Raw genomic sequence first — 57,199 nt, forward strand, 5'->3', positions numbered from 1 at the left:
AAAGTGGGGGGGCTTAGCACCGCGGTTGGTTGAATGACGCACCGCTTTCGCGAGAAAGCCCGCTCCCACAGTTTGAACGGTGTTGCCTTTAGATGTGGGACAATACCCGCCACTTTCAGCCATACCCGAATCGATCACACCCATGAACGCCCCCCGCACCCCCAAACCTGCGCGCAAGAAGCCTGATGCCGCGACCCCGACCAAAGCCGTTGAGTCGCGTGAAAAGGCCAGCCTGCACCCGCGCAATCGCCACCAGGGTCGCTATGACTTCCCGGCGCTGATCAAGACCACGCCGGAACTGGCGAAGTTCGTGATCACCAACCCGTACGGCAAGGAAAGCATCGACTTCGCCAGCCCCGATGCGGTGCGTGTGTTCAACCGGGCGCTGCTCAAGTCCTTCTACGGCATCGAGCATTGGGACATTCCCGCGGATTACCTGTGTCCACCGGTCCCGGGCCGTGCCGATTACGTGCACTTCCTCGCTGACTTGCTGGCGAGCATGAACGACGGCAAGGTCCCGCGCGGCGCGATCGTCAATGTGCTGGACATCGGCATGGGCGCCAACTGCGTTTATCCACTGATCGGCAACAGCGAATACCGCTGGCACTTCCTCGGTTCGGAAATCGACCCGACGGCCGTGGCCGCCGCCCGAGCCATCGTCCAGTCCAACGACCTGAACAAGGTCATCAAGCTGCGCCAGCAGGAAAACCGCAAGCACATCCTGATTGGCTTGCTGGAGCCGGGCGAGCGCTTTGACCTGACCATGTGCAACCCGCCGTTCCACGCTTCGATGGAGGAAGCGACCAAGGGCAGCGAGCGCAAATGGCGCGCACTGGGCAAGGCCGATCCGAAACGCAAGCTGCCAGTGCTGAACTTCGGTGGTCAGTCCGCCGAGCTGTGGTGTGAGGGCGGTGAAGCGCGTTTCGTGACGCAACTGATCGCCGAGAGCGCGAACTTCCAGCACAAGGTGCTGTGGTTCAGCACGCTGGTGTCGAAAGCCTCGAACCTGCCCGCCATCGAAACCGCGCTGAAGAAGGCCGGCGTGCTGGAAAGCCAGGTGGTGGAGATGTCGCAAGGGCAGAAGCAGAGCCGCTTTGTGGCGTGGACCTTCCAGACCAAGTCGGAGCAGCAGATCTGGCGTCGCGAGCGCTGGGTTCGCTGACACTGAGCTACTTGTGGGAGCGGGCTTGCTCGCGAAAGCGGTGGATCAGTCAATAAACATGTCGACTGACACTCCGCTTTCGCGAGCAAGCCCGCTCCCACATTTGATTTATGGTGTCAGTAAAAAACGGACACAAAAAAACCGTGCCCGGATCGCTCCGGTGCACGGTTTTTTTATCGCTGCGTCTTACTTGTTCACAGCGTCGGTCAGGCCTTTGGCCACAACCAGCTTGATCACTTTCTTGGCAGGGATTTCGATGGCAGCGCCAGTCGAAGGGTTACGGCCAGTGCGGGCAGGACGCTCGGTCACTTTCAGCTTGCCGATACCTGGCAAGGTGATTTCGCCGCCGTTTTCCAGCTGATCGGCAACGATTTGGCCCAGTTGGTCCAGAGCGTTACGCGCGGTGGTTTTCGGCGCGTCGATAGCTTCAGCGATGTCGGCGATCAGTTGGTCTTTAGTAAGAGCCATGTAGTGTTCCTTCCCTATCAAATTCATATGGATTGCAGAGTGCAGTGTCAGCCATCGAGCCCGATCTTCTGGATCTGGCACCCTCGGCGATAACCACGACGAGTCGGGTTATAGATGCCGAAATCAGGGTTTGGTTCGACCTGACAAATGCTGATTGCACGCTTAACGCAGTGACTTCGCGTAAGACCGGGCAAAACTAGCACAGAGACGGGGAAATATCCGCCTCTAGCTACCCATTTGGTCAGGTTTATTGCTCTAAATCGGTAAAAAACTGCATAAGGACCGCCACCCGCCCCGGATTTGCCCTTCACCCCGCGCCAAAACCAGTGGTTGCGGTACACTGGGCGCTTTTTCGGGGGAGCCTGCCCTCCTCCCTTCCACCAGCCGAGAAGCCCATGCCGATCCGTCATTGCATCGTCCACCTGATCGACAAAAAACCCGACGGCACGCCCGCAGTTCTGCACGCCCGTGACTCTGAACTGGCTGAGTCCGCGGCCATCGAGAACATGCTCGCCGACCTCAACGAGAGCTACAACGCCAAACAGGGCAAAGCCTGGGGCCTGTTCCATCCGGAATCCGGCGCGTTCCCGTTCAGCGGCTGGCTGAAGGAATACATGGACGGTGGCAAGGACTTCGCCGCGTTCAGCAAAGTCGCGGTCGAGCATCTGCAGAAGTTGATGGAAGAGTCGAACCTGTCGGTCGGCGGCCACGTGCTGTTCGCCCACTATCAGCAAGGCATGACCGACTACCTGGCGATCGCCCTGCTGCACCACAGTGAAGGCGTGGCCGTGACCGATGAGCTGGACGTGACCCCGTCGCGTCACCTCGACCTCGGCCAGTTGCACCTGGCGGCGCGGATCAACGTGTCCGAGTGGCAGAACAACAAGCAGTCCAAGCAGTACATCTCGTTCATCAAGGGCAAGAACGGCAAGAAGGTTTCGGAATACTTCCGCGACTTCATCGGCTGCCAGGAAGGCGTCGACGGCCCGGGTGAGACGCGCACCCTGCTCAAAGCCTTCAGCGACTTCGTCGAGAGCGAAGACTTGCCGGAAGACTCCGCCCGCGAAAAAACCAAGACCCTGGTCGATTACGCCAGCAGCCAGGCCAAGCTCGGCGAGCCGATGGGCCTCGAAGAGCTGTCGGAGCTGATCGATGAAGAACGCCCGAAAGCCTTTTACGACCACATCCGCAACAAGGACTACGGTCTGTCGCCGGAGATTCCGGCGGACAAACGCACCCTTAACCAGTTCCGCCGCTTCACCGGCCGCGCCGAAGGCCTGTCGATCAGCTTTGAAGCGCACCTGCTGGGTTCGAAGATCGAGTACGACGAAGAGGCCGGCACCCTGATCATCAAGGGCCTGCCGACCTCGCTCACTGATCAGCTCAAGCGCCGCAACTGATGCTCGGTAATGTGCTGAAGAAGGTCGCACTGGTCCTGCTGGTGGTCGTGGTCTATCAGAACTGGGGCAAGATCGAGCGGGTGTTCAACCCGTCGCAGATGGTCTCGGAGCAGGTTCGTGCCAACGCCAGCGTCGTGCTGTATTCCACCGACTGGTGCGGCTACTGCAAGCAGACCAAGCGTTTTCTCGACAGCAAAGGGATTGCGTTCCAGGAGTTCGACATCGAGAAGGACGCCGAGGCGCGCAAGGCGTATGAAGCGCTGGGTGGACGCGGGATTCCGCTGATTGATGTGAATGGCACGTTGATTCGCGGATTCGACCCGGACGAGATCCTCGCTGCCCTGAAATAACAACTGTGGGAGCGGGCTTGCTCGCGAAAGCGGTGTGCCAGTCAATAATGATCGCGACTGATTCACCGCATTCGCGAGCAAGCCCGCTCCCACAGGTTTTGTGTCTGACTTGCGAGATCAGCGGGCTTCGATGCGGAAACCAAAGCGCGGGAAGTGCACATGCACCACGCCGCCACGCGGGTCTTCGCGGCGCAGGATCAGCTCTTCGCGGCCAGCAAACAGCAACTCACCCACCACCGGATCAACCCCGTAGTCTGTGGCGGCAATCGCCACCTGCTGCCCGGCCTTGAAACCGTTCGGATCGACAAACTGCTCATCCGGCAACGCCGCTGGCGTCGACCTGCGCGCCACTTCCAGCGCTTCCTCAGCCGTCATCTCACTCGCCGCACCATGGCCAAAGCCCAACACGCGCCCCAGCCACGCAGCGACTGCCGGATACTCGTCCACCAACGGCGCAGTGACGTGCGTCGCCTTGAGGAACCACAGCGGATGCGCCAGAGCGAAGTCGGCAATCGACGGCTCACCGAACAGGAAGTCGCCCTGCTCACGCTGCAACTGCTGCTCCAGCCGCGCCATGAGCGTTGGCCACTGATGCTTGGCCTGCTCGGCCGACAGCCGCGTGGCGCTGCCGCCACTGAATAGCCCGGCACGGTCAGCGATAAAGGCCTTGATCGCTTCCGGCGGCAACTTGCCGAAACGCACGGCGACCGATTCCGGCTGGAACACCAGACTGACCGCGTGCTGGAACACCACCGAATCGGCCCACGCCGCGAAGCTGGCACTGGTCATTTCCTGACCTTCAGGGAAGAACGCCGGCAGGGCTTTTTCCTGCTCCAGACGACGGGCGATCAACGACGTGTCGCAATAGATATCGGCACCGATCTGCAACACCGGGGTCTTGCGGTAGCCGCCAGTCAGCGCGGTCAGATCCGGCTTGGGCATCACCGGCGAGATGTGCACCGAGCACCAGGACAAGCCTTTGAAGCCCAACAGCAGACGAGCCTTCTCGGCAAATGGGGAGGTCGGGTAATGATGCAGAATCAACTCGGACATGCTCGGCTCCGCCGCACAAAAAGTGAGTCAGCAGCTTAGCGTGCATTTGGATAGCAGCCTACAGATCTGGCTGATGGGAACCGATCAGTCAGATTGATAAGACGCGACCAGGCATTCCTTGGCGCTCTTGCGCAGCTTCTTGATCAAGCGTTCCTGACGCAACGCATCGCTCTTGTCGCGGCAACGTTCGGTGTAGACCAGCGCCATCGCCGGGCTGGACAGGAAGAAGCGCGCGCCCTTGCCGCTCTGATGCTTGGCGAAGCGGCGCACCGGGTCGTCGCTGATCCCGCAATACAGCGAACCGTTGGCCGCGCGCACGAGGTAGACGAACCAGGACTTGCTCACTGGCTCGACGACATCAAGTGTTTTTTCGCTGAGGCTGGTCACTTCGGGATCTGGACGTGTAGGAAACAGGCCGCGATCTTATCAGCGACCGGCCTGAAATGCCTTCAGCCCTTTCAGCGCCTGCGCACGGACGGCGTTGCGCACCAGCGGCGTCCAGCCCAGCAGCAAGCCTTTGAAACCCAAGGCCTGACGCGACCAGCGCCACAGGTCGAAGTGGTCGTGGTGCTCGCAGATCTTGCCGTCACGAAAGACGAAGCGCGCCTGTATATCGTTGATCACCACGTTGCCGGTCTGGCTGAACAGGTAAGTCGCCACCCAGTGCGCGCCGCCGCTGCGTTCATCGGCGCGGACATTGTCGAAAGTCAGGGAGAAGTCCTTGGCGCGGGTGGTGAGCATGCGCCACATGTCGCCGGCATCGCGCCCACGCAGTTCACCGAAGGCCGGATCGCTGAACACCACATCGTCGGTGTAGCAGGCGGCCATGGCCTCGGCGTCGAGGCGCTGGAAGGCCTGGTAGAAGCGGGTGATCAGGGCGGCGTGGGCTTCGCTCATGGGCAAACTCCAGGAAATGGACAGATTGCCAGCACGATAAGCTGCAAATCGCAGAAACACTATCGGCATTCGCGCAGCGAATACCACGCAAGATTTAAAGCACCGCAAAAACTGTGGGAGCGAGCTTGCTCGCGAAGAGGCAGGCACATTCAACATGATCTGTGCCTGAACCACCGTCTTCGCGAGCAGGCTCGCTCCCACATGGGATATCACTGGCCCCAAAAAAGGGCTACGCGTCAGATTTTTTCGCCTTGCACTTGCACGTACAGCGAGCGGCCGGCACCCAGCCCGGCAATGATCGCCCCGGTGCCGATGATGCCGAAAATCCAGCCCACCGCATTCCAGCCGCCGGTCCAGTCATGCACCACGCCGACCGCGAACGGTCCCATCGAAGCCAGCGTATAACCGAAGCCCTGGGACATGCTCGACAGGTTCGCCGCGACGTGCGAATCCCGTGAGCGCAGCACGATCAAAGTCAGCGCCAGGCTGAACGTACCGCCCTGCCCCAGGCCCAGCAGAATCGCCCAGCCCCACAGGCCTTCAATCGGCGCATACAGGCAACCGAACAGACCACCGAGGGTCAGCGCCATCACCACCACGATCGCCAGCCGCTGATCCTTGCCACGGGTCGCCAGCCACGGCGCCGCCAGCGAACTGGCGAGCTGGATGATCACCGAGCCGGACAGCACCAGCCCGGCCTGGGTCGGGGTCAGCCCGCGGCCGATCAGGATCGACGGCAACCAGCCGAACACGATGTACGCCAGCGACGATTGCAGGCCCATGTACAAGGTCACTTGCCAGGCCAGCGGATCGCGCAACAGCCCACGCACCCGATAGGCGACGTGGTGCGCGCCGTGTTTCTGCCCGACTTGCGGCAGCCAGAACAGCGCCGCCACCAGCGCCGGGATCACCCAGAAACCCAGGCCCAGCGCCCAGCTGTTGTCGAAGTACTCGCTCAACGGCACGGTCGAACCCGCGGCCATTGCCGCACCGAGGCACAGGGCCATGGTGTAGACGCCGGTCATGGTTCCGGCGTGTTTAGCGAAGTCGCGTTTGACGATACCCGGCAGCAGCACGCCGATAATGCCGATGCTCGCGCCACCGAGAACACTGCCGGCGAACAGGCCGATCTCACCGAAGTTACTGCGCACAATGATGCCGGCGGCCAGGGTCAGCAGAATCCCCAGCACCACCCGTTCAGCGCCGAAACGCCGCGCCAGTATCGGCGCCAGCGGTGCGAACAGGCCCAGGCAGAGCACCGGCAACGTGGTCAGCAAACCGGCCTGCGCAGCAGACAGGCCAAGGCTTTTCGACACTTCGCTGAGCAGCGGCGCCATGCTCGACAGCGCCGGGCGCAGATTCAGCGCCACCAGAATCAGCCCCAGCAGCAACAGCCACGGGCGGCGTACCAGCGGATGGCTTTGCTGCACTTGTTCGTCGTCGGCCTCGGCGTCGATCAGCAGTTCTTCGAGTTCTGCCGTGCGCTTGGGGGTTGAGAGGTTGTTCTCGGTTTCAAGGTTCATTGATCAACTGCCTCGATATGGCTTTGGCCCGTTCCGGGTCGCGTTGTTCGACGGCATCGAGCAACTCGATGTGCAGGTCGAACACTTCCTGACGGCGCGGGACGATGTTCAGCGTCTGGCGCAATTGCGCGCCGACGATGCTGGAGAAATAGCGATACAACTCGCTGAGGGTGGGGTTGTGCGCGGCGTCCACCAGACGGCGGTGGAACACCAGATCGCAGGAAATGTAAGTGTCGAGATCGCCGTGGTAGTGGCTGCCGCTGGTGCCGAGCGCTTCGCGCAGCGCCACCAGATCTTCATCGGTGCGGCGCAACGCGGCCAGGCCAATCGCCTCGACCTCGAGGATGTGCCGGGTTTCGCGCGCCTGCTCCAGCGAGCAACGGGACAACGCCTTGAGCGTGTCCATCGGATCGACCACTGCGCGCAGATAACTGCCGTCGCCCTGACGGATTTCGATCAACCCGGAAAACGCCAGCACGCGCATGGCTTCGCGTACGGTGTTGCGGCTGATGCCCAACTCGCTGCACAGCTCCGGCTCGGTCGGCAGCCGTGCGCCGACCTGCCACACGCCATCGGTGATGCGCTGGCGCAGCTGATCCAGGGCCTGATCGACCAGGGATCGCTTGATCAAAGGTGAGATGTCTGTCATGAAATTCGCCCTTTCATCCAATCATAGGATGAATTTCCTGACATGGTAGTCAGGCAACCGAATCGGCACAAGGGGCAAATCGCGGGCAAAAATAAACCCGGAACAGGTCCGGGTTTATTTCATTGCCTGAATTAGATCAATGCAGGATCTGGCTCAGGAACAGTTTGGTGCGGTCATTCTGCGGGTTGTCGAAGAAGTCGTTCGGTGCTGCCTGCTCGACGATTTCGCCCTTGTCCATGAAGATCACGCGGTTGGCCACGGTGCGGGCGAAGCCCATTTCGTGGGTCACGCAGAGCATGGTCATGCCGTCCTCGGCGAGGCCGATCATGGTGTCCAGCACCTCTTTGACCATCTCCGGGTCGAGGGCCGAGGTCGGTTCGTCGAACAGCATGATTTTCGGTTTCATGCACAGTGCGCGAGCAATCGCCACGCGCTGTTGCTGACCGCCGGACAGTTGCCCCGGGAATTTATGCGCCTGCTCCGGAATGCGTACGCGCTCCAGATAATGCATGGCGATTTCCTCGGCCTTGCGCTTGGGCATCTTGCGCACCCACATCGGCGCCAGCGTGCAGTTCTGCAGGATGGTCAGGTGCGGGAACAGGTTGAAGTGCTGGAACACCATGCCGACTTCGCGGCGGATCGCTTCGATCTGCTTGAGGTCGTTGGTCAGTTCCACGCCGTCGACGACGATGCGCCCCTGCTGGTGCTCTTCCAGACGATTGAGGCAGCGGATGGTGGTCGACTTGCCGGAACCCGACGGGCCGCACAGGACGATACGCTCGCCCTGTTTGACGTTGAGGTTGATGTCTTTCAGCACGTGGAACTGGCCGTACCACTTGTTCACGCCCTGCATCTGAATAATGCCTTCAGGGCCCACAGGCTTTTTGATTGCTTCGCTCATTTACCGAGAACTCCTAACGCTTGTGGCCAGTGTCGAGCTTGCGTTCCAGATGCATGGAATAGCGCGACATACCAAAACAGAAAATCCAGAACACCAGGGCGGCGAACACGTAGCCTTCGGTGGCCATGCCCAGCCATTTCGGGTCGGCAGCGGCTTGTTTGACGCTGTTGAGCAGGTCGAACAGGCCGATGATGATCACCAGGCTGGTGTCCTTGAACAGCGCAATAAACGTGTTGACGATGCCCGGAATCACCAGCTTCAGGGCTTGCGGCAGAATCACCAGGCCCATCGCGCGCCAGTAACCGAGGCCCATCGCCGCTGCCGCTTCGTACTGACCTTTGGGGATCGCTTGCAGACCGCCGCGCACCACTTCGGCAACGTAGGCCGACTGGAACAGGATCACCCCGATCAGCGCCCGCAGCAGCTTGTCGAAGTTCATGCCTTCGGGCAGGAACAGCGGCAGCATCACCGAGGACATGAACAGCACCGTGATCAACGGCACGCCGCGCCAGAACTCGATGAAGGTCACGCAGACCACGCGAATCGCCGGCATGTTCGAGCGACGGCCCAGCGCCAGAATGATCCCCAGCGGCAAAGCGCCGGCGATACCGACCGTGGCAATGACCAGCGTCAGCATCAGGCCGCCCCACTGGCTGGTCGCCACGGTGTCGAGGCCGAACACGCCGCCATGCAGCAGGCACCACGCGACGATCGGGTAGATCACCAGGAAGCTCAGGCCGTACACGGCTTTGTGCGCCACGCGTTTGATAAACAGTGGCGCCACGCCGATCACCGCCAGCCACACGGTCAGGTCGACGCGCCAGCGCAGTTCCGCCGGGTAGTAGCCGTACATGAACTGGCCGAAACGCTGCTGAATGAACACCCAGCAGGCGCCGTCCTTGGTGCAGTCGGCGCGGGTGGTGCCGACCCAGTTGGCATCGAGGATCGCCCAACTGAGGATCGGTGGGACTACCAGGTAGATCAGGTAGAACGCGAACAGGGTCAGCAGGGTGTTGAGCCAGCTGGAGAACATGTTGGCGCGTATCCATGCCATCGGGCCGAAGACTTTGGCCGGCGGTGGCATGTCGGGTTTGAAAGTATGGGTTGTCATGCGCGTTTCCTCACCGCTCGATCAGCGCAATGCGCTTGTTGTACCAGTTCATCAGCAGGGAAATGCTGATACTGATCGCCAGGTACACGCTCATGGTGATGGCAATGACTTCGATCGCCTGACCGGTCTGGTTGAGCACGGTGCCGGCGAACAGCGAAACCATTTCCGGATAACCGATACCGGCAGCCAGCGACGAGTTCTTCGCCAGGTTCAGGTATTGGCTGGTCAGCGGCGGAATGATCACTCGCAAGGCTTGCGGAATGATCACCTTGCGCAGGGTCGGGCCGTTGCGCAGGCCGAGCGAACGCGCCGCTTCGGTCTGGCCATGGCTGACCGACTTGATCCCCGAACGGACGATTTCCGCGATGAACGCGGCGGTGTACACGGTCAGCGCCAGGGTCAACGCGAGCAGTTCCGGGATCAGCACCCAGCCACCGACGAAGTTGAAGCCCTTGAGTTGCGGCATTTCCCAGTGCAGCGGCGCGCCGAAGATCAGTGCGCACAGGGTCGGGAGCACCAGCAGGATCGCCACGCCGGTCCAGAACTTGTGGAACGGTACGCCGGTGTCTTCGAAACGCTTGTTGGCCCAGCGGCACATCAGCACGATGGCGACGATGGCCAGCACCACACTGATGACGAACGCCCAGAAGCCGTCAGCCATTTGCGCGGCCGGCATGTTCAGGCCCCGGCTGCTGACGAAGAAGGTGTCGCCGAAGTTATGGCTGTTACGCGGTCCCGGCATGGTCAGGAACACCGCGAAGTACCAGAACAGAATCTGCAGCAGCGGCGGAATGTTGCGGAACACTTCCACATACACGGTCGCCAGTTTGCTGATGATCCAGTTCGGCGACAACCGCGCCACACCGATGATGAAGCCCAGCAGGGTCGCCAGGATCACGCCGATGACGGTCACCAGCAGGGTGTTGAGCAAACCGATCACGAACACCCGGGCGTAGCTGTCCGCTTCGGTGTAGGAAATCAGGTGTTGAGCGATGCCGAACCCGGCACTGCGCTCCAGAAAGCCGAAACCGGAAGTGATGCCCCGGTGCTGCAGGTTGGTCTGGGTGTTGTCGAACAGATACCAGCCCATGGCGACCACCGCCACGACGGTGATGATCTGAAACAGCCACGCACGCACTCGCGGATCGCTGAGGCTGAACCTCTGCTTTGGTGCGCCGATTGAATTTTGCATGAAGTGCCCCGGAAGAAATGGAACAGAACATCACCCGGCGGTTGGCCCGCCGGGTGATAGAACCATTAGCGCACTGGTGGTGCGTACTGAATGCCGCCGTTGGTCCACAGCGCGTTCAGGCCACGGTCGATTTCCAGCGGAGTGCTCTTGCCGAGGTTTTTCTCGAAGATTTCACCGTAGTTACCGACCTGCGAAACGATTTTCACAACCCAGTCCTTCGGCAGTTTCAGGTCCTTGCCGTATTCACCGTCAGCACCCAGCAGACGAGCGACGTCCGGGTTCTTGGTGGATTTGGCTTCTTCCAATACGTTTTTCGACGTCACGCCGGCTTCTTCAGCGTTCAGCAGCGCGTAGCCAACCCAGCGAACGATCGCCAGCCACTCGTCGTCGCCATTACGCACGACCGGGCCCAGCGGTTCTTTGGAGATGGTTTCCGGCAGTACCACGTAGTCTTTTGGCGAAGCCAGTTTGCTGCGCTGTGCGTACAACTGCGACTTGTCGGAGGTCAGCACGTCGCAACGACCGGATTCCAGCGACTTGGCGCTTTCATCGGAGGTGTCGAAAGTGATCGGGGTGTACTTCAGGCCGTTGGCACGGAAGTAGTCGGACACGTTCAGTTCGGTGGTGGTACCGGCCTGGATGCAGATGGTTGCACCGTCCAGTTCCTTGGCACTTTTCACGCCCAGCTTGTTGTTGGCCAGGAAGCCCACGCCGTCGTAGTAAGTGATGAAGCCCGGGAATTTCAGGCCCATGCCGGCGTCACGCGAGCTGGTCATGGTGGTGTTGCGCGAGAGCAGGTCGATTTCGCCGGACTGCAGCGCGGTGAAGCGCTCCTTGGCGTTCAACTGGCTGAACTTGACCTTGTTGGCGTCGCCGAATACCGCAGCGGCCACAGCGCGGCAAACGTCAGCGTCGATCCCGAGGATCTTGCCCGAAGCGTCCGGCACCGAGAAACCCGGCAGACCGTCGCTCACGCCACATTGCACGAAACCTTTCTTCTGCACGGCATCCAGGGTTGCACCCGCCTGAGCGAACCCGCTGACGCCGAGTACTGCTGCAGCAGTCACGACCGCCAGAGTGGATTTCAACATCTTCATTCAAACCTCCAGTTTTGCTCTTGTTGTGTCGGAGCTTGAGTCCAGTCGCACCCTTTTGAGGCGTTGTTGACCCGTGTTGGCTTTTTTTGGGGTCAACCGACGTAAGACCTTCGCTATGAGTCTAGTAGGAGAAAATCCACATCATGGACAACTCACTTCTCACCAGTCGGCCGAACGGGCTGTAGCCCTTTCACGTTCGCGTTGCCCGTAGCGGCCATTGGCGAACATCCATCACCGGATTCTTTGCAATCCCGTCGCAAGTCGTACACTGATAGTGTTACCGCCACACGCGAGATCGGTTGCACGCTGAGAGCCATAGCAAAGCCCGTACCACACCGCTTGCTGAAGCGATTGTGCGACAGGTCAAGAGCAAAACTTGTAGCCTTGCGACATCTTGTTAACTGATCGACCGGGCGCGCACGCAAATCACGCACTTATTGAGAGCGCCCGCACATTTTTGGAGCAGCCATGACCGAGCCCCTGATTCTTGAACCCGTAAAGCCCGCAGACGCCTGCGTTATCTGGCTGCACGGCCTCGGCGCTGACCGCTATGACTTCCTGCCGGTGGCCGAAGCGCTGCAGGAACGCCTGCTGACGACCCGCTTCGTATTGCCGCAAGCGCCGACCCTGCCCGTCACCATCAATGGCGGTTACGCGATGCCGAGCTGGTACGACATAAAGGCCATGAGCCCGGCGCGGGCGATTGACCGTGACCAGTTGGAAGCGTCAGCGGATCGCATCATTGAATTGATCGAAAAGGAGCGCGCCAGCGGAATAGACGCTTCGCGGATTTTTCTCGCCGGGTTTTCCCAGGGGGGCGCCGTCGTTCTGCACACCGCTTATATAAAGTGGCAAGGTCCTTTGGGTGGCGTACTTGCCCTCTCCACCTATGCCCCGACCTTTACCGACGAGATGGAGCTGTCAGCCAGTCAGCAGCGCATTCCCGCCCTTTGCTTGCACGGCCAACGCGATGGCGTGGTACTCAACGCCATGGGCCGCAGTGCTTACGAGCATTTAAACAAGCATGGTGTCACCGTGACATGGCAGGAATACCCAATGGAGCACGAAGTGTTACCCGAAGAAATTCGCGACATCGGCGTCTGGCTGAACGAGCGCCTGCGCTGATTCGGCCGCTTGCCGGACCGCTTTGATCATCCCACTACGCCGCGCCCGTTTCTTGCATTACACTGGCCGGCGTACATTCCTTAACCAATTGATGAGATGACCGTGCTCGAAGCACTCAAGAAAATGTTCGGTAAAAGCGAGGCTGAGCAGCTCGCGCCAGTTCCCAGTGCGCCGTCGCACGCCCCCGGCCCTCGCAGCGATGCGCCCAAGGTTGAACGTCCGGCACCGGTAGCGACACCCGAGCCCGAGCCGCAACCCGCTATCGCCGCCGAACCGGCCCGCGCCGAAGCAGCGAAACCGGCCAGACCGCGCCGCGAACCGAAGCCCAAGGCACCGGTCATTCCCTGGAAACTCGAAGACTTCGTCGTCGAACCCCAGGAAGGCAAGACCCGCTTCCACGATTTCAAACTCGCTCCGGAACTGATGCACGCCATCCAGGATCTGGGCTTTCCATACTGCACACCGATCCAGGCGCAGGTGCTGGGCTTCACCCTCGCCGGCAAAGACGCCATCGGCCGCGCGCAGACCGGCACCGGCAAGACCGCCGCGTTCCTGATCTCGATCATCACTCAGCTGTTGCAGACGCCACCGCCGAAAGAACGCTACATGGGCGAACCCCGTGCGCTGATCATCGCGCCGACCCGTGAGCTGGTGGTGCAGATCGCCAAGGACGCCGCTGACCTGACCAAGTACACCGGCCTAAACGTGATGACGTTCGTTGGCGGCATGGACTTCGACAAACAGCTCAAGCACCTCGAAGCGCGCCACTGCGACATTCTCGTCGCCACCCCGGGCCGGCTGCTCGACTTCAACCAGCGCGGCGACGTGCACCTGGACATGGTCGAAGTGATGGTGCTGGACGAAGCCGACCGCATGCTCGACATGGGTTTCATCCCGCAAGTGCGGCAGATCATTCGCCAGACCCCGCCGAAAAGCGAACGCCAGACCCTGCTGTTCTCCGCGACCTTCACCGAAGACGTGATGAATCTGGCCAAGCAATGGACCACCGATCCGGCGATCGTCGAAATCGAAATCACCAACGTGGCCAACGAAAACGTCGAGCAGCACATCTATGCGGTGGCCGCGGCTGACAAGTACAAACTGCTCTACAACCTGGTCAACGATAACGGCTGGGAGCGCGTGATCGTCTTCGCCAACCGCAAGGACGAAGTGCGCCGTATCGAAGAGCGTCTGGTGCGCGACGGCATCAACGCCGCGCAACTGTCCGGCGACGTGCCGCAGCACAAGCGCATCAAGACCCTGGAAGGCTTCCGCGAAGGCAAGATCCGCGTACTGGTGGCTACCGATGTCGCCGGTCGCGGCATCCACATCGACGGCATCAGCCACGTGATCAACTTCACCCTGCCGGAAGTCCCGGACGACTACGTGCACCGCATCGGCCGCACCGGTCGCGCAGGCGCTGACGGCGTGTCGATCAGCTTTGCCGGCGAAGACGACTCCTACCAGTTGCCGTCGATCGAAGAGAAGCTCGGTCGCAAGATCAGCTGCGAAACACCGCCGACGCACCTGTTGCGTGCGGTTGAGCGCAAGCGCCCGCAGCCGCAGTAAGCGACCTGTAACGCCAAAAGCGCAGCCGGCAACGGACTGCGCTTTTTTTTGTCCGGGGTTTTCAACAGGCGCTTGCGATAGACAACTAAAAGTCCATAATGGACAAATTAGTTTAGATCTAGACCGCGGAGCCTGACATGTCCAGTACACCCTACGTGATCGACCACACCCAGGCCCGCGAGCTGCTGGCGCGCATCGACGTGCCGAAGATCCTGCGCAAGCTGTTCCGCGACCTCGCCGCCGGCCACGCCGTGCAACCGGCGCAGCAACTGGTGGAGTTTCCACAGGGCGCCGGCGACTTCATCAATTATCTGGGGGTGCTGGCCGAGGACGGCGTGTACGGGGTCAAGACCTCACCCTACATCGTCCGCGAGCAAGGGCCACTGGTGACAGCGTGGACGCTGCTGATGTCGATGCACAGCGGCCAGCCGTTGCTGTTGTGCGATGCCGGCGAGCTGACCACCGCGCGTACCGCCGCGACCACGGCGGTGGCGGTCGATGCCCTCGCCCCGCTGAATGCCACACGACTGGCGATCATCGGCAGCGGCAAGGTCGCTCAGGCGCATCTGCATTACGTGAAAGGCCTGCGCGACTGGCAGAACATCAGCGTGTATTCGCCGAGCCTGTCTGAGGATGCGCACACCCAGGCACTGCTGAAAGAAATTTTCCCGGGACTGAAGATTGCCGACAGCCGGGAAACCGCCCTCGACGATGCGGACGTGATCATGCTCTGCACCTCGTCCGCCGGCCCGGTGATCGACCCCGCAGCGTTGGCCAAACCGGCGCTGATCACCTCGATCAGCACCAACGCGCCACGCGCCCATGAGGTGCCGCCGCAGAGCCTGGGCGACATGCAGGTGTTCTGCGACTATCGTCTGACCACGCCGGGGTCGGCCGGTGAAATGTTGATCGCCAGTGAACAACATGGCTGGAGCAAGGACTTGATCGTCGGCGACCTCGCCGACCTGCTCAGCGAGAAAGTGCCGCGCCCCGGTTACGAGCGTCACGTATTTTTCCGTTCAATCGGCCTGGGCCTGGAAGACATTGCGCTGGCCAATGCGGTTTATCACCTGACCAACTAACACCACAAATCCCCTGTAGGAGTGAGCCTGCTCGCGATAGCGGTATATCAGTCAACGATAATGTTGAATGTAAAAGCGCTATCGCGAGCAGGCTCACTCCTACAGGAGATCGCGAACTCCTTGATATTGCGTCCACACCGGAGACCTTTCATGAGCCAGGCAGATTTCATCATCATCGGCGGCGGGATTGCCGGCGCTTCCACCGGGTTCTGGCTGTCGCCCCACGCCAAAGTGATCGTGCTCGAACGTGAATCGCATCCGGCCTACCACTCCACCGGGCGCTCTGCCGCGTTGTACTCCGCGGCCTACGGCACGCCGCAGGTGCGAGCATTGACGCTGGCCAGTCGTGAGTTTTTCGACCATCCGCCGAGCGGCTTCTGCGAGCATCCATTGCTCACGCCGCGCGGTGAAATGACCGTGGATTTCAGCGGTGATGCCGCCGAGCTGCACAACCAGTACCTCAGCGCCAAGGCCACGGTGCCGGAGATGCAACTGCTCAGCGCCGATGAAGCCTGCGCCCGTCTGCCGATTTTGCGTCGGGAAAAAGTCCACGGCGCGATCTACGATCCGACCGCCACCGACATCGACACCGACGCGGTACATCAGGGTTACCTGCGCGGTATCCGCCGCAACAACGGCGAAGTGCACACCGATTGCGAGGTGCTGGGCCTGACACGTGACGCCGATGGCCTCTGGCAGGTGCAAACCAACGGCCAGACCTTCAGCGCTCCGGTCATCATCAACGCCGCCGGCGCCTGGGCCGACAAGATCGGCGCACTGGCTGGCGCGCAAGCGCTGGGCCTGCAACCTAAACGCCGCGCGGCGTTCATTTTCGCCGGCCCCGAGGGCGTGGACATTCATCACTGGCCGATGCTGGTCAGCCTCGACGAATCGTTCTACATGAAGCCCGACGCCGGGATGTTCCTCGGCTCGCCGGCCAACGCCGATCCGGTCGAACCCCACGACGTGCAGCCGGAAGAACTGGACATCGCCATGGGCATCTACCAGATCGAAGAGGCCACGACCCTGACCATCCGCCGTCCGACCCGCACCTGGGCCGGACTGCGCAGCTTCGTCGCCGACGGCGATCTGCTCAGCGGTTTCGATCCACAGGTACCGGGGTTGTTCTGGGTCGCGGCTCAGGGCGGTTACGGCATCCAGACTTCACCGGCCATGGGCCAGGCCAGTGCGGCATTGGTGCGTGGGCAGGCGTTGCCTGAACACCTGCGTCAGTTCGGCCTGAGCAGCGCCATGCTCTCCCCCTCACGGCTGCGCTGAAGGCCCCTGCGGATGACGCGCCCAACGGATTGCGGCACACTCGCAGCGCCCCCGTACACGGGGGCGCTGACGCCGCCTGGAGCTCCACAATCATGACCGCCCCCGAATTCGATCCGGCCCTGGATAACTTCCGTGCCATCGCCGACGCCATCGCCACGTTGTTCTTTCCCCACGCCGAAGTGGTGCTGCACGACCTGCGCACGCAGAAGGTCGACTACATCGCCAACAACCTGTCCAAGCGCGAGATCGGTGACGATTCGTCGCTTGAAGACATGCTCAGCGAGGAGGTCAGCGAGCGCAACATCGGCCCGTACGAAAAGCTCAATTGGGACGGCCAGAAGATTCGCAGCCTGAGCACCGTGCTGCGCGACCGCGACGAGCGGCCGCTGGCGGTGCTGTGCATCAACCTGAATATTTCGCTGTTCGAAAATGCCAAGGCGGCGCTGGACCTGTTCCTGTCGCCAAGCAAACTGATCCCGCAGCCGGATTCACTGTTCCGCGATGACTGGCAGGAACGCATCAACACCTTCCTCCACGCCTGGCTGCGCGAGCGGCAACTGAGCCTGAATCTGCTGACCCGCGATCACAAGCGCGAACTAGTACTGGCCCTGCACGCCGAGGGCGCGTTCAAGGGCAAGAGTGCCTCGAACTATGTGGCCAATGTGCTGAACATGGGGCGGGCGACGGTGTACAAGCATTTGAAGGAATTGAAGGGCTGAAGATCTGCATTGGCAGTTACGGCCTCTTCGCGAGCAAGCTCGCTCCCACAGGGATTTTTGAATGCCATAAATCTAATGTGGGAGCGAGCTTGCTCGCGAAAGCGGTAGATCAGTCGCCGTAGATGTCCGACTTGAAATACTTCTGGGAAATCTTCTGATACTCGCCACTCGCACGAATCCCGTCGATGGCCGTGTTCAACTCGCTGACCAACTCGGTATTGCCCTTGCGCACCGCGATCCCCGCGCCCTCGCCCACGTACTTCGGATCCTTCAGCTCCGGCCCGACAAACGCATAACCCTTGCCGCGCGGCATCGACAGGAAATCATTCAACGGAATGGTGTCAGCGAAAATCGCGTCGAGCCGCCCGGCCGCCAGGTCCATGTAGATTTCTTCGTTATTGCCGTAGCGTTTGACGTTGATGCCCTTGGGCTCAAACACCTCGGTGGCATAACGGTCGGTGGTGGTGGCGCGCTGCACACCGACGGTCTTGCCCTTGAGGCTGGCGTACTGGTCGTCGACCGTGGCGCCGTCCTTCATCACCAGTCGCGAGGAAGTGAAGTAGTACTTGTGGGTGAAATCCACCGACTTCTTGCGGTCTTCGTTGATGGTCATCGACGACAAGGCCATGTCGATTTTCTTCACTTTCAGCGAAGGAATCAGACCATCGAATTCACCCTCGACCCACACACACTTGACCTTCATCTGCGCGCACAGGGCGTTGCCGATGTCGTAGTCGAAACCGACGATCTCGCCTTTGTCGGTCTTCGAGGCGAACGGTGGATAAGCGGCCTCGATGCCGATGCGCAAGGTTTTCTCGGCAGCGAATGAGCTGGTGCACGCCAACAAGCTCAGGGCCAGACCGGTGATCAGGGGGAGTTTCTTCATGTTCGTTTTCTCGCGGGTTGTTGTTGGTTTGGCAAGACAGAAGAAAAGAGCTGGAACGGTTTTTGTACTTGTAAATCCATACTGGACTTTAACGTACACATCGTCAATCAGGCAGCAGAGATTGATCCGCCTCGCTATCCGATGCGGTGTCATTCAGTCTGGGGCGATGCTGATGGCCTCTTCGCGAGCAAGCCCGCTCCCACATTGGAAATGCGTTCTCCTGTGGGAGCGGGCTTGCTCGCGAAGACGGACTTGAAGGCGCTGTAAAAACTACTTCTTCCAGCGATCTGCAGCGGCATGATCACTGTCACGCCCTTCCACCCAGCGCGGGCCATCGCTGGTGGTTTCTTTCTTCCAGAACGGCGCGCGGGTTTTCAGGTAGTCCATGACAAAGGCACAGGCGTCGAACGCCGCCTGGCGATGGGCGCTGGCGGCGCCGACAAACACGATCGGCTCGCCCGGTTCCAGCGCGCCGATGCGGTGCAGCACTTCGAGCTTCAGCAGCGGCCAGCGCTGTTCGGCCTCGACGGCGATCTTGCCAAGGGCTTTTTCGGTCATGCCCGGATAATGTTCAAGGAACATCCCGGCCACATCCAGCCCGTCATTGAAGTCGCGCACGTAGCCGACAAAACTCACCACCGCGCCGACACCGACATTCGCCGCGTGCATCGCGTTGACTTCAGCGCCGGGATCGAACGCCGTGGACTGCACCCGAATCGCCATGCCTCAGCCTCCGGTCACAGTGGGGAAAAACGCCACTTCGTCACCGTCGCTCACCGGCTCGTCGAGCTGACACAGGTCTTCGTTGCGTGCGCACATCAGGTTCTGTTCGCTCAACACCTCGGCGCCATCGCGTTGCGCGAGCAGCGCACGCACATCGTCGACAGTGGCGAAATCGCCTTCGACCGCGACCGAGTCCACACCCAGCGCTTCACGGTAACGGGCAAAAAATTTCACGGTCAGGTTCATGGCTGCTCCGCCTGGAAATGCCCGCTCTTGCCGCCGACCTTCTCCAGCAGACGTACGCTTTCGATGACCATGCCGCGGTCCACCGCTTTGCACATGTCGTAAATGGTCAGCGCCGCGACGCTGGCAGCGGTCAGCGCTTCCATCTCGACGCCGGTCTGCCCGGACAGTTTGCAGCGGGCGACGATGCGCACGCTGTCGTCACCTTCAGCGCTGAGTTCGACCTTGACCCCGGTCAGCATCAGCGGATGGCACAACGGGATCAGATCGCTGGTTTTCTTCGCTGCCTGAATGCCGGCAATGCGCGCCACGGCAAACACGTCGCCCTTGGGATGGCCGCCGCTGACGATCATCTGCAGGGTTTCAGGGAGCATGCGCACCAGCGCCTGGGCGGTCGCCTCACGGAACGTCACGGCTTTTTCGGTGACGTCGACCATGTTGGCGCGACCTTGGGAATCGAGATGAGTCAGCACGGGATTACTCCTGATCAGGAGCGTGGATTGTAAACCTGCGGGTCAAATTTCCGCATCACTGATTATGAATTCACCACTGTCCCCTGTGGGAGCGGACTTGCTCGCGAAAACGGTGTATCAGGCACACATTTGGTGGCTGACACACCGCTTTCGCGAGCAAGCCCGCTCCCACATTGGGTGATGCGTTCATCCATAAAAAACGGGCGGCTGTCAGGCCGCCCGTTTTCTGGTGGAGGGTTACAGATGCGATTCGGCGTATTCGGCCAGAATCGAGCGTGGCACCCCTTGCAGGGTGATGTGCACACCGTTGGGGAAATCCTTGAAGCGTTCGGTCAGGTAAGTCAGCCCGGAGCTGGTCGCGGACAGGTAAGGTGTGTCGATCTGTGCCAGGTTGCCCAAGCACACCACTTTGGAACCGGCGCCGGCCCGGGTGATGATGGTTTTCATCTGGTGCGGCGTGAGGTTCTGACATTCGTCGATCAGGATCAGGCTCTGCTGGAAGCTGCGACCGCGAATGTAGTTGAGCGATTTGAACTGCAACGGCACTTTGCTGAGGATGTAGTCGACGCTGCCATGGGTGTTTTCGTCATCCATGTGCAAGGCTTCGAGGTTGTCGGTGATGGCGCCCAGCCAAGGCTCCATTTTTTCCGCTTCGGTGCCCGGCAGGAAGCCGATTTCCTGGTCCAGGCCCTGCACGCTGCGGGTTGCGATGATCCGGCGATAGCGCTTGCTGACCATGGTCTGCTCGATGGCCGCGGCCAGCGCCAGGATGGTTTTACCGGAACCGGCGGCGCCCGACAGGTTGACCAGGTGAATGTCCGGATCCAGCAACGCATACAGCGCCAGGCTCTGGTAGATGTCACGTGGCTTGAGGCCCCAGGCTTCCTGATGCAGCAGCGGTTCCTGGTGCAGGTCGAGGATCAGCAGCCTGTCTTCCTGGATTTCCTTGATCCAGCCGACAAAGCCTTGTTCGTCAATGATGAACTCGTTGATGTGCACCGCCGGCAGGTTGTCGATCAGCTGTACCTGATGCCAGGTGCGGCCGTGATCCTGACGGGTTTCAACCTTGCTCACGCGGTCCCAGAAGGAGCCGGTCATGTTGTGATAACCGTTGGGCAGCAGGGACACGTCATCGACCAGTTGGTCGGTGCTGTAATCCTCGGCCGCGATCCCGCAGGCGCGCGCCTTGAGGCGCATGTTGATGTCTTTGGTAACCAGCACCACGGCCTTCTTCGGATCACGGGTGTGCAGGTCGATCAGTTGGTTGATGATTTTGTTGTCGTTCAGATGCTCGGGCAGAATCAGGTTCGACTCGGCCTGTTTGCTCATCAGAATTGACAGCAAGCCCTTCGGCCCGCCCTTGCCGCGCTGAATCGGCACACCCAGCTCGACGTCCTCGGGGGAGGCATCGCCCAGGGTCTTGTCGATCAGCCGGATCGCCTGGCGGCATTCGGCAGCAACGCTGTGATGGCCGCTCTTGAGCTTGTCCAGCTCTTCGAGCACGGTCATCGGGATCGCGACGTGGTGTTCTTCGAAATTCAGCAGGGCATTTGGATCGTGAATCAATACGTTGGTATCGAGTACATAAAGGATTGGCTGGTTGGAAGAAGGGCTACGTCCGTGATCATCCATACTCGGTCACCTTTGTGGGAGCCATTCGACGCAATACCTGGGCGGTGCTGCGCCTCGAAGTGACTGCCGAACTCATCCACGAGGGCCTGGATGAACTGCACACAAAAGGAGTCTTGGAAGACGCCACCTGTGTTGCAGGTTTCGGCGGTCTGTCTTCGTAATACTCCAAAACCCATGACATAAAAAAGCACTTTGACGGTTTTTTTAAGTTTATTTTGCAGAGTGACGAAAAGCCCTTGGCGGACTGTCCAGACCCCGCTAAAGTCGGAAGTCCGCCTGCATCGAATTCTCTAGAAAAATCGCCCCAAGCCCAATGTTTCCGGGCTTTTTCCGTTTGTCAGCGAAACCCGTCCTGACAGTCCTCAAAGCCGATGCCGCTTTGCGCAGTTTGCGTGATCAGCCACGGCAACGCGGTCTTAACCGCATCCTGTTTCATGTTGAAATTGATCACCCCGTGACGCCACAGCAGCATCAGGGTCAGCACCCGCTGCGCGCTCGGCGCGCCCTTGAGCTTGCCTGCACCGTCCTGGGCATCGATGTCCCACAGCGCCACTTGCAGGCCCTGATTGCGGAAGAAGCTGCCAGCATCACTGCGGCGCTGACCTTCCGGTGGACGGAACAGCGGTACGTAATTCTCCGGCAACTTGTTCTTTACCAGATCGCTGCTGCGGCGCACCGAGTCCTGCCAGTCCTGCCAGTGGCTGTGGGAGCGGAACTCCCAGCCCTGAACACCGACGCATTGCTTCGAGAACTCCGACTGCAGGTTGCTCACCGAGCGATCGGCCAGCCGCGCCTGCACATCCTTACCCAACAGGAAGAACGTGCCGCTGAGGTTGGATTTGCGCAGGTAGTCGGCGATCCAGTCGGTGTTATCCGGCTGCAGATTGGCGGCGCTGTCGAAACTCAGCAGAAACAGCCGATCGTGCATCTCGTCGCCGTTGCGCTCGTAGTCGCCGAAGTGATCGACTTCGCTGCTGGTCTGCGGCGACAGCGCGGCCTTGCGCATCAGCTCGTCCAGGTACTGCAGATGAAACAAGCGGCTCGGCTCGGCCCACTTGGTGTAATAGCTGTCATCGCTGACCACAAACTTGGCGGCCTGCTCGCGCAGGGTCGGCAGGTCTTCGACGAGGAAGCAGAACGAGGCGTCCTGATCGCAGCTCTGCTGGGCGAAGTTGTAGTTGGCCAACAGACGTTCCCAGAGTCGCTGACGCAGGCGGCTGATCGCGTCGACGTTGACCGTACGCAACCCCAGACGCTGGGCCAGCGCGGCCTCGTCCAGCGCTTCGGTGCCGAGCAGGCCCCGGGCGAACATGAGGATTTCCGCGCGCGAAGCAACGTCGAACAGCGTCGGGCTGCTCAGTTGTTCGGGCCAGGTGCTGCGATCCAGCGTCGCCACATCACCCGGTGCCGCCATGGCCCCGAAGCTCAACAGCCACGCGGTGAATAAAAGAACAATGCGCAAAGGGGTGTCTCCATAACCAAACCCGCGCGGCACTATAGCTGATCCCGCGCGATTCCCCTCAGCCACTCCGATTCCCTGTGGGAGGGGGCTTGCTCCCGAATGCGGTGTGTCATTCAGCAAATATGGCGACTGACACGGCCTCTTCGGGAGCAAGCCCCCTCCCACAGGGAAATGTGGCGAGCCGTCGATCACCTATGGGCTTGATAGCTGGAGTCAACTCGGCCAACCCCCTAGAATCGCCCCCACGATTAAAGGAGACGACTTCATGCTGATGGTGATTTCCCCCGCCAAGACCCTCGATTACGAAACACCGCCGGCGACCCAGCGCTTCACCCAGCCGCAATACCTCGACCATTCCCAGGAGCTGATCCAGCAACTGCGCGAACTGAGTCCGGCACAGATCAGCGAACTGATGCACGTGTCCGACAAGATCGGCGGCCTGAATGCCGCGCGTTTCGGCAGCTGGACGCCCGCCTTCACCCCGGAAAACGCCAAGCAGGCCCTGCTCGCGTTCAAGGGTGACGTCTACACCGGCCTTGATGCGCAATCGTTCAGCGAAGCCCAGTTCGACTATGCGCAGAAGCATCTGCGCATGCTCTCCGGCCTCTATGGCCTGTTGCGTCCGCTGGATTTGATGCAACCGTATCGTCTGGAAATGGGCACCAAACTGGCCAATGCCCGTGGCAAGGATCTGTACGCGTTCTGGGGCACGCGCATCAGCGAATGGCTCAACGAAGCGCTGGCCGAACAAGGCGACGACGTGCTGCTGAACCTGGCGTCCAACGAGTACTTCTCGGCAGTCAAGCGCAGTGCCCTGAACGCGCGGATCATCAATACCGAGTTCAAGGATCTGAAGAACGGCCAGTACAAGATCATCAGCTTCTACGCGAAAAAGGCCCGAGGCCTGATGAGCCGCTTCGTGATTCAGGAGCAGATCAACGATCCGGCCGCCCTGAAACAGTTCGATGTGCAGGGTTATCGCTACAGCGCCGAGCAGTCGAAACCGGACAATCTGGTGTTTCTGCGCGACCACGCTCCGGAATAAAGCATGCCCATTGCACGACTCTTTCTATAAAGAGTCGTGCAGCTCGCACGACGTCAAAAATCCCTCGCCACATTTCGCCGTTTTATTGGCGCCATAAAATCGTTCCCTCCAATTCTAATTTTAGTTTCACTCGACAGCCGCACTTTTTTTCAGTAGTGGCACGTAAATTTTTTTACGGTAGTGGCACAAAACTATCTAGCTCGATTACGCACCGATTAACAAAGGCCCAAATCGAAAGTGCTATCAAATTGAGACCAGTGCCATCTTTGTCAATATTTCAAAAAATTTCAGATTTCGCGATGAGTGGGTAGGAACTATGTCCAAATGCATAGCTCATACCACCGGTAACGATTCTCACCGAGTTTGTACGAGATAACTTACGCAGAGCGGAGAACCATGTAACCAAGTTGTCACAGCAACTTGCCTAGATGGTTCACTCATCTGATCAACTAACGATGGATAGGTGAAACGCACCATAAACATCCTCTACACGGCCAAGGCTGCGCCCCTGTAAATGTGCTCGCCTGAGCACCCAACCGCTTGATCTACGGGCCTTACGCCCGACATCAGGTGGACTAGACACATGCACAAGCATCTTCCAAAAAGAAGATCAGCTGCATAACAGGGCAAGTCATAACAACTAAGGCCTAGTTGCGCACATCTTGAGTGCACTTATTTAGACACTCGGAACTTAGTATGCCTGCACACGGCATTGTGGCGCCTGTATGCCGCACTTTCGAGTGCACTATGACCGCTGAACACCATTAACTCCGGCCATCTAATGGCTTGATAAAACACAGAGGTAATTGCGATGCGCATCAGCATATTTGGTTTGGGTTACGTTGGCGCAGTGTGTGCCGGTTGCCTGTCTGCACGGGGCCACGACGTGGTTGGCGTCGATGTTGCCAAAGACAAGATCGACATGATCAACGCCGGCAAATCGCCGATTGTTGAACCGGGTCTGGGCGAACTGCTGGCGCAAGGTATCGAGACCGGTCGTCTGCGCGGTACGACCAACTTCGCCGAGGCGATTCGTGACACCGACCTGTCGATGATCTGCGTCGGTACGCCGAGCAAGAAGAACGGCGACCTGGAACTGAACTACATCGAAGCGGTATGCCGCGAGATCGGTTTCGTGCTGCGGGAAAAAACCACTCGCCACACCATCGTGGTGCGCAGCACCGTGCTGCCGGGCACCGTCGCCAACGTGGTGATCCCGATCCTCGAAGACTGCTCGGGCAAAAAGGCCGGCGTCGACTTCGGTGTGGCGGTCAACCCGGAGTTCCTGCGTGAATCCACCGCGATCAAGGACTACGACCTGCCACCGATGACCGTCATCGGCGAGTTCGACAAAGCCTCGGGCGACGTTCTGCAATCGCTGTACGAAGAACTCGACGCGCCGATCATCCGCAAGGACATCGCTGTCGCCGAAATGATCAAGTACACCTGCAACGTCTGGCACGCGACCAAGGTCACCTTCGCCAACGAGATCGGCAACATCGCCAAAGCGGTTGGCGTCGATGGTCGTGAAGTGATGGACGTGGTCTGCCAGGACAAGACCCTCAACCTGTCCCAGTACTACATGCGCCCGGGCTTCGCCTTCGGCGGCTCGTGCCTGCCCAAAGACGTGCGCGCCCTGACCTACCGTGCCGGTTCGCTGGACGTCGAAGCACCGCTGCTCAACTCGCTGATGCGCAGCAACGAATCGCAAGTGCAGAACGCCTTCGACATCGTTGAAAGCCACGACAAACGCAAAGTCGCCCTGCTCGGCCTGAGCTTCAAGGCCGGTACCGACGACCTGCGCGAAAGTCCGCTGGTGGAACTGGCCGAGATGCTGATCGGCAAGGGCTACGACCTGAGCATCTACGACAGCAACGTCGAGTACGCCCGTGTTCACGGCGCGAACAAGGACTACATCGAGTCGAAGATCCCGCACGTGTCGTCCCTGCTCAATTCGGATTTCGATTCGGTGATCGACAACTCCGACGTGATCATCCTCGGCAACCGCGACGAGAAATTCCGCGCACTGGCTCAGGAAGCGCCGCAAGGCAAACAGGTCATCGACCTGGTCGGCTTCATGGCCAAAGCCACCAACGCCGGTACTCGCACCGAAGGTATCTGCTGGTAAGTCAGCCTTCCGGCCGGGGGATTTGAACCCCCGGCCGGTTCTTCGCCTGCCTTAACCCCATCGGGCCACCCGACAGGCTCGCCCGAGATAGAGACGGATGCAGATTATGCACAGGCTAAAGCACGGCCTACTTCAGGCCGCCGGTTGGCTGTTTTACCTCAGTTTGTTATTGGGCCTGGCCTTGATGCTGCCCACGTCCACATTCGACTCCGAGTCGAAGGACTTCATTTTCCTGATTGGCGCCGTGGGTATCTGGCGCTACTCGATGGGTGCAACGCACTTTGTGCGCGGCATGATTTTTCTCTACATCGTTTACCCGCACCTGCGCCGCAAAGTGCGCAAGCTGGGTAAAGCGGCGGACCCGTCGCATGTGTTTCTGATGGTCACCAGTTTCCGTATCGACGCGCTGACCACCGCGCAGGTCTACAGCTCGGTGATCCGCGAAGCGATCGACTGCGAACTGCCGACCACCGTGGTCTGCTCGATCGTCGAAATGTCCGATGAGCTGCTGGTGAAAGCGCTGTGGGCGCGGATGAATCCGCCAGAGCGCGTGAAGCTCGACTTCGTGCGCATTCCCGGCACCGGCAAACGTGATGGCCTGGCCTACGGTTTCCGCGCGATCTCCCGTCACCTGCCAGACGACCGCGCCGTCGTGGCGGTGATCGACGGCGACACCGTGCTCGGCGAAGGCACCGTGCGCAAGACCGTGCCGTGGTTCCAGCTGTTCGGCAATGTCGGTGGCCTGACCACCAACGAATTCTGCGAAGTGCGCGGCGGCTACATCATGAGCGAATGGCACAAGCTGCGTTTCGCCCAGCGTCACATCAACATGTGCTCGATGGCCCTGTCCAAGCGCGTGCTGACCATGACCGGGCGCATGTCGGTATTCCGCGCCACCGTGGTCACCGATCCGGAGTTCATCGCCGACGTCGAAAGCGACTCGCTGCAACACTGGCGCCTGGGCCGTTTCAAGTTCCTCACCGGCGACGACAAGTCGAGCTGGTTCAGCCTGATGCGCCTGGGTTACGACACCTTTTACGTGCCGGACGCCGCGATCAACACCGTTGAGCACCCGCCGGAAAAGAGCTTCATCAAGGCCAGCCGCAAACTGATGTTCCGCTGGTACGGCAACAACCTGCGCCAGAACTCGCGGGCGCTTGGCCTGGGTGTGAAACGCCTCGGCGCCTTCACCTCGGTGGTGCTGTTCGACCAGCGCGTGTCGATGTGGACGTCCTTGCTCGGCCTGACCGTGGCGATCATCGCCAGCTTCAAGTACGGCGGCGCGTTCATCCTCGCCTACCTGCTGTGGATCGGCATCACCCGGCTGATTCTGACCCTGTTGCTGTCCTGCTCCGGTCACCGGATCGGCCCGGCTTACCCGGCGATTCTCTATTACAACCAGATCGTCGGTGCGCTGGTGAAGATCTACGTGTTCTTCCGCCTCGACCAGCAATCCTGGACGCGCCAACCCACTTCCCTGACCCGTGATCTCGCCAGCTTTCAACGTTGGTTCAACACCTGGTCGTCTCGGACCATGACCTTCTCCGCCGGCAGCATTTTCGTCGCCGTGCTGCTGATGATGGTCTGACCGCCCCCTTATTGAATTAACAAGGAAATCGCCCCTATGAATACCGCCGTCAACGCCAACGTAGTGCATGAATCCGAAGCCCAGCGTCAGCACGCCCGAGTGAAAATCCCGGCGAAACTGCGCTTTTTCGGCCACGACCGGACGCCGCTCGAAGCGCGGGTCCTCGACCTGTCCGCCGGTGGTCTGGCGTTCAACGCCGGGCAGATGCCGCTGACCGTGGGTGAGGTGCACAAGGCACGCCTGCAATTCGTCATCGACAACCTCGGCCTGGCCATGGACGTCGAGCTGCAGATCCGCTCCTACGACCGCCAGACAGGCCGCGCCGGTTGCCAGTTCCAGAACCTTGAGCCGCAGGACATTTCCACTCTGCGCCACCTGATCACTTCGCACCTGGCCGGCGACATCGTCAGCATGGGTGAAGTGCTGGCGACCCTGCAGCGCGACAACTTCACCAAGGCGCGCAAGGTCAAGGACGGCGGCAGCGGCATGACCCCGTTCGGGCGTCTGAAAGCCGTGACCTTCAGCGCCGGCATCTTCGCCATTGGCCTGGTGGCGTTCGGTTTCGTCTTCAAGTCGGTGTACGGCATGTACTTCGTCAGCCATGCGCAAGCAGGTCTGGTCAGCGTACCGGGGATGAACATCACCATGCCGCGTGACGGCACCGTGCAGAGCCTGGTCAAGTCCGACGGCGTCGCCGCCAAAGGCGCCCCGCTGGCGACCTTCAGCACCAGCATGCTCGACGTGCTCAAGGGCCATCTGGACGAAGACCAGTTGCAACCGGCCAAAGTTGAAGAACTGTTCGGCAAGCAAATGACCGGCACCCTGACCTCGCCGTGCGATTGCACTGTGGCCCAGCAACTGGTGGCGGACGGTCAGTACGCGAGCAAGGGCGACGTGATCTTCACCCTGGTGCCGCGCAACACCCAGGCCACCGTCGATGCACGCTTCTCCTATCGCCAGTTCGGCGACGTGCGTCCGGGTACGCCTGTGAGCTTCCAGATCGCCGGCGAAGACCAGACCCGCACCGGCAAGATCGTCAGCAGCACCAGCCTGAAAAGCGCCGACCTGTCCTCCGACATCCGCGTGCAGATCCAGCCGGACGAACCGCTGGACAGCAGCTTCGCCGGCCGCCCGGTGGAAGTGAACAGCGACCGTGGCCCGAACCTGAACTGGCTGATCGACAAAGCCATGGCTGCCGGTCTTTAAGTCGAGGACATGCCTGTGACTACTCCACCCATCTCGAGCACACCACAAACCCTGTGGGAGCGAGCTTGCTCGCGAATGCATTCTGACATTCAGCCTCAGTGCCGACTGACACACCGCCTTCGCGAGCAAGCCCGCTCCCACATGGGGCCACTATGCGCAGTTGCATTGGCCGTCAGTCTGGCCGGTTGCGCCGGCCTGCCCGACCAGCGTCTGGCCAACGAAGCGCTCAAGCGTGGCGACACCGCCACCGCCGCGCAGAACTACCGCGCACTGGCAGACCTGGGTTACAGCGAGGCGCAAGTCGGCCTCGCCGATATCCAGGTCGACAGCCGCGACCCCGAGCAGATCAAGCAGGCGGAGGCGACCTATCGTGCCGCCGCCGACGTGTCGCCACGGGCCCAGGCCCGTCTCGGTCGCCTGCTGGTGGCCAAACCGGGTTCGACCGAAGCCGAGCACCACGAAGCCGAAAGTCTTCTGAAAAAAGCAGGTGCCAATGGCGAAGGCAATACGTTGATCCCGCTGGCGATGCTGTACCTGCAATTTCCGCACAGCTTCCCCAACATCAACGCCCAGCAGCAGATCGATCAGTGGCGCAAATCCGGCTACCCGGAAGCGGGTCTGGCGCAGGTGCTGCTGTATCGCACTCAAGGCACCTACGATCAGCACCTGGATGACGTGGAAAAGATCTGCAAAGCCGCGCTCAACACCACCGACATCTGCTACGTCGAACTGGCCACGGTCTATCAGAAACGTGCCCAGCCGGAGCAACAGGCCGAGCTGATCAAGCAGATGCAGGCCGGTTACCACCGTGGCAGCGTCAGCGCGCAGCGCGTCGATTCGGTGGCCCGTGTGCTGGCCGATGCGACCCTCGGCAAGACCGACGAGAAGACCGCGCAAGCGCTGCTCGAACCGATCGCCCCGGGCTACCCGGCATCGTGGGTGACCCTCGCGCAGCTGCTCTACGACTTCCCGGAACTGGGCGACGTCGATCAGATGATGCAGTACCTCGACAACGGCCGCGCCGCCGATCAGCCGCGCGCCGAACTGTTGCTGGGCAAGCTCTACTACGAAGGCAAACTGGTGCCGGCCGACGCCAAAGTCGCCGAAGAACACTTCCAGAAAGCCGTCGGCCGCGAAGTCGCCGCCGACTACTACCTCGGCCAGATCTACCGCCGTGGTTACCTGGGCAAGGTCTACCCGCAGAAGGCTCTCGACCACCTGCTGACCGCGGCGCGCAACGGCCAGAACAGCGCCGATTTCGCCATCGCCCAACTGTTTTCCCAAGGCAAGGGCACCAAACCCGACCCGCTCAACGCCTATGTCTTCAGCCAATTGGCCAAGGCGCAGAACACTCCGCAAGCCGATGAACTGGCGACCACCCTCGCAGCGCAATTGCCGCCCGAGCGTCTGGCCGAAGCCCAGCGCCTGCTGCAACAGGAACAGGCCAGCCGTGGCGCCCTGAACCAGAACACGCTGCAACTGCACGCCCTGCAAGAAGAAGACGGCGAGGAAGCCCTATGAAGTTGAATCCCTTTGTGAAGGCCGGCATTGGCCTCACGTTCGCGCTGATCTGGTCTTGCCCGACACTGGCGGCGATCACTGAAACCAAGAACTTCGGCCTGGAAGTGAAAATCACCGGTCAGTCCGAAGACGACCGCGACCTCGGCACCGCACCCGGTGGCGACGTCAACGGTGTGGGCCTGGACCTGCGTCCATGGATCTACGGCGAAAGCGGCGCGTGGAGCGCCTACGCCATGGGTCAGGCCGTGACCTCGACCGACATCATCGAAACCGACACCCTGCAGCAAGCCGACGGTGCCGAAACCACCGACAACAGTGATCGCAAGACCAAGAAGAACTACCTGGCGATGCGCGAATTCTGGGTCGGCTACAGCGGACTGACGCCGTACCCCGGCGAGATGCTCAAGCTCGGTCGCCAGCGCCTGCGCAATGACGACGGCCAATGGCGTGACACCAACATCGAAGCGGTGAACTGGACCTTCGACACCACCCTGTTGCGCGCCAACGTCGGTGTCGCCGAACGCTTCAGCGAATACCGCACCGACCTCAAAGAGCTGGCGCCAAAAGACAAGGATCGCCTGCACGCCTACGCCGATGCCGCCTACCAGTGGACACCGGGCAACTGGGTCGGCATTCGCGGCCACCACACCCACGATGACGGCAAGCTCGATTACGCCGAACCGGGCGTACCCCGCGACACCCTCGACAAAACCCAGAACGGCGACATCAGCTGGCTCGGCCTGACCGCCGACAGCGACGCCTACAACTGGCGCAACACCAACACCGTCAACTACTGGGGCAGCATCACCGGCATGAGCGGCGACCTCGATTCGGTCAACCCGCTGAACGCCGATGGCAGCCGTCCGGCGCAAGCCAAGCGCAGTGATGACATCAACGGCTGGGCCACCGACCTTGGCGTGCGTCTGCGCCTCGATCCGCAGTGGCAGGTCGGTGCGGCCTACGCCCGCGCCAGCGCCGATTACCAACAGAACGGTCTGGAAAGCAACCGCTCCAACTACACCGGTACCCGCTCGCGCGTGCACCGTTTCGGCGAAGCGTTCCGTGGCGAAATGAACAACATGCAGACCGCGACCCTGTTCGGTTCGTGGATGCTCAACGACCAGTACGACGCCAGCCTGATCTACCACAAGTTCTGGCGCGTGGACGGCAACAAGCCGGTGGGCAGCAACGGCATCAACGCCGTGGAAAACAACACCGACGACGTCACCGGCGCGATCCTCTCCAGCACCTCGCTGCCGCTGCAGGATGGCAACAAGGACCTGGGTCAGGAAATGGACCTGGTGGTGACCAAGTACTTCAAGCAAGGCCTGTTGCCGGCGGCGTTGAGTCAGTCGATCGACGAACCGTCGGCGCTGGTGCGTTTCCGTGGCGGCGTGTTCAAGCCCGGTGATGCCTATGGCAGCCAGGTCGATTCGTACATGCACCGCGCGTTCATCGACGTGATCTGGCGCTTCTGATGCAAACCGCCAAGGGAGTGCCCGACATGCACCATGCAAGGAAAGGCTCGCTCAGCCTGTTGGCCGGCGCCATGCTGCTGGCCTCCGCTGGCGCCTTCGCCACGGTGGAACCGGCCAAGCCTGTCACCACCACCAAAGAGCTGCAACAAGCCAAGACCTACACCGTCAGCAGCGCGCCGACCGAGGCGCTGGAACTGGCCAAGCCGACACTGCCCGACCTGTCCGGCTTCACCGCCGAGGCGGCTGCCGCGAAGATCAATCGCAGCAAACCGGGCAAGATCAGCGTGCGCCGGATGATGCAGGAAGACGCGCTGAAGGACTTCATCGGCGGCGACAACAAGATGGCCGAGTGGGTGGTGCGTCAGCACGGTATCCCGCAGGCAATCTTCGTCGACGACGGTTACCTGAACCTCAAGGATCTGGCGCAGAAGCTGCCCAAGCAGTATTTCAGCGAGACCGCGCCGGGCGTGTACCTGGCGAAGCTGCCGATCGTGGTCGGCCGCAAAGGCATCCTTGAAATCGATGGCCAGACCCAGGAGCTGCGCCTGTCGCAAGAGGCCGGTTCGTTCCTGGTCAACGACGGTCAGCTGTTCGTGCGTGACACCAAAGTCACCGGCTGGCGCGAGAAGGACAACGGCCCGGCGACCTTCCGTTCGCCGAAGGAATTCCGTCCGTTCCTGCTGGCCTGGGGCGGCACCGAGACCTACATCGTCAACAGCAAGATGGCCAGTTTCGGCTACGCCAACAGTAAGTCGTACGGGGTGAGTATTTCCCAGTACACGCCGAACATGGCCAAGGTGCTCAAGCGTCCCGAGCCGACCGGCTGGATCGTCGGCTCCGAGTTCTCCGACATGTGGTACGGCTTCTACTGCTACGAGACCCGCGACTTCGTGGTCAAGGGCAACACCTACAAGGACAACATCGTCTACGGCATCGACCCGCACGACCGTTCCCACGGTCTGATCATTGCCGAGAACACCGTCCACGGCACGAAGAAGAAGCACGGCATCATCATTTCCCGTGAAGTGAACGACAGCTTCATCTTCAACAACAAGAGCTACGACAACCACCTCTCGGGCCTGGTGATCGACCGTAACAGCGTCAACAACATCATCGCCTACAACGAGATCTACAAGAACCACACGGACGGCATCACCCTCTACGAGTCCGCCGACAACCTGCTGTGGGGCAACAAGGTCATCAGCAACAAACGCCACGGCATCCGCATTCGTAACAGCGTGAACATCCGCCTCTACGAAAACGTCGCCATGGCCAACGGTCTGACCGGCGTCTACGGCCACATCAAGGACCTGACCGACACCGACCGTGACATCAAGCTCGACCCGTTCGACGCGCAAGTCTCGCTGATCGTGGTCGGCGGTGAACTGGCGGCCAACGGCAGCGGCCCGATGGCCATCGACTCGCCATTGAGCGTCGAGCTGTATCGCGTATCGATGCTGGCGCCGACCAAATCCAGCGGCATCAGCTTCAACGGCATCCTCGGCGAGCGCCAGGATGAAATTCTCGACCTGCTGGTGCGCCAGCAGAAAGCCGTGCTGATCGACCCTGTCGAACGCCAGACCGAAATGCGGGACTGAGGATAATTTTATGCACCCACACTTGATCAAATTACTCAGCCTGTCGGCCCTGACCGTGGGCATTCTGGCGGCCAGCAATGCGGCTCGTGCAGACGAGACCGCAGCACCGAAGTTCACCGCCGAACCGTGCTGCAACCTGTGCCCGGCCGCGCATGACGCGAAGAACTACACCACGCGTTATCAGCAGAACTTCACCACGCTGGTGCAGGCGCAGGGCGACTGGTTGTTCCGTACCCAGGAAGATTTGCGCACCGAGTTCAACACCACCCCGGCCGGCTACAAACGCCTGCAACAACTGCACGATGCGTTCAAGGCCAAAGGCGTCGAACTGGTGATCGTCTATCAGCCGACCCGTGGCCTGGTGAACCGCAACAAGCTCAACCCGCAGGAAAAAGCCGCGTTCGATTATGAGAAAGCGCTGGGCAACTACAAGACCATGCTCGGGCGTTTCGCGCAGATGGGTTACGTGGTGCCGGACCTCTCGCCGCTGACCAACGAATCGCTGCCGGACACCCTGCCCGCTCACGATTTCTACTTCCGCGGCGACCAGCACTGGACGCCATACGGCGCTCAGCGCACAGCGAAAATCGTCGCCGAGAAGGTCAAGCAGATCCCGGCCTTCGCCGACATTCCCAAGCGTGAATTCGAGACCAAGCGCACCGGGCGCATGGGCAAGACCGGCACCCTGCACAACATGGCCGGGCAACTGTGCGGCACCAGTTACGCGATCCAGTACATGGATCAGTTCACCACCGAGCCGAAAGGCGAGGCCGGTGACGGCGACCTGTTCGGTGATTCCGGCAACCCGCAAATTACCTTGGTCGGGACCTCGCACAGCGGCAAGAACTACAACTTCGCCGGCTTCCTCGAAGAGGCCATTGGCGCCGACATTCTCAACGTCGCCTTCCCCGGCGGCGGTCTCGAAGGTTCGATGCTGCAGTACCTCGGTAGCGACGAATTCCAGAAGACGCCGCCGAAGATTCTGATCTGGGAATTCTCGCCGCTGTACCGCCTCGACCAGGAGACCATCTACCGCCAGATGATGTCGCTGCTCGATAACGGCTGCGAAGGCAAAGACACGCAAATGTCCGCCAGCACCACGCTCAAGCCCGGCGGCAAACAGGAACTGCTGGTCAACAGCAAAAACCTGAACCTGCAGAACAGCAGTCATCAGGTCGACATCCGCTTCGCCGACACCTCGGTGAAAACCCTGCAAGCCACCCTCTGGTACATGAACGGTCGCCACGAGGACATCAAGATCGAGAAACCGGAAACCTCCGACACCGACGGTCGTTTCGCCTTTGAGCTGCGCACGGACGAAGATTGGGCCTCGCAAAATCTGCTGGCCGTCGAAGTTCAGGGCCCGGAAGCGGGTACCGCGCCGCAAAAAGTCGAAGCGAAAATCTGCAAACGCAACGTATTCCCGGGCGCTGGGCCACAAACCGCTCAGGTCGGGCAATGAGGTCTGCTATGCGAAATCGAACGATCAAACACTTGCTTGCACCATCCCTCCTGACCTTGGCGATGTTCGCCGGGGCCACTCAGGCCGCCGCGCCACTGCGTCCGCCGCAGGGCTACTTCGCCCCTGTGGATAAATTCAAGACCGGCGACAAGAGCGAAGGCTGCGACGCGATGCCCGCGCCGTACACCGGGCCGCTGCAATTTCGCAGCAAATACGAAGGCTCGGACAAGGCCCGCGCAACGCTGAACGTGCAGTCGGAAAAAGCCTTCCGCGACACCACCAAGGACATCACCACGCTGGAGCGCGGCACCGCCAAACGGGTGATGCAGTTCATGCGCGACGGGCGCCCGGAACAGCTCGACTGCACCCTCAACTGGTTGACTGCGTGGGCCAAGGCCGATGCGTTGATGTCGAAAGACTTCAATCACACCGGCAAGTCGATGCGCAAATGGGCGCTGGGCAGCATGGCCTCTTCGTACATTCGCCTGAAGTTCTCCGACTCGCATCCACTGGCCGAACATCAGCAAGAGGCGCAGTTGATCGAGGCGTGGTTCAGCAAGATGGCCGATCAGGTGGTCAGCGATTGGGACAACCTGCCGCTGGAAAAAACCAACAACCACTCGTACTGGGCCGCGTGGTCGGTGATGGCGACCTCGATCGCCACCAACCGTCGCGACCTGTTTGACTGGGCAGTGAAGGAATACAAGGTCGGGGTCAATCAAATTGACGCCGACGGCTTCCTGCCCAACGAACTCAAGCGCCAGCAACGCGCCCTCGCGTACCACAACTACGCCCTGCCGCCGCTGGCGATGATCGCCAGTTTCGCTCAGGTCAATGGTGTCGATCTGCGTCAGGAAAACAACAGCGCGCTGAAGCGTCTGGGTGACCGGGTGCTGGCCGGGGTGAAAGACCCTGACCAATTCGAGAAGAAGAACGGCAAAGAGCAGGACATGACCGACTTGAAAGAGGACATGAAATTCGCCTGGCTCGAACCGTTCTGCACCCTCTACACCTGCCCGCCGGATGTGATCGAGAAGAAGCACGGCATGCAACCGTTCAAGACCTTCCGCCTGGGTGGCGACCTGACCAAGGTCTACGACCCGTCGCATGAGAAGGGCAACAAGGGTTCGTAAGAGTGAATGCAATCCCCTGTGGGAGCGGGCTTGCTCGCGAATGCGGTCTGACATTCAAAAAAAATGTCGACTGACACACCGCCTTCGCGAGCAAGCCCGCTCCCACAGTGAAGTGATGTCGCCCCCTGAATTTTCATGGGGGGTTTGGGGGGGCTTTGGCCCTTGACTGTTGGTTCAAACATGGAGAGATCGGGATGGTATTTTCATCCAACGTGTTCCTGTTTCTGTTCTTGCCGATCTTTCTCGGCTTGTACTACTTGAGCGGGCAACGCTATCGCAACCTGTTGCTGCTGATCGCCAGCTACGTGTTCTACGCGTGGTGGCGGGTGGACTTCCTGGCGCTGTTCGCCGGCGTCACCCTGTGGAACTACTGGATCGGCCTGAAAGTCGGTGCTGCCGGCGTGCGCACCAAACCGGCACAGCGCTGGCTGCTGCTCGGCGTGGCAGTCGACCTGTGCATCCTCGGCTACTTCAAATACGCCAACTTCGGCGTGGACAGTATCAACGCGATCATGAGCTCGTTCGGTCTGGAGCCGTTCATCCTGACCCACGTGCTGCTGCCGATCGGTATCTCGTTCTACATCTTCGAGTCGATCAGCTACATCATCGACGTGTATCGCGGCGACACCCCGGCTACGCGCAACCTGATCGACTTCGCAGCGTTCGTGGCGATCTTCCCGCACCTGATTGCCGGCCCGGTCCTGCGTTTCCGCGACCTCGCCGACCAGTTCAACAACCGCACCCACACCCTCGACAAGTTCTCCGAGGGCTGCACGCGGTTCATGCAGGGTTTCATCAAGAAGGTGTTCATTGCCGACACCCTCGCGGTGGTCGCCGACCACTGCTTCGCCCTGCAAAACCCGACCACCGGTGATGCCTGGCTTGGCGCGCTGGCGTACACCGCGCAGCTGTATTTCGACTTCTCCGGTTACAGCGACATGGCCATCGGTCTGGGCCTGATGATGGGTTTCCGCTTCATGGAAAACTTCAAGCAGCCTTACATCAGCCAGTCGATCACCGAGTTCTGGCGCCGCTGGCACATCAGCCTGTCGACCTGGCTGCGTGACTACCTGTACATCACCCTCGGCGGTAACCGTAAAGGCACGCTGATGACCTATCGCAACCTGTTCCTGACCATGCTCCTGGGTGGTCTGTGGCACGGCGCGAACATCACTTACATCGTCTGGGGCGCCTGGCACGGCATGTGGCTGGCGATCGAAAAAATGCTCGGCATCAACACCGCGCCGCGCAGCCTCAACCCGATTCGCTGGGCGCTGACCTTCCTGCTGGTGGTGATGGGCTGGGTGATCTTCCGCGCCGAAAACCTGCACGTCGCCGGGCGCATGTACGGCGCGATGTTCAGCTTCAGCGACTGGTCGCTGTCGGAACTCAACCGCGCCAGCCTCACCGGTCTGCAAGTGGCAACCCTGGTGGTGGCGTACGCAACGCTGGCCTTCTTTGGCCTGCGTGATCTGTACACCAACCAGCCTCCGGTGAAGAGCAAACCTGAAGTCAACGTCGAGGCCAACGGCCCTGCCACCGCGACCCCGGGCGTGATCAAAGCCGCGCCTGGCGAAAACCCGGCGAGCATCCACGAGCCTGGCTACACCGTCGGCGTCGAAGCCCAGGTGCAACCGGCCTACTGGAGCGCGGACTGGTCACGCTACGTGATGCGCGGGCTGATCCTGCTGCTGTTCATCGCCTCGATTCTCAAACTCTCGGCGCAAAGCTTCTCGCCGTTCCTTTACTTCCAGTTCTGAGGGATCTGACATGACCCGCTCATTACGCATCGTCTACATCGCGCTGTTTCTGCTGACCCTGCTGGTGCTCGGTCTGTGGTCGGTGCGCAGCTTCTTCGGCTTCAGCACCAACGCTGATGCGACCGTGCTCAACGGTCGCTGGACCAAGGCCGTGGAAACCCACTACGACGACCAGTTTCCGATCAAGCGTCTGGGCACCAATCTCTGGGCGGCGCTGGATTTCAAACTGTTCAACGAAGGTCGTCCGGGCGTGGTGCTCGGTCGCGATCAGTGGCTGTACAGCGACGAGGAATTCAACCCGATCGTCAACGAAGAGCTGAACCTGCAAGGCAACTACGCGCTGGTCGAAGGCGTGCGCCAGACCCTCAAGGCCAAAGGCGTAAAACTGGTAATGGCCATCGTCCCTGCCAAAGTGCGCCTGTACCCAGAACACCTGGGTGAAGTGAAACCGGCGAGCATCCACGCCAACCTCTATCAGGACTTCCACGCCCGTGTCGCGGCGGACAAGATCCTCGCCCCGGACCTGCTTGGCCCGCTGCAACAGGCCAAGCACAACGGTCAGCAAGTGTTCCTGCGCACCGACACCCACTGGACTCCTGAAGGCGCGGAGATCGCCGCCAACACCCTGGCGAAAACCATCGCCGACAAGTTCCCGCTCAGCGGCGAGCCGCAGCGTTTTGTCACCACGCCAGCGGAGAAGGTCACGCACAAGGGCGACCTGCGTCTGTTCCTGCCGCTGGATCCGCTGTTTGAAAACCTGATGCCGGCGCAAGAGCCGCTGCAGAAGCGCAACACCGTGGCCGCCGAGCAACCTGCCGGCGACGACGCGCTGTTCGCCAGCAGCGAGGTACCGGTCGCACTGATCGGCACCAGCTACAGCGCCAACCCCAACTGGAACTTCGTCGGTGCGCTGAAACAAGCGCTGCACAGCGACGTCGGCAACTACGCCGAAGACGGCCACGGCCCGATCCTGCCGATGCTCAGCTACCTGAAAAGCGATGACTTCAAGAACAGCCCGCCACAGGTGCTGATCTGGGAGTTTCCTGAACGATATCTGCCTGTGAACAACGAAATCGGCGACGCCGACCCGCAGTGGGTCGCAGAGCTCAAACAAGCCGGTGCTCGCCAACAAAACGTAGCTGTAAACACTAAATCCGAGACGCCCGACCGGGCGCAAAACTGAAAGAGAGGTACACCATGACTTTCACGACTACTCCTCGTCGTCTCGCAAAACGCTTCGCACTGGTTGCTGGCCTCAGCGTGCTCTCCGTCCAGGCGTTCGCCGGTGGTGACGCCGCGCTGTACGGCCCGACCGCACCGAAAGGCTCGACCTTCGTGCGGGTCTACAACGCCAGCAACGCCGAAGTCAGCGCCACCGTCGGCAGCACTAACCTAAGCGACGTTGCGCCACTGGCCAGCAGCGACTTCAGCTTCATGCCGGGCGGCGATTACAGCGCCAAGGTCGGCAGCCAGACCTTGCCGGTGAAACTTGCCGGTGACCACTACTACACCCTGGTCAACAACGCGTCCGGCGCGCCACAGCTGATCGAAGAACCGCCGTTCAAGAACAAGCAGAAATCCCTGGTGCGCGTGCAGAACCTCAGCGACAAGCCGCTGACCCTGAAGACCGCCGACGGCAAGACCGACGTGGTGCCGAACGTGGCTGCCAAGGGCCGGGGCGAACGTGAAATCAACCCGGTGAAAGTCAGCCTGGCGCTGTACGAAGGCGACAAGAAAGTCGGCGACGTGAAACCGGTCGCTCTGGAGCGTGGTGAAGCAGCGGTGCTGTACGTCACCGGTTCCGGCAGCAGCCTGTCGCCAGTCTGGGTGAAACGCCCGGTGTCGACCCGCTAATTATTTTCCAGACTGACCCCGCGCCCACTGTGGGAGCGGGCTTGCTCGCGAAAGCGGTCTGACATTCAACAGATATGTCGACTGATACACCGCCTTCGGGAGCAAGCCCCCTCCCACCCTGCGACCGGGTTGTCAGTTCGGATACGAGACAAAAACAAGAGTGAAACGACACAGCGTTCGTGCCTCTAACCAATCGATTTTATGGAGTAAACAATATGATTCCGGTGATCTTGTCAGGTGGTAGCGGTTCACGTCTTTGGCCGCTTTCGCGCAAGCAATTCCCTAAACAATTCCTCGCCCTGACCGGTGAACACACGCTGTTCCAGCAAACCCTGGAGCGTCTGGTGTTCGAAGGCATGGACACGCCGATCGTGGTCTGCAACAAGGATCACCGCTTCATCGTCAACGAACAGTTGGCCAACCGTAATCTCGAATGCCAGCGCATCCTGATGGAGCCGTTCGGCCGCAACACCGCGCCGGCGGTGGCGCTGACCGCGATGATGCTGGTCAACGAAGGGCGTGACGAACTGATGCTGGTGCTGCCAGCCGACCACGTGCTGGAAGACCAGAAAGCCCTGCAACGCGCCTTGGCCCTGGCCACCGTCGCCGCCGAAAACGGCGAAATGGTGCTGTTCGGCGTGCCGGCGACCAAACCGGAAACCGGCTACGGCTACATCAAATCCACCGGCGATTCGCTGCTGCCGGAAGGCGTCAGCCGCGTTTCGCACTTCGTCGAAAAACCTGACGTCAAACGCGCCACCGAATATGTCGAATCCGGCGGCTACTACTGGAACAGCGGCATGTTCCTGTTCCGCGCCAGCCGCTTCCTCGAAGAGCTGAAAAAACACGATCCGGACATCTACGACACCTGCCTGCTGACCCTCGAGCGCAGCCAGCAGGACGCCGACACCGTCACGCTGGACGAAGCCACTTTCGCCTGCTGCCCGGACAACTCCATCGACTACTCGGTGATGGAAAAAACCCAGCGCGCCTGCGTGGTGCCGCTGACCGCCGGCTGGAGCGATGTCGGTTGCTGGTCGTCGCTGTGGGAAGTCAACGAAAAAGACGCCAACGGCAACGTCAGCAAAGGCGACGTGGTGATCCAGGACAGCAAAAACTGCATGATCCACGGCAACGGCAAACTGGTGTCGGTGATCGGTCTGGAAAACATCGTCGTGGTCGAGACCAAGGACGCGATGATGATCGCCCACAAGGACAAGGTTCAGGGCGTCAAGCAGATGGTCAACACCCTCAACGAGCAGGGCCGCAGCGAAACCCAGAACCATTGCGAGGTCTATCGTCCGTGGGGCTCCTACGACTCGGTGGACATGGGCGGGCGTTTCCAGGTCAAGCACATCTCGGTCAAACCGGGCGCATGCCTGTCGCTGCAGATGCACCACCACCGCGCCGAGCACTGGATCGTGGTCAGCGGCACCGCCGAAGTGACCTGCGATGACAACGTGTTCCTGCTCTGCGAAAACCAGTCGACCTACATCCCGATCGCCTCGGTGCACCGCCTGCGCAACCCGGGCAAGATCCCGCTGGAAATCATCGAAGTGCAATCGGGCAGCTACCTCGGCGAAGACGATATCGAGCGTTTCGAGGACATCTACGGTCGTTCCACCCCGATCGAACGCGGCGTGTCGGTGAAAACCATCGCGCAGTGATCACCCCGCAATAAGAAGCCCCCGTCCAGCCCGCTGCGTCCCCATCCGCAGTGGGTTGGGCGGGGGCTTTTTTGGCCCGTTCACATTCCTCCAACGCTTGTTCTGATAATCAACGGGGTAACATTTTTGCTTTTATCACGTATCTATGTGCCGTCCCGAATCGTGCGGTGTTATCCATGTAGGACCTTCCTTTTGGAATGTGTTGCACGGAAACTACTTTAACTTTGTTATACATTGGAAACGTTACTTCTCCCTCGGATGCATACAACCCCTCAGAAACACCTGCATGTCCAGGTTCCACCTCAAAGTGCCACATTATGGATTTACCGGACACGTAGCCCATGCCTGGGTCTTTGGATGTTGACATTATCAGCTGAGAGCGGATGTTTACATTCAGTATGCTTTCTGTAGCATCGTCTCCGACGCTCTCTACAAACTCGGCAAGCCATGGGTAGCTATTCAATATGGCTGTTGTGTCTCCTCGGAAAAGCTCCTTTACATCCGCACGATGATAACTTGGCCATTCTTCATCTATTTTCCCTAAAACACCCTGAACTTCCAAAGCTTTGTCATTATCGATATTCCTGGCGGGAGGAGTCATATTTCGTCCAACTTCCCGCCATACATCTACAAACTGCTTTATATCGTCAATTGAACTATAGTGCTCAATATTGAGCTTCTGAAGAGCAATTGTGAATGAAGAATAATAAGGATATTCACCCCCTTGTTGTTTATACAATGCCGGATCATCTTTAATGACCCATTTTTTAGTGGTCAATGGTCGGGAGGCTGCTCCCGGTAAAGGGGGAGGTATGCCTGAGACAGGTGGCGGCGGGGGGGGCAATGCTGGCGGTCCTGGAGGACCGGATTGCTCTGGAAGCTGCGGCCTGCGTCCATCTGCATCGATCAACGTACCGGGGTTATTTCTGACCATCCGGTACAGGTTCAAACCATCCACTTCCCCCGCCGGGTCCGGACTGCTCCATTTTTGCAACCAGGAGATGTAGTAGCGGTGACCGTAGTAATCAAGTCCGGTCGCATCACGCTCCTTGCCTGAATAACGGACGAATTTGTAGCTGAGTTCGCCGTTCTGCCAAGCGCTGGTACCGAACGGGTGATACTTCTCCCGACCAATCAACGTACCGTCACCGGCAGTTTCCAGACTAACCGAACCCAAGTGATCGATATGTTGGTATCGCCATCGATTGTTGACTCCCGAAGGCGGCGGGCTCTCCCAATGCTGTACTCGAGCGTTGTCGGTAACGATGATCTGCAACCGTTCGCCGGTACCGTTATCGGTGCGCAACTCCAGCCCGGGCAAATAGCGTACGTCGGCAATCAGGCTTCGGACGCCAGTTCGCAACGAGCGGACCTTGCGTACCCGCTGGCTGCCACCATCGTACAGATAGACCTCATGATCATTGATACCTGAGGCACGCTCCACCGGACAGACCGTTTGCAGTTGATTGCGCAGGTTCCAGTTCAGTACCCGCCCTGACTCCAGCGTCAGCAGGTTGCCTCTGCGGTCGTAGGCAGCTTCGATTTCTGCCTCACCGGGAATGACGTCCACGTAAGGCAAAGAGCGGTTGCTATAACGCGCCGGCTGCAGTTTGCGCCCGTGGCTTTGTGCACCGACATGAATCAGGTTGCACAGGTTGCCGCCGGGATCATATTCGTAAGTCTGTTGATAGTTGCTGACCGCCCCCGGATCGATGCGGCCCATCGATTGCGGGCCACGATTGACTGCGCCGGCCTCCCAACCGGACGCCTTGGTCAACTGGTAAAGACTGTCGTAGACAAAGCGACTGACCGGGTCGATGCGCTGGTTGGCGAAGTAACGGATCGGCAGTGACTTGTCTTCGATACTCAGGACATTGCCTACCCGGTCGTATCCATAACTCAAATGTTGCAGCACAAGACCATCAGCGTCTTCAGTCCGCTGAACCAACAGGCGATTGTCTTCGGGGCTATAGGTTTGTACACCGTTGCCGGCGGTTTCCTGCGTGACATTGCCTTGCGCGTTGTAGTGGATGTCCCTGACCAGGGTCTGCTCGGGTTCCCCCTTCAACTGCAAGCGGCGCTCGCGCAAGTGGCCATCGACGGTCAGCGCGAATGTATGCCGGTTTTCTCGGGCATCCGTCTGTTCCAGCACATCCCCCAGCGCACCATGGCGCCAGCGCGATGTCGCACCGGCGCCTGGCTCCAGCAGCCGCTGACGATCCGCCTCCGATTTAGGCCAGTCAGGTGCCAACGGATCCTGAGTGAAGTGGCGGGTGTCCTCGGTACATTCGCCGCTAATTGCAAATCGGTTGAACAGTACGCTGCCGGCCGGGTGATCATGACGAATCAGTTGACCGTAATGATTTTGCGCCAGATCGCCGCTGCCGGGATGACCATAGGTCAATCGCTCGCCGCAACGCCGCGCCTCGCTTGCCCCTTGTTCGAATATCGCAACGGGTCGAAGCAAGGCATCGTACTCAATGTCGCGTCGCGTCTGACGGCTGTCCCAACTGAATACCGTTTGCGTGGCGAGCCCCTTCAACTCGATTTGCGTGCCGGTATCGACACTGTCCGAACGAATCACCGAGGCGCCCAAGGTAAACACTCGTGTCAGATTGGCCGGCGTCAGCGGGTCGCCGACCTGCGACAGCCAAAGCCGCGGATCCCACTGTTTAACCGCATGCCCCGCCGGGTCATGAAGGATGCGGTTGATCCGGGGGTCGACAGGGCCGTCCTCGATAGCCCGACAATAGTCGACCGTGCGAACCAACAAACCGCGCGGGTCGAACACAGACACCCTCGGCGTATTGATGTGCAAGCTCATGAAAAGTCCCTCCCCGTGCGAGCGGCGTTGTTCGAACCTCCGGAATTTGAGCAGGCACAACGCATGTTCAACAACTGTCAGAAATTACAGTCCCGACCAATGGCGTCACGCTTTGCTCGGCGAATATCCATTCCCGCGCCCCTTCGGTAGGATGGTGCTCACGAGTTCAAGGAGCGTTCAAACATGTTCATCGGCGTTTTGCTGGTCATCACCTGGCTGATCCTGTTGTTGCGCTATCCGGCCAAGGCCGTGCCGGTGTCCGTCGCGGCTGCCGTTGGTCTGGGTTTGGTCGCGGTCTGGGTGGTGTGGCTGGACAACCGCGAACTCAAACAACTGGCGCGTCTGGAGATGCGCATTGTCTATGCGCCTGAACAGTGCCCGGCGGATCGACCGCTGCAACTGAAAATGAAAAACGGCAACGACGTGCCGCTGACCGAACTGCGCTGGCGCATTGCAGCCTACGCGCCCGGTGACACGGTCAATCTGGCCGACAACCAATACACCGCCCCGCGCTATCGCGGTCCCGGCGAACTGCAGGCCGGCGGCGACTGGGAAGACTGCCTGCCCATGCCACCGCTGCGTCCCGGTTATCGCCCGCAAACCCTTGAGTTTCGCGCCGAGCGCTTGCAAGGCAGTTTCTCCGACTGATACCCCCTCCCCCACTTTTTTGCACAAGGAATGCGCCATGCCCGTTGCGTTGATTACCGGTTGCTCCAGCGGCATTGGCCGCGCCCTCGCCGACGCCTTCAAGGGCGCCGGTTACGAAGTCTGGGCCACTGCGCGCAAGAGTGAAGACGTCGCGGCGCTGACCACCGCCGGGTTCACCGCGATCCCGCTGGACGTCAATGACAGCGTGGCGCTGGAACAACTCGCGGAACGTATCAACCAGCAACACGGTGGCCTCGACGTGCTGATCAACAACGCCGGTTATGGCGCCATGGGGCCGCTGCTCGATGGCGGCGTGCCGGCCATGCAACGCCAGTTCGAGACCAACGTGTTCTCGATTGTCGGCGTGACTCGCGCACTGTTCCCGGTGCTGCGCCGGGCCAAGGGGCTGGTAGTGAACATCGGCAGTGTTTCGGGCGTTCTGGTCACGCCATTCGCCGGCGCCTACTGTGCGTCGAAAGCGGCGGTGCATGCGCTGAGCGATGCCTTGCGCATGGAACTGGCGCCGTTCGGCATTCGCGTGATGGAGGTCCAGCCGGGGGCGATTCAGTCGAGCTTCGCCAAGAATGCCGGGCACGAAGCCGAGCAGTTGATCAACGAGCAGTCGCCGTGGTTTCCGTTGCGTGAGGGGATTCGCGCGCGGGCCAAGGCTTCGCAGGACAAGCCGACCCCGGCCAGTGAGTTTGCCGCTGAATTGCTCAAAGCGGTGCAGCAGAGCACGCCGCCGCGCTTGGTTCGCATTGGTAATGGCAGCCGGGCGTTGCCGTTGCTGGCGACGTTGTTGCCCAAGGGGTTGCTGGAGTCGACGTTGATGAAGCGGTTCGGGTTGCGCGGGAAGCTTTGATTCAGCCTCGACAGTCACGCTCCACGCTGATTTCCAGAAGACACAAAGCCTGAGCAACGTGCGCCTCGGGCACACACCTTACTCCCCCCCACGGCCCTTCACCACCTGTCAACTCTGACAGTAGACGCTGATTTCACAAGCAGAGCAGACTCGATGCAAGACGCTCACACTCGCGAGCATCCGTACATCAATCGGTGAAAATAATGAGTACTTTCGAGCGTAAACCTGGCGACATCGATCCGAGCTTTGGTGAAAAGGGCGTTGTGACCCTCGCGATTTTGCCGCACGCAAACGGGAATGATCGACAAATCAAAGGCCTTTACCGGTTGCCCACGGGAAAACTCCTCCTCGGCATCACTGTCTCCCATGACGACGAGGCCAAGGAGGCCGACGACTCCGTACTCTACACCTCGTCCTACTATGGGCTGGCACGTCTGAATGAAGATGGCAGGCTGGATCCGACCTTCGCGAGCAAAGGCTTCACCTTCAACAAGTTCTATAAGCAGTTTGACGCATTAGGCGGCAAAGTGGCGATGCATGGGTCACAGATCTATATGCAGGGCGGAACCACTGTGGATAAAGACACCGAGTCTCCGCCCGTGCACCTGGTGTTGGGACGTTTCAACGAAAACGGCGTGCAGGACCTGGACTTTGCGACCCAGGGCAAACTGATCCTGCGAAATCTACCGACGGAGAATTGCCTCTCAGACACAGGCAATGTGGCAGTGCAAGTGGATGGCATGATCGTCGTCGGTGCGACCTATCACGTCATGGGCGCCCCGGAAAGAACTCATGCCGTGCTGTATCGCGTGACTGAAAAGGGACAACCGGACAAGCATTTCGCCAGCGATGGACGCCTCGACATCAAACTTCACGCTACGGTCTCCGCGACATCGATTTCGGCAATGCACCTGCTCGACTCCGGGAAGATCCTGATCGCCGGCAGCGCCACTCGTGCAGAAAGAACGCAGGGTTACTTTGCCCGTCTCAACCCTGACGGCAGCATGGATAAAAGCTACGGCAACCCCAGCACGCCCGGAGTCCACTTGCTGAACCTCACACACAGCGACAGCACCGTGCAGGGTCTGGTGAAAACAGCGGAAGGAGGTGTTTTCGGGCTGGGTCACTCAAGGCGAGCCGGGCAAAGCATGCACGGGCTCCTGGTCAAAATGGATGAAAACGGCAAGCCAAACCCTCATTTCAACCGAGGCGAACCGTTACTGACCCTTCTTGAAAAGCACACAGGAGACAACTGGTGCGCAGGTTTCATCGACAGCGAGAACAGAATTACCGTAGCGGGCAGTGACCTGGAAACCCACATCGCTCGTTTTCTTGGCACTGGCGACCTTGACAAAGAATTTGGCACAAATGGCTTTCTGAGCAGGGATACGTCGGCCATGCCCGCGTCGATTTTTCTGCAACAGCGCAACGATGAGAGATTTGTATTTGCCGGTAACGTCACCGGAGTCGGCGGCCCATACGGCAATCTTTGGGGATTTGTCGGTTGATCATCGATGCCCATCCTCGACATTTCGGGGATGGGCGCGTGCTCGCGATTACCAAGCCGGGTTCACGTCGGTGCGGATAGTTTGCGCCTTCCCCCCCAGCCCTTCATGAAATCAATAAACGCCCGCACCTTCAGCGGCAAATGCCGGGTATCCGGATACAGCGCGTAAACACCCTGCTGAGCAAAACGATAATCGGCCAGCAACCGCACCAATCGCCCGGCGTCCAGATCCTCCTGAATCAGCCATTGCGGCAAAATCGCCACGCCTTGCCCGGTCAGCGCAAACGCCCTGAGCGTCGCCGAATTGTCGGCGACGATGGCGGTGGTACCCGGTTTTGGCTGGTAGAAATGCTCGGTCCCGGTCGGGTCGGTCACGGTCATTTCCGGAACTCGGCCGTGGCCCAGCGTCGGCATCGACTCCAGCGTCGCCAGTGTGGCAACCGGCGCGAAGCGCTCGACCAACTGTGGCGCCGCCACCGCAAACACCTCGAACGTTGACAACTGCACCGCGCGCAGATTGGAGTCGTGCATGCGCCCCAGACGAATCGCCATGTCAAAGCGTTCAGAGATCAGATCGGCATGGGTCGAGGACGTCGACAGATGAATGTTCAGTTGCGGCTGTTGCTGACGGAACACCTCCAGCGCCGGCACCACCTGGGCCAGGGCGAATTCCACGGTGGTGGTGATGCGCAACGTGCCTTTGAGTTGCGAATGCTCGGAGCGCGCTTCCTCGATCGCCAGTCGCGCTTCGTCAAGGGTGCGCAGACAGCGTCGATAAAAACGCTCGCCGGCATCGGTCAGGGCCAGTTGCCGCGTGTTGCGCGTGAGCAAGGTAACGCCCAGTTCTTCTTCCAGGCGCTTGAGATTGAAGCTCACCACCGCCCGGGTCTGGCCCAGAGTATCGGCGGCCGCGGTCAATGAGCCGGCCTCGACCACGGCTTTGAAAGTGTCAAAACGGTCCAGGCTGACCATGTCCCACGCACTCCTTGTCAAAAATATTTTGACAAACTAGCAGGCAAACCAGCATTTTCCTAACGCCTGAAGCCCCCTACCCTGCACGTCTCATCACAGGGAAGCTGCCATGGCCTATCGCTCGAAAGTCGCGCTGGTGTATCTGTTCGGGTTTGCCCTCGACCTGCTGAACATGTTCGCCGCGAGCATCGCCTACCCGGACATCGCCCGGGAATTACAGGCATCCGTGACGCAACTGGCGTGGATCACCAACGCCTACATGCTCGGGCTGACACTGATCATTCCGCTGAGCGTGTGGCTGGCGGCGCGGCTGGGCGAGCGGCGGCTGATCCTCGGCTCGTTGCTGGTGTTCGGCATCGCCTCCGGTCTGGTGGCCCAGGCCGGGTCGATTGAAAGCCTGATCGGCTGGCGCCTGCTGCAAGGACTGGGTGGCGGCTTGCTGTTGCCAATCGGTCAGGCCTTGGCGTATCGGCAGTATCCAGCGACACAACGCGCGCACCTCACCGGCGTGGTGCTGATGGTCGCGCTGCTGGTGCCGGCCCTGTCGCCGGCGGCGGGCGGCTTGATCGTCGAGGCGTTGTCATGGCGCTGGATTTTCTACCTGAACATGCCCATGGCGCTGCTGGCTTTCGGATTGGGTCTGCTCTGGTTAAAAGCGGATCGGGCCACCCTTGAACGCCCGACGCTGGATCTACTCGGTCTGCTGCTGGCCGTATCAGCCCTGAGTCTGTTGTTGATTGCGGTGAGCCTGGCGAGCGCCGCCGCTACCCGTCACCTCGCCGCCGGGGTGCTGCTGCTCGGCGTCCTGACCTTATGGCTGTACCTGCGTGATGGCTGGCACAAACCCGACGCGGTGCTCGACCTGCAACTGATCTACAGTCCGTCGCTGCGCCTGGCGATGCTGATCTACCTGTTCGTGCCCGGGGTGTTTACCGGTACCAACATGATTGCCGTGTTGTACCTGCACGACCTCGGTTTCGGCGCGGCGCAAACCGGTGCGCTGATGCTGTCCTGGGCGGCCGCCTCGGGTGTGGCGATCATGCTCGGCAAACGCAGTTTCAACCGCATCGGCCCCAAGCCGTTGCTGATCGCCGGGATGCTTTTGCAGTGCCTGGGGATTGTCATGCTGATGCGCATCGAACAACCCGCCGCCGCGCCGCTGATCATCGCCTACGCCTTGATGGGTCTGGGCGGCAGCCTGTGCAGCGTGACCGCGCAGAGCCTGGCGTTTGTCGGCATCGCGCCGGAAAAAATGGGCCACTCCAGTGCGTTGTGGAACATCAATCGCCAGCTCGGTTTCTGCCTCGGCGCGGCGTTGCTCAGTTCGTTGTTGGGCGCACTGGGCGGCAACGGATTCCAATACTGCTTTCTTGCCGCCGCGCTGCTCACGCTGTTGCCGATGGTCGCGGTGCTGCGTTTCGATGCAAGCAAAGTGCTCGCCCTGCTGAGCTCACCTCCCCTTCAGGAAAAATCCACATGATTGACTACAACGAATATTTTGATGAAGTGATCCAGGCCCACCTGGTCATCGAACGCTGGTTTGCCGTGGAGCAGGATTCGGCGGAACTTGCGCGTTTGCTGAGCCGGTTCTCGGCAGATTTTTCCATGGTCACGCCGCTGGGCCGGGCGCTGGATATCGAGGCCCTGCGCGCATTGTTTCAGTCGGCGGGTGGGAAGAAGGCCGACTTCAGAATCGAGCTCAGTGAGCTGCGCGGGATTGCGCTGCATGCGCATGGCGCGACGCTGAGTTATCGCGAGCAGCAGAGTGATGCGAGCGGGTTGCGCACCGATCGCCGATCGACGGTGGTGTTTGAAAAGACCGAGGCCGGGCGGGTGCTGTGGCGGCATTTGCAGGAGACGTTTTGCGCTGAATGATTGCTCAGCGCTTTTCTGAAGTAACGAGTCGACCTCTTCGCGAGCAAGCTCGCTCCCACAAGGGATATTTGCTGCACCCCGGCCCCCCTGTGGGAGCGAGCTTGCTCGCGAATGAAAGCGACTCGGTATTTCAGTTATCCACAGCGTCCTGCTTCACCACCACGGTGCAGGTAATCCCCGCCGCCAACAACACACCCTCCGGCACTTCATCGATGTGAATGCGCACCGGCACCCGCTGCGCCAGTCGTACCCAGTTGAACGTCGGGTTCACGTCGGCGATCAGCTCGCGGCTTTCCGGGTTGTCGCGGTCGTAGATGCCGCGGGAAATACTCTCCACATGCCCCTTCAAGACTTCACCGCTCATCAGTTGCATGTCGGCTTTGTCGCCTACGCGCACGTGCGGCAATTTGGTCTCTTCGAAGAAGCCGTAGACCCAGAACGAGTTCATGTCGACCACGGCCATTTTCGCTTCGCCGATGCGCGCGTAGTCACCGCGATGCACGTTGAGGTTGGTCACGTAGCCGTCCACCGCCGCACGTACTTCGGTGCGTTTCAGGTTGAGTTCGGCGGCTTCCAGTTGCGCTTGCGCGTGTTGATAGTCGGCCTGCGCGGCGTCGGCGATGTTGCTGGCGTCGTCGCGGTTTTCCTTGGAGATCACCAGATTGTCGAGGTCGGCGCGGCGATGCGCGTTGACCTTGCGCATCTCCCACGTCGCCTTGCGCGAAGCCACCAGCGACTGCGCCTGCTTCACCGCGAGACGGTAATGCTCGGGGTCGATCTGCATCAGCAGGTCACCCTTCTTCACCAACTGGTTGTCGCGCACCGGTACGTCGACCACTTCCCCGGTAACGTCGGCGGCGACGTTGATGATGTCCGCCCGCACCCGGCCGTCACGGGTCCACGGGGTATTCATGTAGTGCTCCCACAGGGTCCGGCCGATCCACAGTGCCATGGCCAGCACCAGCAGGGTCGCGAGCAGGCTGAAAAACTTTTTCATCAGAACGTTCTCAACGGTAGACAGTCAGCGCCATGGCGCCGAACAGACAGGTAAACAGGCTCAGACGCAGCAGCGCCGGGTGCCAGAAAAAACGGTACAGGTCGAACCCCGAGAGAAACCGGTCGAGTGCCCAGGCCAGCGCCGCAGCGACAAAAAACATCAGGGTCATGGTCGGCATGTACACGCCGTGGAAGGCGATTTCACGAGGCATGGGCAAGTCCTTCGGGCTTGGCGACGGCATAGGCAGCGAGTGGTGATTGCGGGTCGAGCAACGAGGTGCGGATGAAGTGCAGATAGCTCTTCACCCGGCGTAACGCGGACGTGTCGAAGTGCGGCGCGAACGGCTCGTCAGTCGCCGCAACCCGACTGATTGCGTGATCGACCGCCACCAGTGCGCGTTCCAGATTGCTCGGGTTCGGTTGCAGAAACAGTCGCACCAGCGCCCGGCCCATCACGCGAATTGCCTGACGCCACGGCTGCGATTCGGCATAGGCCGGATGCACCGGGAGGATCGCCTGTTCCTTGCGCAACTCGATGATCGCGTGGCCGACTTCGAGCACCACGAACATCCAGCGCAGCAGGTTCTTCTGCACGGTCGGCTGCCCGGCGGCGAGACCATAAGCTTGGTGCAGCAAATCGCGGGTACGACTCTCGAAACTCGACGCCAGGCCCTTGAGTTTGCCGCTGATCGCGTAGACAACCTGGCCGCGCAGGTCCTGCTCCAGGCGCTTCCACAACCAACGGCTGTTGGGCGGCAGAATGATTGCGCCGGCAGCGGCGCAGACCAGCATGCCCATGACCATGGCGATGTAGTCGTTGATGAAGGTGTAGGGGTTGTAAATGGTCAGGTTGTCCGGCACCGAACCGGTGCTGAAGAAGATCAACAAACCGAGACCGACACCTGCGTATTGCGGTCGCGAAGCGAGGAACGAGCCGAGCACGATCACTGGCGCGAGCATCACGCACAGCAGCGGAAAACCGTCGATCCACGGGAAGATGAAAAACATCTCGACGAAGCCGATCAGCGCCCCGAGAAACGTACCGCAGGCCATTTGAAAAGCCATGCGTTTCGGGTTCGGCGTGGCGGCAGACAGGCCCACGGTCGCGGCAGCAATCAGGGTCATGGTCGCACCGCTCGGCCACGCGGTGGCGACCCAATAGCTGCCCAGCACCATCAGGATGAACGAGGCGCGAATCCCCGAGGCCGCCGCGGCCCACCAGTTGGTTTGCGGGGTGAACGGCTCGTCCCAGCGCTCACGCTCGTGGCGGTGATCGGCCAGCGAGGCGTGGGTCTGTGCATAACTGTGCAAGTCATCGACGAAGCGATAGAGCAGTTCGTACGCGGTGTGAAAATCCAGTTGCTCGGCGTCGCTAGGGTCAGTCTCCTGAAAGGCTGCACGCAGGCTGCGCACCCGCGACGGCAGGCCCTCCTTGTACGTCGCAAGTGCCGTCGCCAGGCGTGCGGCGTCCGGGCTGGTGAGGGCGCGGCCACTGAAGCCGTCGAGCACTTCGGCCAGATCCTGCAGGCCCGGTCTGATCGCCGCCACCACGTGTTCTTCGTCGTTCACGCGCAAGCGTTCCAGCAACTGATGCAGGGCATTGAAGCGGGTGGTGATGCCCATGAACTCGCTGTTCAAACGACTGAGGCGCCCGTTGCGCCGACGCATGTGCGGGTCTTCGAAAACGGTCACGCTGCGCAGCCCTTCGAGGCCCACGGCTTCGGCAATGAAACGCACATTGCTCGCTTCGAACGACTCGGCTTTGCTGCGCCCGCGCAGGCCATCGGTGACGAACAACGCGAACACGCCGAAGCGCTGATACAGGGCGTTGCGCATCGCCGCGCTGGCGGTTTGCGGCAGGATCGCGGCGCTGACTACCGTCGAGCAGAGAATCCCCAGCGAGATCTCCAGCACCCGCCAGACGGCGGCCATGAACGCACCGTCCGGATGCGCCAGCGCGGGCAGCCCGACCATCGCCGCGGTGTAGCCGGCGAGGACAAAACCGTAAGCGCGAAAGTTACGGCAACGCGCCGCACCCGCCGAGCAGATACCGACCCAGATGGCTAGCGAACCGAGGAACAGTTCGGTGTTCTGCGCGAACAGCGAGATCAGCGTAACCATCATCGCCGACCCGGCCAGGGTGCCGAGGAAGCGATAGAAACTCTTGGCGAACACATGGCCGCTCTGTGGCTGCATGACGATGAACACGGTGATCATCGCCGTACGCGGCTGCGGCAACTCCAGGCGCATCGCCAGCCACAGTGTGAGGAACGCGGCGAGCAATACCTTGAAGATGTAGACCCAGGTCACGCCATCACTGCGCGCCCAGTCAAACAAACCCCGACGCCATTCCAGGGAGTAGAGCCAGCGTAGAGGTGCGGGCAAGGGAGTCATTTGGTCTTGCTCAATAAATGAAGAAAAAGTCTGTGGATCACGCAATTCTTGTGGCGAGGGAGCTTGCTCCCGCTTGAGTGCGCAGCGCTCACAAGATTTTTGGGGCAGCTGCGCAGCCCAGCGGGAGCAAGCTCCCTCGCCACAGGTTTGCGCATGCCGTCGGGATTGTGTTCACCGCAGGAGGGCCGGGGTTTTCGGGGCTGCTGTTTGCTCGACAGTGGGCACGTCACTGCCAGCCCCGAGGCCGCCACCCAACGCCGTCACCAACTCCGCATGCGCACTCAACCGCGCCGCCTGCACCTGCTGCTGCACTTGCTGTTGCTTGAACAGCAAGGTCTGCGCATTGAGCACGTTGAGGTAGTCGGTAAGGCCACGCTGATAAGCAATCATCGCGATGTCGTAAGTCTTCTGCGCCGTGGCCACCGACTCGGCGGCGAAGGCTTGCTGCTTGTCCATCGACTCGCGGCGGATCAACTGATCGGAGATGTTCTTCAGCGCATTGACCAGCGTCTGGTTGTAGTGCGCCACGGCGATGTCATACCCGGCGGACGCTTCGCCCAACTCGCTGCGCAAACGCCCACCGTCGAAGATCGGCAGCGAGATCGCCGGGCCGACGTTGTAGTTGAGCTTCTTGCCAGTCAAAAACTCCAGCGCCCCGCCACCGGTCGCCATGTAGCCGAGGCTGCCGACCAGATCGACGTTGGGATAGAAACCGGCGTGCGCGACATCGATCCCGCGTGCCTGCGCCGCCACTTGCCAGCGACTGGCAACCACGTCCGGGCGCTGACCGAGCAACTCGGCGGGCAATGCCGACGGCAGTTTCAATGCTGCCCCCAGCGCCAGCGTCGGCCGCTGCAACTGCGCACCCGCGCCTGGGCCTTTGCCCGCCAGTGCGGCGATCTGGTTGCGGCTGAGGGCGATTGCTTCGTCCAGCGCATCGAGTTGCCGATGGGTTTCCGGCAGCGGCGTTTCGGCCTGACTGACTTCGAAGTGCGTGCCGATTCCGCCGTTCAGGCGCTTCTGCGCCAGATCGAGAATCTGCTGTTGCTGCTTGAGCGTCGCGGCGACGATGTCGCGCTGGGCGTAATGCAGCGACAGTTCGATGTAGGCGCGCACGAGGTTGTTCTGCAATTCCAGCTGCGCCAGCCGCGCTTCGGCGGCGCTCATGTGCGCCAGATCCACCGCGCGTTCGCTGGCATTGCTTTCGCGGCCCCAGAGGTCGAGGGCATAGCTGAAACCGAGCGCGGCGTTGTTGTCCCAGGTGGTGGTGTTGGACAGCTCGCCCGGGCCGTAGAACGGGTCAGTCGGCCAGTTGTGGCGTTTGAGTGTCGACTCGCCATTGATCTGCAACGACTCGGCGGCCTCGGCGACACCGGCCAGCGCCTTGGCTTGCCGCACCCGCGCCGCGGCCATGGCCATGCTCGGACTGCCCTGTAGGGCGAGGTCGATCCAGTGATTGAGTTGCGGGTCACCGTAGGCTTGCCACCATTGTGCGGTGGGCCAGTTGGCGTCTTTCGCGGCGTGGGCGATGGCGTCGTCAGTGGCCAGTGCGTCGGCTTCCAATGCCTTGCTATGCGGGGCAATTCCTTGCGTTGAGATGCAGCCGCTGAGACCCAGGGTAAAAGCCAGAACACTGAGCGGCAAAAGCGCTCTGTTGATGCGACGCGGCACAGCTGCGAATTCCTGAAAAAGGGGAAGAACCGAGGCCCTGTGGGAGCGGGCTTGCTCGCGAAAGCGCTCTGTCAGAAGACGCCGCGTTGAAGATGAAATCGCTTTCGCGAGCAAGCCCGCTCCCACAACGGCGCAATTCTAGGTGGGCACCTTGGTGGCGATAAGCTGGGATTCCTGTGAATCTTTGTTACCGTTAACGAGATAATCCCTTGGTCGGGGGTCTCAGCCCCTGAAACTTCGTGTCACAATTTGCCATCTCCCTTGAGAGCACCCCATGGACACATTGCAAAACATGCGCGCCTTCAGTTGTGTGGCCGAAGCCGGCAGCTTCACCGCCGCCGCCGTGCAACTCGACACCACCACGGCCAACGTCTCGCGCGCGGTCTCCAACCTGGAAGCCCACCTGCAAACCCGCCTGCTCAATCGCACGACCCGGCGCATCGCCCTGACCGAGGCCGGCAAGCGCTACCTGCTGCGCTGCGAGCAGATCCTGGCCTATGTCGAAGAAGCCGAAGCCGAGGCCAGCGAAGCCCACGCCCGCCCCGCCGGCCAGTTGAAAGTGCACACCATGACCGGCATCGGCCAGCACTTCGTGATCGACGCCATCGCCCGCTACCGCAAGACCCACCCGGACGTGACCTTCGACCTGACCATGGCCAACCGTGTGCCGGACCTGCTCGACGAAGGCTACGACGTGTCCATCGTGCTGGCCCGCGAACTACCGGATTCGGGCTTCGTCTCGCAACGCCTGGGCATCACCTACAGCATCGTCTGCGCCTCCCCGGCCTACGTGAAAGCCAACGGCTGCGCGCAAAAACCCAGCGACCTGCTGAACCACGCCTGCCTGCGTCTGGTGAGCCCGGTGATCCCCCTGGAAAAATGGGCCTTCGACGGCCCCGAAGGCCAGGAAATGGTCACCATCAACAGCTCGCCATTCCTGGTAAACTCCGCCGACGCGATGAAAACCGCAATCATCAGCGGCATGGGCGTCGGCGTCCTGCCGGTCTACGCCGCCATCGAAGGCCTGCGCAACGGCACGCTGGTGCGCGTCATGCCCAACTACCGCTCGCAGGAACTCAACCTGTATGCGATCTACCCTTCGCGGCAATACCTGGATGCGAAGATCAAGACGTGGGTCGAGTATTTGCGCGGGTCGCTGCCGGAGATATTGGCGGCGCATCAGGCGGAACTGGCGGCTTATGAGTTGAGCGGGAGCCTCGCCGGAGCCCGCGTCGCCAACTGATTTTCAACACATCACTAAACCTGTAGGAGCTGCCGCAGGCTGCGATCTTTTGCCCTTGATGTTTAAAAATCAAAAGATCGCAGCCTACGGCAGCTCCTACAGAAGCGGTGATTTGGGGGGAGTTTTCCGACAGGTTTTGACGGTTGTGGCTCGGAAGTGGGGTGGATAGGCTCAGGGGGTCGTTGACAAATCAACGACCGGACTTGGTCGTCCGGGTTTAGAATGGCGCACTTTTTTAAGCTTGCTTAATGGCGAGCTGTGCGTGGGAGGGCCTTGGCCCTGCCGGGTTTCCATTCCCTGGTCGACCAACCTGCGTACGGTTCGCCACCCTATTGCTTGGTCGCAGTACGTGGCGAACTTCACATCCCGAATGGAGTTCCACCATGATCAAACCCACACCCAATCCGCCCCCAGCGGAAAGCACCTCCCCCTACGAATCCCTCGATTCAAAAAAACTCCACGACGCCGCTGAACGCGCCCTCGACCACTACCTGAAACCCTCCGCCGCCGCTGTGAGATGCCACAAACCCAGCAGCATGTTCCAGGTCGCCCCCGACATGGACAACGAAAGCCTGCTGGTTCACGCCTGCGAATCACTGGCTTCGGCGAGCATCATGACCAGCGACATTGCGGCCTATGTAGACAGCCCGCAGCGACAGACGATACTGGCGATCCAGCAAATCATCATGCTGGCTGAACTGGCGGTGAATCGGGTGCTGGATAATGTGGAAATCACCCAATCTGCGGCACACAGCTGAGCCATAGTGGGAGC

General features: G+C 60.5%; 51 protein-coding genes. 28 read left to right on the top strand and 23 right to left on the bottom strand.

The genetic code is table 11. The annotated features are described in order from the left end of the window. The first annotated feature begins 142 nt into the window (after positions 1–142). On the top strand, positions 143–1,162 hold the full coding sequence (rlmF, locus tag AC27VU_RS24330; RefSeq protein ID WP_103519983.1) for a 23S rRNA (adenine(1618)-N(6))-methyltransferase RlmF: 1,020 nt from the start codon (positions 143–145) through the stop codon (positions 1,160–1,162). A gap of 186 nt (positions 1,163–1,348) precedes the next feature. Here the strand turns inward: rlmF and AC27VU_RS24335 are convergent, their stop codons facing one another. Continuing rightward, the gene (locus AC27VU_RS24335; RefSeq protein WP_003221909.1) at positions 1,349–1,630 is read right to left on the bottom strand and encodes an HU family DNA-binding protein; all 282 of its coding nucleotides are present in this window, start codon (positions 1,628–1,630) and stop codon (positions 1,349–1,351) included. A gap of 395 nt (positions 1,631–2,025) precedes the next feature. Between AC27VU_RS24335 and yejK the strand changes: the two genes are divergently transcribed. Further along, complete coding sequence (gene yejK, locus AC27VU_RS24340) at positions 2,026–3,030, top strand: nucleoid-associated protein YejK (RefSeq protein WP_003221908.1); 1,005 nt, start codon at positions 2,026–2,028, stop codon at positions 3,028–3,030. After that, positions 3,030–3,380 carry a glutaredoxin family protein gene (locus AC27VU_RS24345; RefSeq protein WP_003221906.1) on the top strand — a complete coding sequence of 117 codons (351 nt, stop codon included), beginning with the start codon at positions 3,030–3,032 and terminating at the stop codon, positions 3,378–3,380. The genes yejK and AC27VU_RS24345 overlap by 1 nt, the downstream gene beginning before the upstream one ends. A 117-nt stretch (positions 3,381–3,497) precedes the next feature. Here the strand turns inward: AC27VU_RS24345 and AC27VU_RS24350 are convergent, their stop codons facing one another. The 9 genes from AC27VU_RS24350 to AC27VU_RS24390 form a co-directional block, all read right to left on the bottom strand. After that, positions 3,498–4,433 (bottom strand): glutathione S-transferase family protein, encoded by a 936-nt coding sequence (locus AC27VU_RS24350; RefSeq protein WP_488725070.1) that lies wholly within the window; start codon positions 4,431–4,433, stop codon positions 3,498–3,500. Between the two features lie 84 nt (positions 4,434–4,517). Further along, on the bottom strand, positions 4,518–4,820 hold the full coding sequence (locus AC27VU_RS24355; protein WP_488725071.1) for a GIY-YIG nuclease family protein: 303 nt from the start codon (positions 4,818–4,820) through the stop codon (positions 4,518–4,520). Positions 4,821–4,859: 39 nt separating this feature from the next. Beyond that, complete coding sequence (locus tag AC27VU_RS24360; protein ID WP_003221901.1) at positions 4,860–5,330, bottom strand: nuclear transport factor 2 family protein; 471 nt, start codon at positions 5,328–5,330, stop codon at positions 4,860–4,862. Positions 5,331–5,566: 236 nt separating this feature from the next. Then, on the bottom strand, positions 5,567–6,853 hold the full coding sequence (locus tag AC27VU_RS24365) for a CynX/NimT family MFS transporter (protein ID WP_488725072.1): 1,287 nt from the start codon (positions 6,851–6,853) through the stop codon (positions 5,567–5,569). Then, positions 6,843–7,502, bottom strand: coding sequence for a FadR/GntR family transcriptional regulator (locus tag AC27VU_RS24370; protein WP_338800873.1), 660 nt, complete (start codon positions 7,500–7,502; stop codon positions 6,843–6,845). Before AC27VU_RS24370 ends, AC27VU_RS24365 begins: the two co-directional genes overlap by 11 nt. Before the next feature lie 136 nt (positions 7,503–7,638). Then, a complete protein-coding gene (locus tag AC27VU_RS24375) occupies positions 7,639–8,403 on the bottom strand; it encodes an amino acid ABC transporter ATP-binding protein (RefSeq protein ID WP_003221897.1) in 765 nt (254 codons plus the stop codon). 13 nt (positions 8,404–8,416) lie between these two features. Next, positions 8,417–9,514, bottom strand: a complete 1,098-nt coding sequence (locus tag AC27VU_RS24380; protein WP_003221895.1) for an amino acid ABC transporter permease — start codon at positions 9,512–9,514, stop codon at positions 8,417–8,419. Between the two features lie 10 nt (positions 9,515–9,524). Beyond that, positions 9,525–10,706, bottom strand: a complete 1,182-nt coding sequence (locus AC27VU_RS24385; protein ID WP_103484922.1) for an amino acid ABC transporter permease — start codon at positions 10,704–10,706, stop codon at positions 9,525–9,527. Positions 10,707–10,771: 65 nt separating this feature from the next. Next, positions 10,772–11,803 (bottom strand): amino acid ABC transporter substrate-binding protein, encoded by a 1,032-nt coding sequence (locus AC27VU_RS24390; protein WP_047292688.1) that lies wholly within the window; start codon positions 11,801–11,803, stop codon positions 10,772–10,774. A 468-nt stretch (positions 11,804–12,271) separates the two neighbouring features. Here AC27VU_RS24390 and AC27VU_RS24395 point away from each other — a divergent pair, with 468 nt between their 5' ends. The 5 genes from AC27VU_RS24395 (at position 12,272) to AC27VU_RS24415 (ending at position 17,576) form a co-directional block, all read left to right on the top strand. After that, on the top strand, positions 12,272–12,928 hold the full coding sequence (locus AC27VU_RS24395; RefSeq protein ID WP_488725073.1) for an alpha/beta hydrolase: 657 nt from the start codon (positions 12,272–12,274) through the stop codon (positions 12,926–12,928). 96 nt (positions 12,929–13,024) lie between these two features. Then, on the top strand, positions 13,025–14,497 hold the full coding sequence (rhlB, locus tag AC27VU_RS24400) for an ATP-dependent RNA helicase RhlB (protein ID WP_338800871.1): 1,473 nt from the start codon (positions 13,025–13,027) through the stop codon (positions 14,495–14,497). 137 nt (positions 14,498–14,634) lie between these two features. Then, positions 14,635–15,579 carry an ornithine cyclodeaminase family protein gene (locus AC27VU_RS24405; RefSeq protein WP_488725074.1) on the top strand — a complete coding sequence of 315 codons (945 nt, stop codon included), beginning with the start codon at positions 14,635–14,637 and terminating at the stop codon, positions 15,577–15,579. 150 nt (positions 15,580–15,729) lie between these two features. Continuing rightward, positions 15,730–16,857: an NAD(P)/FAD-dependent oxidoreductase gene (locus AC27VU_RS24410; RefSeq protein ID WP_003221885.1), complete on the top strand. Its 1,128-nt coding sequence runs from the start codon at positions 15,730–15,732 to the stop codon at positions 16,855–16,857. Positions 16,858–16,949: 92 nt separating this feature from the next. After that, entirely contained in the window at positions 16,950–17,576 is a 627-nt protein-coding gene (locus tag AC27VU_RS24415) for a helix-turn-helix transcriptional regulator (RefSeq protein WP_003221883.1), read from the top strand. A gap of 109 nt (positions 17,577–17,685) precedes the next feature. Here AC27VU_RS24415 and AC27VU_RS24420 read toward each other — a convergent pair whose 3' ends face one another. From AC27VU_RS24420 to AC27VU_RS24445, 6 genes are all read right to left on the bottom strand, one after another. Then, on the bottom strand, positions 17,686–18,462 hold the full coding sequence (locus AC27VU_RS24420) for an ABC transporter substrate-binding protein (protein ID WP_201135742.1): 777 nt from the start codon (positions 18,460–18,462) through the stop codon (positions 17,686–17,688). Positions 18,463–18,732: 270 nt separating this feature from the next. Beyond that, complete coding sequence (moaE, locus tag AC27VU_RS24425; RefSeq protein ID WP_103484926.1) at positions 18,733–19,185, bottom strand: molybdopterin synthase catalytic subunit MoaE; 453 nt, start codon at positions 19,183–19,185, stop codon at positions 18,733–18,735. A gap of 3 nt (positions 19,186–19,188) precedes the next feature. Next, complete coding sequence (moaD, locus tag AC27VU_RS24430) at positions 19,189–19,431, bottom strand: molybdopterin converting factor subunit 1 (protein WP_103521386.1); 243 nt, start codon at positions 19,429–19,431, stop codon at positions 19,189–19,191. After that, positions 19,428–19,901 (bottom strand): cyclic pyranopterin monophosphate synthase MoaC, encoded by a 474-nt coding sequence (gene moaC / locus AC27VU_RS24435; RefSeq protein ID WP_095138249.1) that lies wholly within the window; start codon positions 19,899–19,901, stop codon positions 19,428–19,430. Before moaC ends, moaD begins: the two co-directional genes overlap by 4 nt. Positions 19,902–20,138: 237 nt before the next feature. Further along, positions 20,139–21,533, bottom strand: a complete 1,395-nt coding sequence (locus AC27VU_RS24440; RefSeq protein ID WP_003221872.1) for a PhoH family protein — start codon at positions 21,531–21,533, stop codon at positions 20,139–20,141. 337 nt (positions 21,534–21,870) lie between these two features. Beyond that, entirely contained in the window at positions 21,871–22,947 is a 1,077-nt protein-coding gene (locus AC27VU_RS24445) for a polysaccharide deacetylase family protein (RefSeq protein WP_410017534.1), read from the bottom strand. Between the two features lie 313 nt (positions 22,948–23,260). Between AC27VU_RS24445 and yaaA the strand changes: the two genes are divergently transcribed. From yaaA to AC27VU_RS24510, 13 genes are all read left to right on the top strand, one after another. Continuing rightward, complete coding sequence (yaaA, locus tag AC27VU_RS24450) at positions 23,261–24,040, top strand: peroxide stress protein YaaA (RefSeq protein ID WP_003221868.1); 780 nt, start codon at positions 23,261–23,263, stop codon at positions 24,038–24,040. 811 nt (positions 24,041–24,851) lie between these two features. Beyond that, positions 24,852–26,168, top strand: a complete 1,317-nt coding sequence (locus AC27VU_RS24455) for a nucleotide sugar dehydrogenase (protein WP_003221866.1) — start codon at positions 24,852–24,854, stop codon at positions 26,166–26,168. A 106-nt stretch (positions 26,169–26,274) separates the two neighbouring features. After that, positions 26,275–27,756, top strand: coding sequence for a mannuronan synthase (alg8, locus tag AC27VU_RS24460; RefSeq protein WP_207198942.1), 1,482 nt, complete (start codon positions 26,275–26,277; stop codon positions 27,754–27,756). 36 nt (positions 27,757–27,792) lie between these two features. Further along, positions 27,793–28,962, top strand: a complete 1,170-nt coding sequence (locus AC27VU_RS24465; RefSeq protein ID WP_003221862.1) for an alginate biosynthesis protein Alg44 — start codon at positions 27,793–27,795, stop codon at positions 28,960–28,962. 9 nt (positions 28,963–28,971) lie between these two features. Continuing rightward, on the top strand, positions 28,972–30,483 hold the full coding sequence (gene algK / locus AC27VU_RS24470) for an alginate biosynthesis TPR repeat lipoprotein AlgK (protein ID WP_488725075.1): 1,512 nt from the start codon (positions 28,972–28,974) through the stop codon (positions 30,481–30,483). Further along, on the top strand, positions 30,480–31,961 hold the full coding sequence (locus AC27VU_RS24475) for an alginate export family protein (RefSeq protein ID WP_338800865.1): 1,482 nt from the start codon (positions 30,480–30,482) through the stop codon (positions 31,959–31,961). Before algK ends, AC27VU_RS24475 begins: the two co-directional genes overlap by 4 nt. 26 nt (positions 31,962–31,987) lie before the next feature. Further along, positions 31,988–33,559, top strand: a complete 1,572-nt coding sequence (algG, locus tag AC27VU_RS24480) for a mannuronan 5-epimerase AlgG (protein WP_103484933.1) — start codon at positions 31,988–31,990, stop codon at positions 33,557–33,559. Between the two features lie 10 nt (positions 33,560–33,569). Beyond that, positions 33,570–35,021: an alginate O-acetyltransferase gene (locus tag AC27VU_RS24485; RefSeq protein WP_003221844.1), complete on the top strand. Its 1,452-nt coding sequence runs from the start codon at positions 33,570–33,572 to the stop codon at positions 35,019–35,021. A gap of 8 nt (positions 35,022–35,029) precedes the next feature. After that, positions 35,030–36,154 (top strand): mannuronate-specific alginate lyase, encoded by a 1,125-nt coding sequence (locus AC27VU_RS24490; RefSeq protein WP_488725076.1) that lies wholly within the window; start codon positions 35,030–35,032, stop codon positions 36,152–36,154. A 194-nt stretch (positions 36,155–36,348) separates the two neighbouring features. Beyond that, positions 36,349–37,914, top strand: a complete 1,566-nt coding sequence (locus tag AC27VU_RS24495; RefSeq protein ID WP_488725077.1) for an MBOAT family O-acyltransferase — start codon at positions 36,349–36,351, stop codon at positions 37,912–37,914. Positions 37,915–37,924: 10 nt separating this feature from the next. Then, a complete protein-coding gene (locus tag AC27VU_RS24500; RefSeq protein ID WP_488725078.1) occupies positions 37,925–39,097 on the top strand; it encodes an alginate O-acetyltransferase in 1,173 nt (390 codons plus the stop codon). A gap of 14 nt (positions 39,098–39,111) precedes the next feature. After that, positions 39,112–39,768 (top strand): alginate O-acetyltransferase AlgF, encoded by a 657-nt coding sequence (locus AC27VU_RS24505; protein ID WP_007969549.1) that lies wholly within the window; start codon positions 39,112–39,114, stop codon positions 39,766–39,768. Between the two features lie 215 nt (positions 39,769–39,983). Continuing rightward, positions 39,984–41,435: a mannose-1-phosphate guanylyltransferase/mannose-6-phosphate isomerase gene (locus AC27VU_RS24510; RefSeq protein ID WP_223008439.1), complete on the top strand. Its 1,452-nt coding sequence runs from the start codon at positions 39,984–39,986 to the stop codon at positions 41,433–41,435. Between the two features lie 109 nt (positions 41,436–41,544). Here the strand turns inward: AC27VU_RS24510 and AC27VU_RS24515 are convergent, their stop codons facing one another. After that, positions 41,545–44,259, bottom strand: coding sequence for an RHS repeat domain-containing protein (locus AC27VU_RS24515; protein WP_488725079.1), 2,715 nt, complete (start codon positions 44,257–44,259; stop codon positions 41,545–41,547). A 183-nt stretch (positions 44,260–44,442) separates the two neighbouring features. Here AC27VU_RS24515 and AC27VU_RS24520 point away from each other — a divergent pair, with 183 nt between their 5' ends. Further along, the gene (locus AC27VU_RS24520) at positions 44,443–44,907 is read left to right on the top strand and encodes a hypothetical protein (RefSeq protein WP_003221822.1); all 465 of its coding nucleotides are present in this window, start codon (positions 44,443–44,445) and stop codon (positions 44,905–44,907) included. Positions 44,908–44,944: 37 nt separating this feature from the next. After that, the gene (locus AC27VU_RS24525) at positions 44,945–45,769 is read left to right on the top strand and encodes an SDR family oxidoreductase (protein ID WP_488725080.1); all 825 of its coding nucleotides are present in this window, start codon (positions 44,945–44,947) and stop codon (positions 45,767–45,769) included. Position 45,770: 1 nt separating this feature from the next. Here AC27VU_RS24525 and AC27VU_RS24530 read toward each other — a convergent pair whose 3' ends face one another. Continuing rightward, on the bottom strand, positions 45,771–45,890 hold the full coding sequence (locus AC27VU_RS24530) for a hypothetical protein (protein WP_488725088.1): 120 nt from the start codon (positions 45,888–45,890) through the stop codon (positions 45,771–45,773). An 82-nt stretch (positions 45,891–45,972) separates the two neighbouring features. Here AC27VU_RS24530 and AC27VU_RS24535 point away from each other — a divergent pair, with 82 nt between their 5' ends. Then, positions 45,973–47,277 carry an NHL repeat-containing protein gene (locus tag AC27VU_RS24535; protein ID WP_488725081.1) on the top strand — a complete coding sequence of 435 codons (1,305 nt, stop codon included), beginning with the start codon at positions 45,973–45,975 and terminating at the stop codon, positions 47,275–47,277. Positions 47,278–47,339: 62 nt separating this feature from the next. On the opposite strand, the gene AC27VU_RS24540 is transcribed toward AC27VU_RS24535, so the two are convergent. Further along, positions 47,340–48,248, bottom strand: coding sequence for a LysR family transcriptional regulator (locus AC27VU_RS24540; protein ID WP_488725082.1), 909 nt, complete (start codon positions 48,246–48,248; stop codon positions 47,340–47,342). A gap of 109 nt (positions 48,249–48,357) precedes the next feature. Here AC27VU_RS24540 and AC27VU_RS24545 point away from each other — a divergent pair, with 109 nt between their 5' ends. Beyond that, positions 48,358–49,728, top strand: coding sequence for an MFS transporter (locus AC27VU_RS24545; protein ID WP_488725083.1), 1,371 nt, complete (start codon positions 48,358–48,360; stop codon positions 49,726–49,728). After that, a complete protein-coding gene (locus AC27VU_RS24550) occupies positions 49,725–50,123 on the top strand; it encodes a DUF4440 domain-containing protein (protein ID WP_488725084.1) in 399 nt (132 codons plus the stop codon). Before AC27VU_RS24545 ends, AC27VU_RS24550 begins: the two co-directional genes overlap by 4 nt. A 130-nt stretch (positions 50,124–50,253) precedes the next feature. Here the strand turns inward: AC27VU_RS24550 and AC27VU_RS24555 are convergent, their stop codons facing one another. The 4 genes from AC27VU_RS24555 to AC27VU_RS24570 form a co-directional block, all read right to left on the bottom strand. After that, entirely contained in the window at positions 50,254–51,120 is an 867-nt protein-coding gene (locus tag AC27VU_RS24555; protein ID WP_488725085.1) for an efflux RND transporter periplasmic adaptor subunit, read from the bottom strand. Between the two features lie 10 nt (positions 51,121–51,130). Then, positions 51,131–51,331, bottom strand: coding sequence for a DUF1656 domain-containing protein (locus tag AC27VU_RS24560; RefSeq protein ID WP_003221811.1), 201 nt, complete (start codon positions 51,329–51,331; stop codon positions 51,131–51,133). Further along, complete coding sequence (locus AC27VU_RS24565; RefSeq protein WP_488725086.1) at positions 51,321–53,513, bottom strand: FUSC family protein; 2,193 nt, start codon at positions 53,511–53,513, stop codon at positions 51,321–51,323. The genes AC27VU_RS24560 and AC27VU_RS24565 overlap by 11 nt, the downstream gene beginning before the upstream one ends. A 171-nt stretch (positions 53,514–53,684) precedes the next feature. Next, on the bottom strand, positions 53,685–55,184 hold the full coding sequence (locus tag AC27VU_RS24570; protein WP_488725087.1) for an efflux transporter outer membrane subunit: 1,500 nt from the start codon (positions 55,182–55,184) through the stop codon (positions 53,685–53,687). A gap of 274 nt (positions 55,185–55,458) precedes the next feature. On the opposite strand from AC27VU_RS24570, the gene AC27VU_RS24575 reads away from it, so the two are divergent. Then, positions 55,459–56,427, top strand: a complete 969-nt coding sequence (locus AC27VU_RS24575; RefSeq protein ID WP_123534232.1) for a LysR family transcriptional regulator — start codon at positions 55,459–55,461, stop codon at positions 56,425–56,427. A gap of 383 nt (positions 56,428–56,810) precedes the next feature. Next, positions 56,811–57,185 carry a DUF6124 family protein gene (locus AC27VU_RS24580; RefSeq protein WP_262142016.1) on the top strand — a complete coding sequence of 125 codons (375 nt, stop codon included), beginning with the start codon at positions 56,811–56,813 and terminating at the stop codon, positions 57,183–57,185. Positions 57,186–57,199: the final 14 nt, after the last annotated feature.

Source organism: Pseudomonas sp. 14P5.3.2, assembly GCF_057799175.1.

Coding starts and splice junctions, on each gene's coding strand:
- rlmF (WP_103519983.1), top strand. CDS start 143: ATGAACGCCCCCCGCACCCCCAAACCTGCGCGCAAGAAGCCTGATGCC.
- AC27VU_RS24335 (WP_003221909.1), bottom strand. CDS start 1,630: ATGGCTCTTACTAAAGACCAACTGATCGCCGACATCGCTGAAGCTATC.
- yejK (WP_003221908.1), top strand. CDS start 2,026: ATGCCGATCCGTCATTGCATCGTCCACCTGATCGACAAAAAACCCGAC.
- AC27VU_RS24345 (WP_003221906.1), top strand. CDS start 3,030: ATGCTCGGTAATGTGCTGAAGAAGGTCGCACTGGTCCTGCTGGTGGTC.
- AC27VU_RS24350 (WP_488725070.1), bottom strand. CDS start 4,433: ATGTCCGAGTTGATTCTGCATCATTACCCGACCTCCCCATTTGCCGAG.
- AC27VU_RS24360 (WP_003221901.1), bottom strand. CDS start 5,330: ATGAGCGAAGCCCACGCCGCCCTGATCACCCGCTTCTACCAGGCCTTC.
- AC27VU_RS24365 (WP_488725072.1), bottom strand. CDS start 6,853: ATGAACCTTGAAACCGAGAACAACCTCTCAACCCCCAAGCGCACGGCA.
- AC27VU_RS24370 (WP_338800873.1), bottom strand. CDS start 7,502: ATGACAGACATCTCACCTTTGATCAAGCGATCCCTGGTCGATCAGGCC.
- AC27VU_RS24375 (WP_003221897.1), bottom strand. CDS start 8,403: ATGAGCGAAGCAATCAAAAAGCCTGTGGGCCCTGAAGGCATTATTCAG.
- AC27VU_RS24380 (WP_003221895.1), bottom strand. CDS start 9,514: ATGACAACCCATACTTTCAAACCCGACATGCCACCGCCGGCCAAAGTC.
- AC27VU_RS24385 (WP_103484922.1), bottom strand. CDS start 10,706: ATGCAAAATTCAATCGGCGCACCAAAGCAGAGGTTCAGCCTCAGCGAT.
- AC27VU_RS24390 (WP_047292688.1), bottom strand. CDS start 11,803: ATGAAGATGTTGAAATCCACTCTGGCGGTCGTGACTGCTGCAGCAGTA.
- AC27VU_RS24395 (WP_488725073.1), top strand. CDS start 12,272: ATGACCGAGCCCCTGATTCTTGAACCCGTAAAGCCCGCAGACGCCTGC.
- rhlB (WP_338800871.1), top strand. CDS start 13,025: ATGACCGTGCTCGAAGCACTCAAGAAAATGTTCGGTAAAAGCGAGGCT.
- AC27VU_RS24405 (WP_488725074.1), top strand. CDS start 14,635: ATGTCCAGTACACCCTACGTGATCGACCACACCCAGGCCCGCGAGCTG.
- AC27VU_RS24410 (WP_003221885.1), top strand. CDS start 15,730: ATGAGCCAGGCAGATTTCATCATCATCGGCGGCGGGATTGCCGGCGCT.
- AC27VU_RS24415 (WP_003221883.1), top strand. CDS start 16,950: ATGACCGCCCCCGAATTCGATCCGGCCCTGGATAACTTCCGTGCCATC.
- AC27VU_RS24420 (WP_201135742.1), bottom strand. CDS start 18,462: ATGAAGAAACTCCCCCTGATCACCGGTCTGGCCCTGAGCTTGTTGGCG.
- moaE (WP_103484926.1), bottom strand. CDS start 19,185: ATGGCGATTCGGGTGCAGTCCACGGCGTTCGATCCCGGCGCTGAAGTC.
- moaD (WP_103521386.1), bottom strand. CDS start 19,431: ATGAACCTGACCGTGAAATTTTTTGCCCGTTACCGTGAAGCGCTGGGT.
- AC27VU_RS24440 (WP_003221872.1), bottom strand. CDS start 21,533: ATGGATGATCACGGACGTAGCCCTTCTTCCAACCAGCCAATCCTTTAT.
- AC27VU_RS24445 (WP_410017534.1), bottom strand. CDS start 22,947: ATGGCGGCACCGGGTGATGTGGCGACGCTGGATCGCAGCACCTGGCCC.
- yaaA (WP_003221868.1), top strand. CDS start 23,261: ATGCTGATGGTGATTTCCCCCGCCAAGACCCTCGATTACGAAACACCG.
- AC27VU_RS24455 (WP_003221866.1), top strand. CDS start 24,852: ATGCGCATCAGCATATTTGGTTTGGGTTACGTTGGCGCAGTGTGTGCC.
- alg8 (WP_207198942.1), top strand. CDS start 26,275: ATGCACAGGCTAAAGCACGGCCTACTTCAGGCCGCCGGTTGGCTGTTT.
- AC27VU_RS24465 (WP_003221862.1), top strand. CDS start 27,793: ATGAATACCGCCGTCAACGCCAACGTAGTGCATGAATCCGAAGCCCAG.
- algK (WP_488725075.1), top strand. CDS start 28,972: ATGCCTGTGACTACTCCACCCATCTCGAGCACACCACAAACCCTGTGG.
- AC27VU_RS24475 (WP_338800865.1), top strand. CDS start 30,480: ATGAAGTTGAATCCCTTTGTGAAGGCCGGCATTGGCCTCACGTTCGCG.
- algG (WP_103484933.1), top strand. CDS start 31,988: ATGCACCATGCAAGGAAAGGCTCGCTCAGCCTGTTGGCCGGCGCCATG.
- AC27VU_RS24485 (WP_003221844.1), top strand. CDS start 33,570: ATGCACCCACACTTGATCAAATTACTCAGCCTGTCGGCCCTGACCGTG.
- AC27VU_RS24490 (WP_488725076.1), top strand. CDS start 35,030: ATGCGAAATCGAACGATCAAACACTTGCTTGCACCATCCCTCCTGACC.
- AC27VU_RS24495 (WP_488725077.1), top strand. CDS start 36,349: ATGGTATTTTCATCCAACGTGTTCCTGTTTCTGTTCTTGCCGATCTTT.
- AC27VU_RS24500 (WP_488725078.1), top strand. CDS start 37,925: ATGACCCGCTCATTACGCATCGTCTACATCGCGCTGTTTCTGCTGACC.
- AC27VU_RS24505 (WP_007969549.1), top strand. CDS start 39,112: ATGACTTTCACGACTACTCCTCGTCGTCTCGCAAAACGCTTCGCACTG.
- AC27VU_RS24510 (WP_223008439.1), top strand. CDS start 39,984: ATGATTCCGGTGATCTTGTCAGGTGGTAGCGGTTCACGTCTTTGGCCG.
- AC27VU_RS24515 (WP_488725079.1), bottom strand. CDS start 44,259: ATGAGCTTGCACATCAATACGCCGAGGGTGTCTGTGTTCGACCCGCGC.
- AC27VU_RS24520 (WP_003221822.1), top strand. CDS start 44,443: ATGTTCATCGGCGTTTTGCTGGTCATCACCTGGCTGATCCTGTTGTTG.
- AC27VU_RS24525 (WP_488725080.1), top strand. CDS start 44,945: ATGCCCGTTGCGTTGATTACCGGTTGCTCCAGCGGCATTGGCCGCGCC.
- AC27VU_RS24535 (WP_488725081.1), top strand. CDS start 45,973: ATGAGTACTTTCGAGCGTAAACCTGGCGACATCGATCCGAGCTTTGGT.
- AC27VU_RS24540 (WP_488725082.1), bottom strand. CDS start 48,248: ATGGTCAGCCTGGACCGTTTTGACACTTTCAAAGCCGTGGTCGAGGCC.
- AC27VU_RS24545 (WP_488725083.1), top strand. CDS start 48,358: ATGGCCTATCGCTCGAAAGTCGCGCTGGTGTATCTGTTCGGGTTTGCC.
- AC27VU_RS24550 (WP_488725084.1), top strand. CDS start 49,725: ATGATTGACTACAACGAATATTTTGATGAAGTGATCCAGGCCCACCTG.
- AC27VU_RS24555 (WP_488725085.1), bottom strand. CDS start 51,120: ATGAAAAAGTTTTTCAGCCTGCTCGCGACCCTGCTGGTGCTGGCCATG.
- AC27VU_RS24560 (WP_003221811.1), bottom strand. CDS start 51,331: ATGCCTCGTGAAATCGCCTTCCACGGCGTGTACATGCCGACCATGACC.
- AC27VU_RS24565 (WP_488725086.1), bottom strand. CDS start 53,513: ATGACTCCCTTGCCCGCACCTCTACGCTGGCTCTACTCCCTGGAATGG.
- AC27VU_RS24575 (WP_123534232.1), top strand. CDS start 55,459: ATGGACACATTGCAAAACATGCGCGCCTTCAGTTGTGTGGCCGAAGCC.
- AC27VU_RS24580 (WP_262142016.1), top strand. CDS start 56,811: ATGATCAAACCCACACCCAATCCGCCCCCAGCGGAAAGCACCTCCCCC.